The following is a 55,679-nucleotide window of genomic DNA, read 5'->3' as shown; positions in this document are numbered from 1 at the left end:
CCGCCCCTAGGATTCGAACCTAGACTGCACGGCTCCAAAGGCCGGCGTGCTGCCATTACACCAGGGCGGAACGTGCCGCCGCGCGGCGGTCCGGCACGGTTAGGTATTCTGCCACGAATCCCCGCCGTGCCATGAACCGGATGACCGGGGAACGGAAAACAGCGCCCGGGTCGCAGGACTCCGCGGGGCTTCAGGCGAGCCGGGCCGCACTGGGACGGGCGTGGCGGCACGGTTAGCCGCCGACGACCTCCGCGGCTTCGAGCCACGCCGATTCGAGGCCCTCCTGTTCCGCCTGGAGCGTCTGCAGACGGGCCGTGAGGTCCTTGAGCTCGTCGAACTCCTGCGCCTCGGCGGCCGCGGCCATCGTCGCCTCGAGCTTCGCCACCTGTTCCGCGATCTTGCCGAGCTGCCGGTCGATCCGGTTCACCTCCTTGCGCGCCTCGCGCTTCTCGGCCTCGCTGGGACCGGCTTCGGCCGCGGCTCCCCCTCCACCCGGAGCGGCAGGGGACGAGGACGACGCCGGGGCCGTGGCCTCGGCGCGCAGTTGCAGGTACTGCTCCACTCCCCCGGGCAGGCCGCGGATCTTCCCGTCGCCCAGGAGCGCGATCTGGTGGTCGGTCACGCGCTCAAGCAAGTAGCGGTCGTGGCTGACGACGACGAGGGTGCCGGGCCAGCCGTCGAGCAGGTCCTCGACCGCGGCGAGCGTGTCCGTGTCGAGGTCGTTGGTCGGCTCGTCGAGCATCAGCACGTTCGGCTCGCCCACGAGCAGGCGGAGCAGCTGCAGCCGCCGGCGCTCTCCGCCGGAGAGCTCCTTGACCGGAGTCCACTGCTTCTCCGTCCCGAAGCCCAGCTGCTCGACGAGTTGCCCCGCGGAGAGCTCGCGGCCCCCGACCTGGAAGACGTTGCGCTCGGCCTGCACGACCTCGATGACGCGCTCCTCGGCGACGGCGTCGAGCTCGCGCACCTCCTGCGTCAGGATCGCCGTCTTGACCGTCTTGCCGCGCTTGAGCCGGCCACCGGTAGGCTCGACCTCCCCGTTGAGGAGCTTGAGCAGGGTCGACTTCCCGGCCCCGTTGACGCCGACGACGCCGATCCTCTCCCCCGGGGCCAGACGCAGGGTGACCTTGTCGAACAAGGGGGCCCCGCCGTCGTACGCCAGGGAGACGTCCTCCAGGTCCAGGACGTCCTTGCCGAGCCGCGCCGTGGCCATCTTCGACAGCGCGACCGAGTCCCGCGGGGCCGGGACGTCGGAGATCAGCTCATTCGCCGCCTCGATGCGGAACTTGGGCTTGGACGTGCGCGCGGGCGCTCCGCGGCGGAGCCAGGCGAGCTCCTTCTTCACGAGCTGCTGGCGCTTGTTCTCCACAACGGCCGCCATCCGGTCCCGCTCTGCGCGGGCCAGGACGTAGGCCGCGTAGCCGCCGTCGAAATGGTCGACGATGCCGTCGTGCACCTCCCACGTCCGCGTGCAGACCTCGTCGAGGAACCAGCGGTCGTGGGTCACGACGAGGAGCGCGCCGGCATTGGCCCTCCACCGCTGCTTGAGGTGCCGCGCGAGCCACGCGACGCCCTCGACGTCGAGGTGGTTGGTCGGCTCGTCGAGCATGACCACCTCGTGGTCCCCGATCAGGAGCTTGGCGAGCGCGACACGGCGCTTCTGCCCGCCCGAGAGGGAGGAGACCTTGGCGTGCCAGTCGACCTCGCCGACGAGCCCGCCCATGACCTCGCGGACCCGAGGATTGGACGCCCACTCGTGGTCCGCGGCGTCGCCGACGATCGCGTGCCCGACCTCGAGGTCGCCGTCGAGGACGTCCTGCTGGTCCAGGAAGCCCACACGGACGTCTCCGCGCTTGGTCACGCGCCCCGAATCGGCCCGCTGGCGCTGCGCGAGCAGCCGCATGAGCGTGGACTTGCCGTCGCCGTTGCGGCCCACCATCCCGATCCGGTCCCCGTCCTCGAGGCCCAGCGTGACGCCGTCCAGGACGGTACGGGTCACGAAGGTGACGGAGACGTTCTCGGCTCCCAGCAGATGTGCCACGGTGCGGTTGTCCTTACGCTTGGTGATGGTGGTTCGGTGCGGCCGTGCGGGGCACCGTCAGACGATCGAGGCGCCGTGCACGGGCCCGTGCACGGCACGGGCCGCCAGGCCCGACTCGTCCTCGAGCTGGTTGGCGATCTCGGCGGCGTGGCGCGGGCCGGCGGCCAGCAGGGCGACCGTGGGCCCGGAACCGGAGACGAGCGAGGCCAGCGCGCCCGCGGCGTCGCCCATCTCCAGGACGGCCGCGAGCTCCGGGGCCAGGTCCATGGCGGCCGGGGTGAGGTCGTTGAAGACGAGCCCCTGCAAGAGGGCGTGGTCGCCGGCGACGAGGGCCTGGACGACGCCCGGGTCGACCTCGCGGGGGGTTTCGACGTCCCGCCCCGCGCGCAGCTCGTCGAGGCGCGCGTAGACCGCCGGCGTGGACAGCCCGTAGCTCGCCGGCAGGATCACCCAGTCGGTGCGGCTGCGCAGGAGCAGGGGCGAGAGCTCGTCCCCGATCCCGAGTCCGACGGCGGCGCCGCCGGAGAGCGCGAACGGCACGTCGGCGCCGAGCCCGGCGCCGATCCTCCCGAGCTCCTCGCGCGTCAGTCCGGTCCCCCAGAGCGCGTTGCACGCCACGAGCGCCGCCGCGGCGTCGGCCGAGCCGCCGCCCATGCCGCCGGCGATGGGCACGCGCTTGACGACCTCGAGGTGCACTCCGCCGGCGTGGCCCGTGGCGTCGGCCAGGGCGCGGGCGGCGCGCAGTGCCAGGTTCGAGGGGCCGAGGGGGAAGTCCTCCGGGTCCGTCACGGCGGTCGATCCGGCCCCGAGGGAGAGGGAGTGCTCGCCGTCGATCCGCGCGGTGGCGACGACGTCCTCGAACAGGGAGATCGCCAGGTACAGGCTCGCGACGTCGTGGTATCCGTCCTCGCGCGGAGGACCGACGCGGAAGTGCACGTTGATCTTGCCCGGCGCCCGTGCGGTGATGGTCCGCGTCATGCGGCTCCCCGCCCCGCCTCGGCGATCCGGGCGAAGTCCTCGATCGCGAGCTTCTCGCCGCGCGCCTGCGGGTCGATCCCGGCGGCCCGGAGCGCCTCCTCCGCACGTGCGGCGCCGCCGGCCCATCCGGCGAGGGCGGCCCGCAGGGTCTTGCGGCGCTGCGCGAAGGCCGCGTCGACGACGGCGAAGACGTCCTCGCGCTTCGCCGTCGTCGCCGGCGGCTCGCGCCGCTCGAATCCGACGAGGCCGGAGTGGATCTTCGGGGCCGGCCAGAACACGTTCATGCCGATCACCCCGGCCTTGCGCAGCTGCCCGTACCAGGCGGCCTTGACGCTCGGGACGCCGTACGTCTTCGAGCCCGGCCCGGCGGCGAGGCGGTCCGCGACCTCGTCCTGGACCATGACGAGCCCGGTCCGCAGGCTCGGGAAGTTCTCGAGCAGGTGCAGGACGACGGGCACGGCGACGTTGTAGGGAAGGTTGGCCACGAGGGCGGTGGGCTCCGCCGGGAGCGAGGTCACCTTGAGCGCGTCGGAGAGCACGACGTCGAGCCGGCCGCCGTGCCCCGGCCGGAATTCCTCGATGGTGCGGGGAAGCCGTCCGGCGAGGACGGGATCGATCTCGACGGCCACGACGTGGCGGGCCACGTCCAGGAGTCCCAGCGTGAGCGAGCCCAGGCCCGGGCCGACCTCGAGGACCGTGTCCTGCGGGTCGAGCTTGGCTGCCGCGACGATCCGGCGGATCGTGTTGCCGTCGATCACGAAGTTCTGGCCGAGCGTCTTGGTGGGACGCACGTCCAGCTCAGCGGCGAGGCGGCGGATGTCGGCCGCCCCGAGCAGGGGCCGCCCGCCGGAGGTCGGGGGCTGGGTCGCGGGATCGTCAGTCACGGGTTCCATCCTAGTTCGTCGATCCGCGCCCTCCGGCCCCTCGTGCGGGCATGGAACACCCGCAGGGCCCCGCCTCGGAACCGGTTCGGTGAACCGTCGAGGCGGGGCCCTGGCGCGTGCGTGCAGCGGCCGCGGGCCGCGGTGCCGGCGTTCCTAGAGGAGGCCGAGCTTCCGGGCGCAGGAGGGCCAGTGGCCCCAGCCGCCGTTCGCGCGCAGGCGCTCGGCGGTCGCGATCTGCTGGGCGGGAGTGGCTTGGTGCGGGTAGGCGGCGTACTGAGTGCCGCCCGCGCCCTGCCAGCTGCGGAGGTTGAACTGGAGTCCGCCGTAGTAGCCGTTGCCCGTGTTGATGGACCAGTTGCCGCCGGACTCGCACTTGGCCAGGGCGGCCCAGGTCGAGGACACGCCGGCCGCGGAGGCGGTCGTGCCTCCGGAGGAGGCGCCCGCGGAGGACGACGACGAGGCCTGGGCGGGCTTCGGGGCCGGCTTCTTCTTGGTCCCGACGGCGATCTTCTCGTCGACCGCGGCGGTGGTGACCGTGGAGGAGACGAGTTCGCTCGAGGCCTCCTTGCCGTCCTTGAGCACGACCTCGTGGACGAGGGTCCGGACGCCGTCCTTGCCGGCGGCGACGACCTTGGTCTTGCCCTCCTCGAGGGTGCCGTCCTTGACCCGGGCAGTGCCGTGGGCGACGGCCTCGGTGGAGGTGCGCTGCTCGGTGGCGACGCGGACGACCTTGACGTCGAGCCCGTCGGCGACCTCGGTGCCGGCTGCCGGCGTCAGCTCGTCGTCCTTGCCGAGCGTCACGTCGGCCTCGGCCAGGACGTCGGCGACCGTGGCGGCCGTCGTGCTCAGGTCCACGGTCTTGCCGTCGACGGCCAGGGCGACGGCCTTGGGGGTCGTGATCTCGATCGGGGTGCTGAGCGAGGCGAGCTCGAGCTCGATGCCGGCGGAGATGTCCGAGCTGTCGGCGACCTTGAGCTGGTCCAGGACGTCGGCGACCGTGAGGCCGGTGGTGTGGACGACGCGGTCGACGCCGTCGATGGAGACGTCGATGGCCTTGGAGCGGTTGACCTCGATCGTCGCGCCGTTCTCGATCGCGGCGTCGAGCGCCGGGGAGACCTCGTCGCGGGCCGCGAGCTCGATCTCGGAGGCCTCGAGGACGTCGGCGACGGTGGTGCCGAAGGTGGAGACGCTCTGCGTCTCGCCGTCGACGACGAGGGCGACGGTCTTGTTGGCCCCCACGAAGGAGACCAGACCGAGGATCAGGGCGGAGAGGACTGCGGCCTGGGCGCCGACCTTGACCCAGCGGTTTTTCAGGGCGTGCTGCACGGAATTCCAAACGTCGGTGTCGTCCGGGCACGGGGAATCGGCAAGGGAGGAGGGGTCCCGTCGAGTCTCACGCGGGTTCCTCCCGTGCTGGCGTCACTGCTGGCACAGGCCTGTAGCGCGGCAGGCGATGGGGCGTACGAACGGAACGTCCCAGCGTGTGCCGCGGGCGGCTTGATACCCGGAAACCTTCCCCGATCCCGGCTACTGAGGCTTAACCGTAACCGTTCCGTTATCAATTGACAACCAAGGAGTCCCTTCGCATCGTGGTCCCCGGGCCCGCCGGCTCAGAACGTTCCGTAGACCGCCTCGGTATTGGCGGCCAGTTGGCGGCACCATTCCTCCACGTCACGCCCCAGATGCGCGGCCATCGAACGGACCGTGTGCGGGATGAGGTAGCTCGCGTTGGGACGGCCCCGGAACGGCTCCGGCGTGAGGAACGGCGCATCCGTCTCCACGAGGACGAGCTCGGGGTCCGCGACCTCGAGCGCCTCCCGCAGCGACGTGGAGTTCTTGAACGTGACGGTGCCCGAGAAGGACAGGTACCAGCCGTGCTCGTTGCAGATCCGGGCGAGCTCCGCGTCGCCGGAAAAGCAGTGGAAGACGACCTTTTCGGGGAGCCTCTCGGAGCGCAGCACCTCGACGATGTCGGCGTGGGCGTCGCGGTCGTGGATCTGCAGGGCCCTGCCCCGGCGGACGGCGATGTCGATGTGGCGGCGGAACGACTCGCTCTGCACGGGCCGGCCCTCCTCGCCGGTGCGGAAGTAGTCGAGCCCCGTCTCCCCCACCGCGCGGACGCGGGGGTGTGCCGCGAGCCGGTCGATCTCGGCGAGCGCGTCCTCGAGGGCGCCCCGGGCGGCGTAGCGCGGCGCGTCGTTGGGGTGGATGGCGACGGCGGCCAGGACGCGCGGATCGGCTGCGGCGGCCTCGACGGCGAAACGGGAGGACTCGACGTCGCAGCCCACCTGGACGACGCCGGGGACGCCGACCGCGTTGGCGGCGTCGAGGGCGTCGGCGACGGAGACCGCGACGAGCCCGTCGCGGAAGTCGAGGTGGGTGTGGTTGTCCGGGACCGGGTACGGGAGCGGTTCGGGGGCGGCCGGGTACTCGAGCCGGCGCCTGCGTCCGGAGTCGTCGCGGTCCCGCCGCGCCGCGCCGCCCGGCTCCAAGTCCTCCCCGCCGGCGCCGGAGCCGGGCGGACGCACGTAGGCGTGCGGAGTCGATCCCGGCACGACCGCGACCCCCGCCGCGACCGAGCCCCCTGCCGTCTGGTTGCCGCCCATCCGGACCGCCTTCCATGCCTCGTTCCCCCGGCGGCCCGGAGCGGCCGCACGCTCCAGCCTAGCGCCGTCGAACGCCCGGACTCCGGTGTGTCCCGCGACACACGAATCCTGAGTAGGCTGGGTGGACGAGTTGTCAATGCCGCCCGCCTCCCCACCGGGGACGGTCCGGCCCGGCCGTCATGACAGGGAGATCCCATGGAGCCAGCCACGCAGCCGGAGGTGTTGTCCTCGGAGGAGTTCGGCCGCGGCTGTTCACGCATCCTCGAGGCCATCGGGACCGTCATCGACGGCAAGGAGTCCGTCGCGCGCACGGCGCTCACGGTCCTCCTGGCCCAGGGCCACCTCCTGCTCGAGGACGTGCCGGGCGTCGGCAAGACGATGCTCGCCAAGACGCTCGCGAAGACGGTCGACTGCACGGTGAACCGCATCCAGTTCACGCCGGACCTGCTGCCCTCGGACGTCACGGGCGTGTCGATCTACAACCAGGACACGCACGCGTTCGAGTTCCGCCGCGGCCCGGTCTTCGCGAACATCGTCATCGGCGACGAGATCAACCGCGCCTCGGCCAAGACGCAGTCGGCGCTGCTCGAGTGCATGGAGGAACACCAGGTCACGGTCGACGGCGGCACGTACCCGCTCGCGGAGCCTTTCATGGTGGTCGCGACCCAGAACCCGATCGAGCTCGAGGGGACGTTCCCCCTGCCCGAGGCCCAGCGGGACCGCTTTATGGCCCGCGTCTCGATGGGCTACCCCGACACGGCCGCCGAGCTCGCGATGCTCGAGACGCACCAGTCCAGGTCCCCGCTCGACGCCGTCCGACCCGTCGTCGACACCGCGGGACTCGTGGGGCTGATCACCACGGTCAAGGACGTCTACGCCTCGGATCCCGTGAAGGAGTACGTCGTCGCGCTCGGCCAGGCCACGCGCGAGCACCCCGACGTGCGCCTCGGCGCGAGCCCGCGGTCCCTCCTCCAGTTGCTGCGTGCGGCGAAGGCGGAGGCCGCGCTCAACGCGCGCGATTTCGTCCTGCCCGACGACGTCGCCGCGGTCGCCTCCGCGGTGCTGTCCCACCGGCTCATGTTGCAGCGGCGGGCCGAGGTGGCCGGGACCACCGCGGCCGACGTCGTCGACGCCCTGCTGGCCCGGGTCCCGGTCCGCGCCGGGGCGCGCGGCTGATTCCGGGCGCCATGGCCGGGCCAACGGGGTACGACGACGGGGCCGCTCCCGGGCGCCCGGACCCCGACCGCAAGCGGTCCCTGCAGGAGCGCCTGCGCCTGGCGTTCCTGACCCCGAGGGGCTGGGGCCTGTTCCTGGCCGGGGCGGCGACGCTCGTCCTCGCCTGGCTCATGGGACGCCGCGAGCTCGTCAACATCGCCGTCTTCCTCGCCGTCGTCCCGCTCCTGTCCGCCGCCGTCGTCCGGATCGGCGGCAGCCGCCTGCACGTCCGCCGCGGCTTCGACCCCGACCCCGTCATCGCGGGCGAGACCGCCCACGTACGCCTCGAGGTCAGCCACCGCGGACAGCTGCCCGGGTCCGTCTCGCTGACCGAGGCCCTGCCGCCGCGCTTCGGCGCCTCCCCGCGCTTCGACTACCCGCGCTCCGGCGGCCGCTACCGCTACCGGCTGAAGCCGGCCCGCCGCGGCGTCTACTCGATCGGCCCGCTGACCGCGCTCTTCACCGACCCCTTCGGCCTCGCCTCGCGGCCCGGCGCCGTCGACCGCCCGGCCCCGCTGACGGTCGTGCAGCCCGTCCCCCGCCTCGAGCCGAACGGGGTCCTCGGCGATGCGGGCAGCCACGGCGAGGCCCGCGCCAACCGGCAGGCCACCCCGGACAGCGACGACGTCATGACGCGCGAGTACCGCGACGGCGACCCGATGCGGCGTGTGCACTGGCCTGCGACGGCGCGGCACGGCTCGCTCATGGTGAGGCAGGAGGAGTACCGGTCCACGCCGCGCGCGACCCTCCTCGTCGACCGCCGCCGCGAGCCCTACAACGGCAGCTACCTCGGCTTCGACGAGCCGCTCGAGGTCGCGAACTTCACCGGCTCCCCGGGCACCACGACCCCCTGCTTCGACTGGGTCCTCTCCGCGGCCCTCGGGATCGCCGCCCACCTCGCCGAGCTCGGCTACGCCGTCGACCTGCTCGACCAGGACGGCCGGCCCCTCGCCGGGCACTCGACCTCGGCGCCGGACGGGCACCGCGATCTGTTCTCCGGCCCCGATGCCGCGACGGACCTGCAGCTCGCCCTGGCCGGCGTCGGACTCGAGGACCCCGCGGCGCCGCGCCGCCGGTCGGGACACGATCCCGACGGACTCCGCCAGGCCTCCCCGCCCGGCGGCCCCGGGGACAACGGCGTGGTCCGCCGGCTCTCGGCCGTCATCCGCAACGCGCGCAATCCACTCGTTCTGCTGACGGGCCGGCTCACCGAAGCCGAGGCGACGGAATGGGTCGAGGCCGTCGGCAGCGGCCGGAACACCGCGGTCTTCCTCGCCACGAGCACCCCGTCGGCCTCGCTCGGGGCCGCCTCCGTCTTCCGCCAGGCCGGCTGGCACCCCATCGGCGCCACACCGGACCAACCGGTCGCCGCCGCCTGGACCCGGCTCGGCACCGTCGAGCGGATCGACGGCACCAGGAGATCGCGATGACCCTCCTCGACACTCCCGGAACTCGGGCCGCCGGCACCGCCGACGAGCGCCCGGACGGCGGCCGGCAGCGTGCCCCGGGGCGCCGGGCCGGGGCCGCCTGGCTCTCGGGAGCCGCCGTCGCCGCCGCCGTCCTCATGGCCTCCGGGAGCCTCAACGGGGTCTTCGAGGGCTGGCGCTGGCTCGAGCACGCGACCGTCACCGTCGTCGCCGTCTGCGCGGCCGCGGCCGGCGTGCGCGCCCTCGGGGCGCGGAGCCCGTGGCCCACGCTCGCCGCGCTCACGGCCCTCGTCTGCACACTGACCCTGCAGTTCTTCTCCGAGTCCGCGTTCCTGGGCTTCCTCCCCGGCCCCGAGACGGTGCGGCGTCTCCTCGAGGTCTTCCCGGCCGCGAACCAGGCGATCCTCTCCGAGGCCCCGCCCGTGCTGCCCGGCGCGCCGCTCGTGTTCCTGACCTGCCTCGCCGTCGGGCTCGTCGCCGCGACGACGGACCTCATCGCCTTCGGCCTGCGCTTCCCCGCCTTCGCCGCGGTGCCCCTCGGCATCGTCCTCGCCGCCGCCTCGCTCATCAAGCCGCAGGGGGCGGGGCTCGGGCACGTGGCCGCGACCGCCGTCGGATTCCTCCTGATCCTCGGTGCCGCCCGGCTCGCCGACTCGACGATCGATCCCGCCGCCGCGGTCCACAGCGGCCTGCTGCGGCAATCCGTGCTCATCGCCGCCGGCGCCGTGATCGCGATGCTCGTCGTCCCGCTCGCCCTGCCCGGATTCACCACGGGGCTGCTCCCCGAGGGGCGCAAGCTCTACCTGTGGGGCCAGCCGACGGGCATCAATCCCGTCCTGAACCTCGGCAACAACCTCCGCTCCCCCGTCGGGCTCACGACGGTGCGGTACTGGACCGATTCCGAGGAGCCCCTCTACCTGCGGACCGCCGTCGTGGGCGACCTCGATGCGGCTCGCTGGGCCCCTGGGGACGCCGACGTGTCCCGGCAGCCCATGGACGGCTCGCTCGACCAGGGGCCCTGGGCGGCGTTCGAGGGCGAGACGACGATCGTGAACACGCGCATCGCGACGGGCAACTACGCGAGCCCGTGGCTGCCCCTGCCGACCGGCGCGGGCGCCGTCGACGGGCTGCGCGGCACGTGGGGCTGGTTCCCGGAGACCGCCACGGCGTTGGCCGGGGCCGGCGCAGCGAGCCCGGACCAGGACTACCGCGTGGTCTCCCGCCGCCCGGTCATCACCGCCGAGCTGCTCGCCGGCTCCGGCCGGCCCGCCGAGGGCGGCCCTCCCGTGCCGGAGGTCTACTCCTCCGTGCCGGACGAGCTGCCCGGGATCGTCGTCGAGACCGCGGAGCGCGTGGTCGCGGAGGCCTCGGCCGGCAACGACTACGAACGCGCCCTGGCCCTGCAGAACCACTTGCGCGGGGTCGACTACCGCTACTCGGAGGAGACCCCCCTGGAACAGGGCTACGACGGCAATGGCCTGGCCGTCGTCGAGGCCTTCCTCGAGGTCAGGAGCGGCTACTGCATCCACTACTCCTCGGCCATGGCGCTCATGGCCCGCTCGCTCGGGATCCCGAGCCGCATCGCGATCGGCTACGCGCCGGGACGCGAGGCCGGCGGCACGGTCGACGGCCCGGACGGAACACAGCTGCAGGGGTACTCGATCACCTCCCGCAACGCCCATGCCTGGCCGGAACTGTACTTCGAGGGGATCGGCTGGGTCCCGTTCGAGCCGACGCCGGGCCGCGGCACCACGCCCGGCTACGCACCCGACGCCCCGGGCCCCGCGGAGGGCCCCGTCGAGGACCCGCTGCTCCCGGCGCCCGGGCAGAACACGGCCGACCCCGGCGCCGAGCCGACGAGCGAGGCCAGCAGCCCGGCCGCCACGCCCGGCGGCGGCAGGGGCAGCGGCGACGGGCCCGGCACGGCGCCGACCATCGGCGGAGCCGTGCTCCTGCTGCTCCTGCTCGCCTCGCCCCACTTGTTGCGGCGCCTCGCCGGCGCCCGCCGCCTCCGCCGCGTGCGGGCGATGGACGCCCCCGGAGCCGGCCCCGAGGCCCGGAGTGACGGCCCCGCCGCCGCGTGGGACGAGCTCGTGGCCCTGGGCCTGGACTACGGGCACCGCATGCGCGCCGCGGAAACGGCGACCGACTACGCCAACCGGCTGACGGGCACCCTCCCGGACGCGGCCGGCTCCCTGGCCGTCCTCCGGGAGGCGTTCGAACGCGTGCGCTACGCCCCGCCGGGACACGGACGGGTCCCCGAGGGGACCCACCGGCACGTGCCCGAACCCCGGCCCGACGGAGGATCGCTCGCCACGCGCCTCGCCGGCGCCCGTCCGGTGCCGACGGCACAGCCCGGCGGCGCCGAGCTCGCCGCCGCGCTGCGCGAGGTGGAGCTGGAGTTCTCGGCCGCGGCCGGCGCCGCCGCGCAGGCCCGGGCCCGCGGCCTGCCGCCGTCGTTGTTCGCCCGCTGACCCCGGCGCGCCGCGGCCCGTCAGACCGCGTAGGGGTCGGCGATGCCGATGTACTGGGTCGTCGTGTACTCCGCGATGCCCTCGGCGCCGCCCTCGCGGCCCAGGCCGGACTGCTTGACGCCGCCGAACGGCGCGGCGGCGTTGGAGATCACGCCCGCGTTGAAGCCCACCATGCCGAACTCGATCTGCTCGGCGACGCGGAACATGCGGTTGTAGTCCGCGGTGTAGAGGTAGGACGCGAGGCCGTACTCGCTCGCGTTGGCGAGCTTGACGGCTTCCTCCTCCGTCTCGAACGTCGTCACGGGAGCCACGGGGCCGAAGATCTCCTGACGCAGGATCTCGGCGTCGTTCGGCACGCCCGCGAGCACGGTGGGCTGGTAGAAAAAGCCGTCGCCGTCGATCGGCGCACCGCCCGTGACCGCCTCGGCACCGGCCTCGACGGCCGCCGTGACGAGGGCGTGGACGTCCTCTCGCGCGCCGCCGTCGATGAGCGGGCCCACGGTCGTGGACGCCTCGGTGCCGCGGCCCGGCACCAGGCGCCCCATGGCCTCGGCGAAGCGGCGCGTGAACTCCTCCGCCACCGACGCCTGGACGAGGAAGCGGTTCGCCGCCGTGCAGGCCTCGCCCATGTTGCGCATCTTCGCGGCCATGGCGCCCTCGACGGCCCGGTCGAGGTCGGCGTCCTCGAAGACGATGAACGGGGCGTTGCCGCCGAGCTCCATCGAGGTCCGCAGGACGTTGTCCGCCGCGTCCTTGAGCAGCTGCCGGCCCACCGGGGTGGAGCCGGTGAAGGAGACCTTGCGCAGACGCGGGTCCTGCATGAGCGGGCCGGAGATGCCGGAGGCGGACTTCGAGGAGACGACGTTCAGGACGCCGGCGGGCAGGCCGGCCTCCAGCAGGACGGCCGCGAAGAGCTGGCTCGTCAGGGGCGTCAGCTTGGCCGGCTTGAGCACCATGGTGCAGCCGGCCGCCACGGCGGGGCCGACCTTGCGGGTGGCCATCGCGAGCGGGAAGTTCCAGGGGGTGATGAGCAGGCACGGGCCGAGCGGCTTGCGCTGGACGAGGATCTTGTTCTTGCCCTCGGGCGTCGTCACGTAGCGCCCGTAGTCGCGGACGGCCTCCTCGGAGAACCAGCGCAGGAACTCGGCGCCGTAGACGACTTCGCCACGGGCCTCGGCGAGCGGCTTGCCCATTTCGAGGGTCATCAGGAGTGCGAAGTCCTCGGACCGCGCCGTGACCAGGTCGAAGGCGCGCCGCAGGATCTCGGCCCGCTCGCGCGGGGCCGTCCGGGCCCAGGCGGCCTGCGCCGCGTCGGCGGCGTCGAGGGCGGCCACGGCGTCCTCGCTCGTGGCCGAGGCGAGGGTGGCCAGGACGCGGCCCGTGGAGGGATCGTGCACGTCGAAGGTCCCGCCGTCCGACGCGTCCCGCCACTCGCCGTCGATGAGCAGGCCGGTGGGGACGGAGGCGAGCAGTTCGGCTTCGCGCTCCGGGGTGATGGTCGTCATTGAGTGATCTCCCGCAAGTGGTGGGCTGGTGTGTCCCTGCCACCGTATCGACGTGGCTTCCCCGGTGTAAATGCCGCCCTGCACCATGACGCGGGCTGCCCGTTGTGCACTTGTCCCCGTGCCGGACCCCGGCCTCCGCGGAGCTCAGGCCCGCGCGTCGAGGACGGCCGCGTAGAGCTCCCGCTTGGAGACGCGCTCGCGCTCGGCCACGGCGCCGACGGCGTCCTTGAGCCGCAGCCCCCCGTCGACGAGGGCCTGCACGGCCGCGACGTGGTCGGCCGCCTCGGCCGGCGCCGCCTCCCCGGCCCCGGCGACGACGACGGCGATCTCCCCCTTCACCCCGTCGGACGACCACGTGACCAGTTCGTCGAGGGTGCCGCGCCGCACTTCCTCGTGGAGCTTCGTGAGCTCGCGGGCGACGGCGGCCCGGCGCAGGGGACCGAACGCCTCGGCGAGCGCGCGCAGCATGGGTTCGAGCCGGTGCGGCGCCTCGAAGAAGACCATCGTGCGCCGCTCGTCGGCGAGTTCGGCGAGGCGGCCGGCACGGTCGCCCGGCTTGCGGGGCAGGAAGCCCTCGAACGTGAAGCGGTCCGTCGGCAGGCCGGACAGCGCGAGCGCCGTGGGCACGGCGGAGGGGCCGGGGACCGCGGTGACGTCGAGCCCGGCCGCGACGGCCGCCTCGACGAGCCGGAAGCCTGGGTCGGAGACGGCGGGCATTCCGGCGTCGCTGACCACGAGGAGGTCGTTGCCGTCGCGGACGAGCCCGAGCAGCTCCTCGATCCGCGCGCCCTCGTTGTGCTCGTGGAAGCTGATGAGTCGGCCGGCGACCCGGAGGCCGAGCGCATTGGCCAGGTGGAGGAGCCGACGCGTGTCCTCCGCGGCGACGAGCGGGGCCGTCGTCAGCCACTCGACGAGGCGGGGCGAGGCATCACCCAGGTTTCCGATCGGCGTGGCCGCCAGGACGATCCGTCCGGGGCCGGGGGTCGTGTTCACCCCGCCAGCCTACCGTCCACGCGTCCGCCTCCGGCGCCGTGCCGGACTCCGCCGGTAGAGTGGGCCGGGTGAGCGCATCGACCGGAACCACCAGCCCGCGCTGGGTCCGCGACCCCGCCGATGCGTTCGGTGAAACGTCGCTCCGCGGCCGCCTGCTCGGACCAGCGGTAGCGGCTACGCGCCTGGCCTGGATCGTCCCGCTCGCCGTCACCGCGCTCGCCGCGCTGCTGCGCTTCTGGAACCTCTCCCACCCCCACGCGTTCACCTTCGACGAGACCTACTACATCAAGGACGCCTACACGCTCCTGGAGTCCGGCTACGAGCGCAGCTGGCCGGACGAGGCGAACGACGCCTTCATCGCGGGCAGCCCGGCGCCGAACGACGACGCGGCCTACGTGGTGCACCCCCCGCTGGGCAAGTGGCTGATCGGGCTCGGCATGCTGGTCTTCGGCTGGGACAACGGGCTCGGGTGGCGATCGGCCGGCGCCCTGGCCGGCACCTTGTCCGTGCTCCTCGTGGCGCTTGCGGCCCAGCGGCTGTTCCGATCCCCCGTCCTCGGCGGCCTCGCCGGGCTCCTCTCGGCCGTCGACGGCCACCATCTGGTCATGTCCCGCACCGCCTTGCTGGACATCTTCCAGATGTTCTTCCTCTTGGCCGCGTTCTACCTGCTGCTCGTGGACCGCGACGACGGACGGCGCAGGCTCGCGCAACGGCTCGCGGCCGCCGTCGGGTGCGGCGCACCCGATGCCCCGCGGACCCGCGACGCCCTCCTCTACGGGCCGTGGCTCGCGTGGCGCCCGTGGCGGCTCGCGGCCGGGATCCTCCTCGGCGCCGCTGCCGGCGTGAAGTGGTCCTCGCTGTCCTTCATCGCCGTCTTCGGGCTCATGACCGTCCTCTGGGACGTCTCGGCCCGGCGCGCCGCCGGCATCCGCCGCTGGTTCACCGCGGGCATCCTGCGCGACGGCGTGCCCGCCTTCCTGACGATGATCCCCGCCGCCGTGGCGGTCTACGTGGCGACGTGGTCCGGGTGGCTCGCCACCTCCGGCGGCTATCACCGCGACTGGGCGTCGCAGCACCCCGAGCAGGCGTGGCCGCTCGTTCCCGGGCCCCTGCGGTCCCTCATCGACTACCACCGCAGCGCCTATTCCTTCCACCAGGGGCTGTCCTCGGACCACTCGTGGGAGTCGGGGCCGTGGACCTGGCTCTTCGCCGGCCGGCCCGTGCTCTTCTACTACGAGGGCGTCGAGTCCGGGGAGCCGGGGTGCGCGGCGGCAAGCTGCAGCGCGGTCATCACGGACCTGCCCAATCCCGTCCTCTGGTGGGCGGCCTCCCTGAGCGCGTGCGTGGTGCTGCTCTTCTGGGCCGGCCGCCGCGATTGGCGGGCGGGGGCCATCCTCTCCGGGCTGCTGGCCGGATTCGTTCCGTGGTTCCTCTACCCGGAACGCACGATGTTCTTCTTCTACACGATCTCGTTCCACCCCTTTATGGTCCTGGCCCTCACCTACGCGCTGGGCCTCGTCCTGGGCCGGCGGGACGCCCCGCCCGAGCGGCGCCGGGCCGGCGTCGTGGCCGTCGCGGTGTTCCTGTTCACCGTGGTGGCGCTCTCGGCCTTCTTCTGGCCCGTCTGGACCGGTGAGACGATCCCCTACGAGCAATGGCGGCTGCGGATCTGGATGCCGAGCTGGGCCTGACCCTTTATTACCAGCAAGTAACTTAGACTGTGACCCGGACCATGCAATCCACCCAGGAGAGGCCGATGCGCGAAGCCACCACCCCCTTGCTCCACGAGCTGCCGGCCGGCTACGGTGCCAGCCAGCTGCTCATCGACCGGCTGGCCCGCGGCGGGGGCGCCGACGCCTATGCCGTCAAGGTCGACGGCGCGTGGCACGGCATCCCGACGGCGGAGTTCGTCGCGGTCGTCCGGGCAGCGGGGCGTTCGCTGGTCGAAGCCGGGGTCCGTCCGGGCGACGCCGTGGCCATCATGTCCCGCACCCGCTACGAGTGGGCCGTCGCGGAACAGGCCGTCTGGTTCGCGGGAGGCGTCTCCGTCCCGGTCTACGAGACCAGCTCGCCGTTCCAGGTCGAGTGGATCCTGCGGGATTCCGGCGCCCGGCACGCGTTCGCCGAGGATCCGCAGCGCGCCGCGGTGATCGCCGCGGCCGCCGAGTCCCTCGGCGAAGCCGTCACGCTCTGGTGCTTCACGGGATCGGCCCCCGGCACGGACGAGGCGTCCGCCCCGGCGGCTTCGGGCGTCGCGACGCCGCCACCCGTCACCGGAGGAACGGCCCACCAGCCGGGCCCCGGCACCGCCCCCACCGGCATCGGGACGGGGAGCGACCTCGCCCGCCTGATCGGCGCCGGCCGCACCAGCCCGGTGTCCGAGGCGGAGCTGGAGGCGGCGCGCACCTCGCGCGGGTACGACGACGTCGCGACCCTGGTCTACACCTCCGGCACCACGGGCCGCCCCAAGGGCTGCATGATGACCCACGGGAACTTCGCGGCCATCGCCGTGAACCTCGTCCCGCACATGCGCGAGGTCGTCTCCGAGGGCTCGCGCACCCTCATGTTCCTCCCGCTCGCCCACGTGCTGGCCCGGGCCGTCCAGCAATGCTGCCTCCACGCAGGAACCACCGTGGCCCACACGCCCGGCGCGGCGGACCTCATGGAGGACCTCAAGACCTTCAGGCCCACGTTCCTGCTCGCCGTCCCCCGGATCTTCGAGAAGATCCGTTCGGGGGCCCTCGCCAAGGCGGAGGCCGGCGGGAAGGCCGGGCTCTTCCTGCAGGCCGAGGAGGCGGCCGTCGACGTCTCCCGGTGGCGCGACGCGAAGGCCCGCGGCGGGGCCGCCCGGCTGCCGCTCGCGACGCGGGCGCGCCACCTCTTTTTCGACAAGGCCCTGTACCCGAAGCTGCGCGCCGTCCTCGGAGGCCAGGCGGAGTACGCGATCTCCGGGGCCAGCGAGCTCAACACGGGGCTCGCCCACTTCTTCCGCGGCGCCGGGATCGGCCTCCTCGAGGGCTACGGCCTCACGGAGACCACCGCCCCGGCCACCGTGAACATGGCGGGCGACACGCGGGTGGGCAGCGTCGGCCGGCCGATCCCGGGCACCACGGTCCGGATCGCCGACGACGGCGAGGTCCTCATCAAGGGCATCGGCGTCTTCGCCGGCTACCACGACAACCCGGAGGCCTCGGCGGAGGCGTTCGACGCGGACGGATTCTTCCGCACGGGAGACCTCGGGACCCTGGACGACGGCGGCTTCCTCACCATCACGGGGCGCAAGAAGGACCTCCTGGTCACGGCCGGCGGCAAGAACGTGGCACCGGGGCCGCTCGAAGAGATCGTCCGCGCCTGCCGGATCGTGGGGCAGGTGGTCCTCGTGGGCGAGAACCGCCCCTTCATCGGCGCGCTGGTCACCCTGGACCGGGACGAGCTCGGCCCCTGGGCGGCCGGGAAGGGACTCGGCGCCCTCGACCCCTCCGAGGCCGTCCGGCATCCGGAGGTCCTCGCGGAGATCCAGGCGGCCGTCGACGAGGCCAACGCCACGGTCTCGCGCGCCGAGGGCATCCGCCGCTTCGTGGTCCTGGACGAGGAGTTCACGGAGGAGTCCGGCCACCTGACGCCGTCGCTCAAGCTCAAGCGGCTCGCCGTCATGGAGTCCAGCGCCGGGGCCATCGAGAAGCTCTACGCGGGCTGACCCGGCCGCGGACGGCGAAGGCCCGGGGGTGCTCCCCCGGGCCTTCGCCGTTCCCCCCGGCGGCCGCGCACCGCGGCTCCGGGGCCGGCCGCCTACGGCTGGCGCACCAGGCCGAAGTCCCGGGCCTCCTGGCGCAGGCGGGAACGCTCGCGCCGCTTGGCGGTGGGCCACGTGGCGATGAGCACGACGACGATGCCGAGCAGGGCCAGGGCCCCGACGGCGATCCCCGCGTCGACCCAGAACTGCGGCGGGTAGAGCCGGATCAGGGTGTCGTCGAGGCGGAACGTCCAGGTCCCGTCGGCGAAGAAGACCTGGTGCACGGCGGTGAAGAACGACTGCCAGCCCACGATCGCCGCGGCGGCGAGGCCCGCGATGAGTCCGAGCGAGACGAGCGCCCCGGCGAACAACCCGCGGCGGATCCCCCCCGCGTAGCGCACGGCGAGGTACCACATGATGCCCAGCGCCAGGACGGCGAGCCCGAGCCCGCCCCAGAACGCCGTGCCGAGGACCATCTTCACGTCGGCCATGTGCGCCACCTCGGTGGCGAGGAACAGCGGGTCGCCCCGCCCGTCGACGAGGCCGCCGAGGTAGTCGGACCCCGCGGCGTTGGTCAGGTAGTCGACGCCGTAGGAGCCGTAGTTCAGCCGTTCGGCGCCGGTGAACCCGTAGGCATCGGCCGGGAATCCGGGGCGGTTGTAGGCGAGCCAGAGGAACCACGGCGTGGCGACGGCGCGGACCGCCCCGATGAGCAGCAGGAGCGGGAAGGCCAAGGCCAGGACCACTTGGAGCACGCGCGGCAGGCGGGGCTTGGCGGTCAGCGCGGCGTCGCGCGCGGCCTGGCGACGGCGGGCGTCCGGGTCCCGCAGGGCCGCCAGCTCGGCGGGCAGCGGATCCTTGCGCTTGGCCGCGGCAGCGGCCGCCGCCCGACCCGCCCCGGGGGAACCGGCCGCCGGGGCCGCGGCCACCGGGACCGCCGGCTGAACGGCGGTCGACGCCGGGTGGGGTGCCTCCTCAGCAGCCGCGTGCCGCTGGTCTGCGGTGGCGGCCGGCTGGACGGAGGTCGCCTCGGTCACGGGCTCAGGCGCGGGCCCACGCCTGGCGGCGCGGTCCAGCACCGCGTCGTCCCGTTCGGCGTCGATCCTCCCGGGCGGCGTCGCAACGGTCTGCGCGTCCCTCGGCCGGTCGCCTGTCCCGGCCCCGGGCACGGGTTCGCTCGCGCGGGCCGAGTCGTCCGACTGGTCCGGCCGGGAGCGCGCTTCTACTCCCGGCCCGTCATCGTCGCGTCCGGGCTCGACGCCGCGGCCGGGTTCGTCCCCGGGCCCGTCGACGGCCGGCTTCCGGGCGCCGGCGGCATCGCGGGCGGCTCGGCCACCGGCAGCCCCCGAGGAGGCTTCCACCGCGGGGTCCGCCTCCCGGCTCGGCTTCATGTCCGGCTCCGGCGCGGACTCCCGCTCCCGTTCAGTTTCCGATTCCGGCTCCGGCTCCGGCTCCACGGTTCCCTCCCGATGAACCGGCGCGGATTCGAACCGCCCTTCGTCGCAGCCGAAGTCCTCGGGGTCCTCACCCAGGGCGCGCAGCGCCTCGTTGAAGCGCTCGAGCTCCTCGTCGCGCGCGTCCTGCGACGGCTCCGGCTCCGTTCCAGGCGCGGGCGTCGGGGTCTTGTTCTCGCTCATGCGTTGCCTTTTCCTTTCTCGGCACCACGGGGGTGCTACGCCGTCGGAACCGTGGCCCCGGCGTCGTAAGTATCCATGTCTCCCGTGGCGCCCGAGGCGACGGCGCGCCGCCCCAGGACCAGGGTGTAGGTCCAATAGCCGGCCAGGACCGCCAGGCCCAGGCCCATCCGCACCCCATGCGGGAGCGGGCTCGGCGTCACGTACGCCTCGACGATCCCCGAGACGAGCAGCACGAGGACCAGCCCCAGGGCCACCGTCATGAGGGAGCGCCCCTCCGCGGCCAGCGCAGCGGCCCGCGTCCTCGGCCCCGGAGCCACCCAGGCCCAGAAGATCCGCAGCCCGGCGGCCGCGGCGATGAAGATGGCCGTGAGCTCCATGAAGCCGTGCGGAAGGATGTAGAGGAAGAAGGTGTCCAGCTCCCCGAACGCCGCCATGACGCCGCCGGCCATCCCGATCCCGATCGCATTCTGGACCAGGACGAACGGCACGTAGAGGCCCGTGATGCCGAACGCGACGCACATCCCCGCGATGAAGGCGTTGTTGCTCCAGACCGCCCCCGCGAACGAGGCCGCGGGGTTCTCCGAGTAGTAGTCCACGAAACGGTGCTCGGCGTAGGCCCGCAGCTCCTCATGGGAGCCCATCGCCTCGACGACTCCCGGCGTGCCCGCGGCCCAGAAGCCGAAGGCCGTGGCGAGCGCCGTGAACAGGACCCCGATGACCACGGTCAGGTGCCGGATGCGGTAGAACGCCGCCGGCAGGGAGACGACGAAGAAGCGGGCCAGCTCCGCCAGGACGTCACCGCGCGCGCCCGTGAACCGGGTCCTCGCCCGGGACAGGCGGGCCGAGAGGTCCGCGGACACCACGGTGTCCGGTTCCACGGAGCGGACCATCGACAAGTGCGTCGACACGCGCTCGTACAGGGCCAGGAACTCGTCCGCCTCGGGGCCGCTCAGCCGACGCCGGGAAGACAGCGCATCGAGGCGCTGCCAGTCCGGCTGGTGCACGGCGACGAAGGCATCAAGGTCCACGCTCCCACCCTATCCCGGGCCCGTCGGCTACATTGGGAGGACCGCACCACCGCGATCCGGGAGGACCATGAGCACCGTCATCACGGGCGAGGCCGTGGTCCTGGAACTCCGCGAGGCCAGCTTCGTCCCCCGCGCCGTCGGCTGCCTGATCGACTACCTCGTCTACGCCCTGGCGCTCCTCGGCACCGTGGTCCTGCTGGGCGAGACCACCACGCTGCTCGACGAATCCGCCGCGACGGCGATGTGGCTGGGGATCTCCCTCTTCTGGCTTCTCGCCGTACCCGTCGCCGTGGAGACGCTCACGCGCGGCAAGTCGCTCGGCCGCGCCGTCATGGGGCTGCGGATCGTCCGCGACGACGGCGGATCGATCCGCTTTCGCCACGCGTTCATCCGCGGCATGCTGGCCCTGCTGGAGGTCCTGGCCCTGTTCGGCTCGCTCGCCTTGATCGTGGCGTTCTCCAACGAGCGGGGCAAACGGCTCGGCGACATGTTGGCGGGGACGTACTCGATGCGCGAACGCCGGGCCCGGTTCACGCCCCAGCTCCCGCCCGTCCCGACGCGTCTGCAGCCGTGGGCCGAGCTCGCCGACCTGGGCCGCGTGCCGGACGCGCTGGCGGCCCAGGTGGTGCGGTTCGTCCGCCAGTCCGCGTCGATGACGCCGCGGTCCCGGGAGCGCGTCGGCGCCGAGCTGGCCACCCAGGTCCACGCATTCGTCGCCCCCGCCCCCCCGCCCGGCACGGGGGCCGAGGACTTCCTGACCGCGGTGATGGCCGAGCGGCGCAACCGCGACTTCCAGCGCCTCAGCGCGGCCAAGGAGCGCCAGCGCGCCGTCGCCGAGCGGCTGCACCGGCTGCCGTTCCAGGGCACGCGGTAGGGGACGCCCGCGGCGGGCTCCGGCACGGCTCGGCCGCCCGTCCCGGGGATTCCGGGACCAGGCGGCCGGCCCGCTGCGCTAGTAGCGGTAGTGGTCCGCCTTGTACGGGCCGGCGACGTCCACGTCCAGGTACTCCGCCTGCTCCTTGCTCAGCTCCGTCAGCTCGACCCCGAGGGCGTCGAGGTGCAGCCGGGCGACCTTCTCGTCGAGGATCTTCGGCAGCACGTAGACCTGCTTGCCGTAGGCGGGGCGCCCCTCGGCGTCGAGCTGTCCATGCTTCGTGAAGAGCTCGATCTGGGCGATCGTCTGGTTCGCGAAGGAGTTGGACATGACGAAGCTCGGGTGCCCCGTGGCGTTGCCGAGGTTCAGCAGCCGGCCCTCGGAGAGCACGATGATCGAGCGTTCCGCCTCCGTGCCGGACTCGAAGACCCACTCGTGGACCTGCGGCTTGATCTCGACCTTGCGGACGCCGGGCACGCGGGCGAGGCCGGCCATGTCGATCTCGTTATCGAAGTGGCCGACGTTGCCGACGATGGCCTTGTCCTTCATGCGCAGCATGTCGTCGGCCATGATGATGTCCTTGCCGCCGGTCGTCGTGATGAAGAGGTCTCCCTGCTCCAGCACGGAATCGAGCCGCGCCACCTGGTAGCCGTCCATCGCGGCCTGCAGCGCGCAGATCGGATCGATCTCGGTGACGATGACGCGTGCGCCCTGGCCCCGCAGCGCCTCGGCGGCGCCCTTGCCGACGTCGCCGTAGCCGCAGACGACGGCGACCTTGCCGCCGATGAGCACGTCGGTCGCCCGCATGATGCCGTCGGGCAGCGAGTGGCGGATGCCGTACTTGTTGTCGAACTTGGACTTCGTCACCGAGTCGTTGACGTTGATCGCCGGGAAGAGCAGCTGGCCGGCCTCCGCCAGCTGGTACAGCCGCATGACGCCCGTCGTGGTCTCCTCGGTGACGCCGAGGATCCGCTCGGCCGTCCGCGTCCACTTCCGCGGATCGTGGGCGAGCGAGCGGCGGAGCGTGTCCAGGATGATCGTGTACTCGTGCGCGTCGCCCTCCGCGGCGGACGGGACCGCACCGGCGGCCTCGAACTCGACGCCCTTGTGCAGCAGCAGGGTCGCGTCCCCGCCGTCGTCCAGGATCATGTTGGGACCGAGCTCCGGGTCGCCGGCGGCGCCGGGCCACGTGAGGATCTGCTCGGCGGTCCACCAGTACTCCTCCAGCGACTCGTTCTTCCACGCGAAGACCGGGACCCCCCGGGGATCCTCCGGGGTCCCGTCACCGACGACGACGGCCGCAGCGGCCTCGTCCTGGGTGGAGAAGATGTTGCAGGAGGCCCAGCGGACCTCCGCGCCGAGGGCCGTGAGCGTCTCGATCAGCACGGCGGTCTGGACGGTCATGTGCAGCGATCCGGCGATCCGGGCGCCCTTGAGCGGCTGCGTCGGCCCGAACTCCCGGCGCAGGGACATCAGGCCCGGCATCTCGTGCTCGGCGAGGCGGATCTGGTGGCGGCCCGCCTCGTGGAGGCCGATGTCGGCGATCTTGTAGTCGAAGGTCATGAGGGCTGCTCCGTGGGGTCGCTGGTGGTTTCGGCGGGGGTCGGCAGGAGGACGGGGATCCCGTCCTGGACGGCGTAGCACAGGGGCTCGCCGCCGGGGCCGGGGACGGTGGACACCAGCTCGTCGCCGCGCCGGACCAGGGTCGAACCCGTCACGGGGCACCGCAGGACGGCCAGCAGCTGGGGAGGAATATGGGCCATGGCCCCAGTTTATGGTCTCGCGCCGCGAGCGCTGCCATCCCGTGACGGGCGGGGGCCGGCTGCCCGGATCGCCGGAACGTCCGGTGCCTCAGGAGGGGCCGCGCAGGACGCGGAGCCGTGGGCGCCCCGCCTCGGCGTCGGCCGGGGGCTCGAGCGGCTCCGGAGCGTTCCGCGGCGCCGGGGGCGCACCGGCGCCGGGCGCGTCCCCGGCGGCCACACGGGACGGGTCTTCCCGGACGGCGTCCGCGAGCGCCGAGAGATCGTCGGATTCCAGGCGCGGGCGCTCGGGCAGTTCGAGCCGGACGACATCCCATCCGCGCGGGACGGTCAGCCGTTCGGCATGGGCCGCGCAGAGGTCGTAGCAATGGGGTTCGGCGAACGTCGCGAGCGGACCCAGCACGGCCGTCGAGTCGGCGTAGACATAGGTCAGCGTGGCGATGGCCGGCTGGCGGCAGGCCGAGCGTGAACAGAGTCTGATGGATCCCACGAGGACCCAGCCTACCCGGCGGGCCCTCCCCGGCCGGGGATTGACGCCGCCCGGCGGGCCGCCGTCGTTCCGCCCGCGACGCGGTCCGCTCCCGCGCGCCGCCGTCCGAGCGGGCCTCGCCGTCCGGCGGCGCCGGTCGCGTCCCGAGCCGATAAGCTCGGAACATGTCCGACGCCGACTCCCTCGATCCAGGTCACGGCCCGTCCACGGGATCCCGCGGGCGGCCGTTCGCCCGCCGGCGCCGCAACCGGCACGGCCGCGGGCTGCGCGGCGCGCTCATGCTGCAGCAGCTGCCGGGGTCGCGGACCCGGGCCGAGCGCTTCGAGGACCTCGTGGCGGGTTCCGCCGAGCGGCTCGAGGAGTTGTGGGGACCGCGGATCGCGGCCGTGGCCTTCGAGGTCGAGCTCGTGCCCTCCGAGAAGTCGCTGCGCCGCGCCGAGTCCTCCGGCGGGCCCGTTCCCCTCGGCACGGCGTCCTCCGCGACGGCCCGCCGTTCCGCCGTCATCCGCGTCTACCGCCGCCCCGTGGAGCAGCTCGCGGGACACGCCGTCGACCTGGGGGACGTCGTCCACGACGTCGTCGTGGAACTCGTGGCCGAACTGCTCGCGATGGCCCCCGAGGACGTCGATTCCAGCTACGGCCGCGGTTTGCAGGGACACTAGCGGCCCCGACCCCGGGAACGGGACCCGGCGACCCTGGGCTAGGGTGTGACGTCGACGACGACTGAGCGCTGGGAGGGGGTCGCGGGCGGCAGGGTCGTCCCCGTCGCCGTTCCCCGGGGCTGGAAGCCCACGAGCCCGCCGTAGACGGGGTCCCCGCTCGTCCCGACGATCACCGCGACCGTGTCCCCGCCGAGCCGGGTGATGTCCTGGACGAGAGTGGTCCCCCCGGACGTCTGGAGCGTGGTCTCGGCCCCGATCCCTCCATCCGCGGAGACGGGCCTCAGGGTGATCGTGGACTCCCCGCCGACGGAACCGAAGGCCAGGCGCGCCGTCCCCGTCTCCGGCACGACGACGAGGTGCTCGCTGCCGAGCCGCTCGGCCGAGGCCATCCACGCGAGGTCCGTCTCCGGTGACTCCGCGTTGCCCCACACGGTCCGGACGGCCGCCACCAGCGGCTGGTCCGCCTGGACGTTGACGGTGTAGGTACCGGCGCCGAGCGAGTCCAGCGGGACGAGCACGGTCTGTCCGGCCTCGACGGAGTGGACGCCGTCTCCGGGGAGCGCGGCCTCCCCTCCGGTGCCGAAGGCGCGGACGTTGAGCACGGCGTCCTCGGTTCCGGGGACGGTGACCTGCAGCGCAGTGGACGCGTCAGCGTACTCGTCGCCGTCGAGGTGAGCGGTCGCCTCCGGGTCCTGGACCAGGACGCCGGCGACCGTCTGCCCGTCGGCGGGCGCCGCGGAGGGTTCGATGTACTCCACTCCCCCGGGCACCAGCCCGCGCAGGACGCTCTGCTGGATCACGCTGACCACGGGGGCACCCTTCGCCACGACGTGGACGGACACCGCCGGCTCGTCCGCGGCGAGGCCCGCGAGCACGATCCGCTTGGATTCCCCGGGGGCCAGGACGATCCCCCGCGTGGCGCCGGAGTCGATGGGACCCGTGGGCCCGTGGACCTCGAGGTCGACGGTCGAGGCGGAGGCCGAGGGGTTGGTGACGACGAGCAGCGCCATCCGCCCCAGCTCGGTCGAGGCGCCGACGAGCCACTGCTCGTGCGACGGGCTCTGGCAGCGGGAGCTGGCCAGGCCGGCCAGGTCTCCGTCTTCGGCCTCGTAGCCCCGCGCCATGCCGGCGACGGAGGTGAAGCCGCCAAGCGGCTGGACGGTCAGCGCCGTCGGCCCCCCGGACTCGATGCCGGATCGGGCCGCGGCGGAGCGACCCGAGAACCCGTCCGCGCTGGCCGCCGCCTCCTGGGCGGCCTCGGCGTCCGGTACCGCGGGCGCCAGCCGCTGCACCTCGCCGCCTTCGGCGTCCGAGACCACGCTCCCGGGGATCCGTTCGGCGGCGTCGCCGACGACGACGGCGCGCAGCGGCGCCCGTTCGGTCGAGGAGGCGGAGCCGAAGGCCGGGTCCGTCCCCTCGGCGGTGGTGCCCTCCACAACGCGGGGCGCCTCGGGGCACGACGCCACGAAGTCGCCGGCCGGTAGCGTGATGCGCGGCACCGCTCCATCGGCCGTTCCGGGGCCCGGCAGGAGCCACGCGGCCGCGGCGACGCCGCCCCCGGTCCCCAGCACGAGGGCGGCCCCGGCGGCCGCCGCGGCGATCCGGCCGCGCTTGCGCCTCTGCGTGGTAGCGGTCATCGTGCTGCCTCCTGGTGGTTCTCCGGCTCCGGACCGCCTGCGGGCTCCGGGGCGGCCGCGTCATCCGCGTCCGCCGCGCCGGCCTCGGCGGCGTGCCCGCCCGCGGCGGCCTCACCGTGGCCACCGGCCGCAGTGTCCCGGCCGGAGCCCTCGCCGCCGTCCGCGGCGCTGTCCGCGGTCGGGTCCCCGCTCCCCCCGGCGTCGAGCTCGCGGATGCTGTCCGCGCTCGACGTCGAACGGTACTGCTCAAGCCGGCGCACGGCGAAACGGCGGCGCTGCGGGATGGGGACCAGCAGGAGCAGGGCCATCCCGAGGACCGTTCCCTGCGCGGCCAGGACCGGGACGGTCCAGGCGGAGTCGTAGCGGATCTCGAGCGTTCCCGGGCCGGCGGGCAGTTCGAAGGCCTGGGCCCAGCCCGTGCCGGCCGGCGGGAGGGGCTCGCCGTTGAAGCGCGCCCGCCATCCGGGATCGCTGCGCTCGGCCAGGACGACGAGCCGGCCCTCGGCGCCTGCCGGAACGTCGTGGCCGGAGACCTGGGCGCGTTCGGACGGCACGAGCCGGACCGTGGCGCCCCCGGCGTCGACGATCCTGACCCGGGCCGTGAAGTCCGCGGGATTGTCCGTCCCCTCGAGACCCGCGGCGGGCTCGACGCGCCACAGCCACCCGGATTCGGTCCGGCCCACGGCCCCGAGGCCCGGGACGGAATCGAGCTGGCCGGCCAGCGCGTCAGTGGCCGCATCCCCCGGCCGCAGGACCACGAACGAGACCCCGAGCTCCTGGAGCGCCTGACGGGGATCGATCGACTGGCCGGAGACGATGGAGGCGACCGTGGAGCGCACGAGCGCCGTCACGTCGTCGTCCTGGCGCGGTTCGGCATCGACGAGGCCGCCGTGGAAGCGCCCGACGTCGACGATGGCGGCGAGTCCGTCGAGGCTCGTGCCCGCGCCGTCCATGAGCGATGCCGTCATCATGCCGTCGTCGCCCCGCCCGATCACGAGCGAGCGGTCCTCGAACGGACCGGTGCCGCGGTCGGCGGCTGTCGCGGGCAGCGTCCGGGCGGCGCCCGGAACGACCTCGAGCGCGGTGCCGAGGCGCTCGGGCGTCGCGGCACCGTCGCCGGCGGCGTCGGCGACCGCTTCTCCCGTCGCGAGTCCGGGAACGAGCCACAGCGCCGTGGAGGCCGCCGTGGCGGCGAGCAGGAGCGCCATCGCCGCGGCGAAGGCCGCGGTGCGCCCGCGGCCGCGGGGCGCCCCGGGCTCGTGGTTGGCGCGCGCGTCGCGGTGGAGGCGGCGCAGCCCGTCGAGTCCGACGACGGCGGCGAAGACCGCGGCGAGCGTGAAGACGGAGACGAACGGGCCGGTAAACGCGGACACGGGGGTTCCGGCGTCGACGGCCGTCGGAACGAGTCCGGACGCGACGCCGGCGGCGAGGGCCAGGACGCCGACGGTCCACAGCGTGCGCGCGGTCCAGCCCCGCGGTCCGGGCCTGAAGAGCCCGACGGCCGCGAGCAGCAACACCGGCGCGCCGATGGCGATCGCGGCGGTCAGCGCGCCGGGGACTTCCGCGGGGAGCCAGCCGAAGCCGGCGAGGGGCGCCGCGGCGTCGAACGCCGTGGGGAAGCCGAGGAGCTGCTGCCACAGCGGCGCGGCCTCGAAGGCCTGGGGGACGCCGGGGTCGGCCAGGAGGATCCGGGGCTGCTCCGCTGCGGCGACGAGGTGGCCCGCCGCGAGAACGAGCGCCGGCACGGGAACCCACCACAGGGTCTTGGCCCGCCGACCAAGGGGCAGCGCGACGAGGACCGTGGCGACGACGGCGAAGGGCAGAAGGGCGGGCGAACCGGCCGTGCAGGCGGCGAGTCCGAGACCGGCCCCGGCGGCGGCCGCCCAGGAGGGGACGGAACGGACGCCGGCCCGCGGCGGCCCGGCCCCGGCGTCGTCGCCCGTCCGGCGTTCCCGGGCGGCCCCGACGGCCCGGATGCACCCGAGCACGACCCACGGGAGCACAACGTGGACCGCGACCGCTCCGGCCCGTCCTCCGCCGAGGGCGGACTGCAGGGCCGGGGCGAGGGCCCAGAGGAGCGCCCCGACGAGGCGCGCGGCACGGCTGCCGGTGACGGCGCCGAGCGCCGTCCAGGCGCCGAGGGCGGCCAGCGGCATCGCGGCGAGGAAGAGGACGACGAAGGCGGCGTTGGCGTTTCCGAGACCGGCCGCTCCCACGAGCCACAAGACGTGGTCGAACGGGTCGCCGGGGCCGGGTTGGCCGCCGCCCGCACCCTGCCACCAGGCCGTCGCGTGGTGCCAGATGTCCCCGAGGCCCGGCGAGAGCGGGAGCAGCGACCCGCCCGTCAGGGCCGGCGCGTTGACGAGGCTGCGCAGGCCGATCAACGCGGCCGTTCCGGCGATGAGCACGACGAGGACCGCGCTCACGGCGTCGGAGGTCCGGGCCGGCGCGGCGAGCGCCGCGAAGTCGTCGTTGTTGTCCCCCGAGGGGTTCGAGGCCTCCGACGTCGAGCCGGTGCCGTCGCCGACGACGCGCGTGGCCTCGAGGCCCTCGAGCAGGTTCCGGCGGTGGGCCCAGACCTCCCGCCGGGGAACCATGAGGATCCGCACCATTGAGCGGGAGACCCTGCGCGTGCGCCGGGCGGCGCGCCGGGACCTGGCCAGCCGCAGCGGGGACAGGACGGCGGCGAGGCTCGCCCCGAGCTGGCCGAGGGCGTGCCCCGGGTCCTTGGCCACGAGGCTCGCGAAGAAGCGGAGCACACCGCCGAGCACCGCGCCCAGGGCCACGAACGGCAACTGCCACGCGCGGGCGTGCTTGAGCCGCAGGTACACCTCGGCCCGTCGGGCTGCCACGGGTCCGGCCATGGACTTGATGGTGTCCGCGGAGTGGTACATCCGGGCCTGCGGGACGACGACGACGCGGTGCCCGGCCAGGCGGTTCCGCCAGCAGAGGTCGAGGTCGTCGCCGTGTCCGGGCAGGGCCGGGTCGAAGCCGCCGAGCTGCTCCCAGGCGTCGCGCCGGACGAGCATTCCGGCGGAGTTCACGGCGAAGCTGTCCGAGCGGCGGTCGTACTGGCCCTGGTCGAGCTCGTCCACGTCGATCAGGGTCAGGCGCTCGCCCCAGCGGCTGACGGTCAGTCCGGCGTCGAGGAGGCGACGCGGCGCGTCCCGGTCCAGCTGCTTGCAGCCGGCGATGGTCACGGACGGGGTGGTCTCGACGGACCGCAGGAGCGACTCAAGGGCGTAGGGGTCCGGCGCCGCGTCGTCGTGCAGCAGCCAGATCCAGTCCTGGATCTCGGGGTCCGCGGCCGGAAGTCGTCCCTGCAGCCCCGTGGCCACGGAATGGCCGAAGCCCTGCGACGCGGCCTCGACGACCGGCGAGCCCTGGGGCAGGCCCGCGCGCAGGAGCGCACCCGATGCGTCGGAGGACCCCGCGTCGACGCCGATGCACACGTCGGCGGGCCGGCTCTGGCCGTTCAGTGCCTCCAGGGTGCCCGGAAGATAGCGTGCGCCATTGTGTGCGACCAGTACTGCGGTGACGCGGACTTGCGAGTGAATCAGACTGCTCGCTTCCGCAACCGGCGCCGCTCGCGCTCCGACAGGCCGCCCCAGATTCCGAAGCGCTCGTCGTTGGACAGGGCGTACTCGAGGCACTCGGCCCGGACGTTGCATGCGCCGCAGACCTTCTTGGCGTCCCGCGTGGATCCGCCCTTCTCGGGGAAGAAGGCCTCCGGGTCCGTCTGGGCGCACAGCGCCTCGGTCTGCCATCCGAGCTCGCCCTCGTCCTCGGCGCCGGGGAACTGCGGCATGCCGATCCAGAGGGCCGTGGACGGGGTGGCCTCGGCAGCGCGCCCGGAGTGCAACTCGCGGACGGGGGCGACGGGGGCTTCCTCGTGAAGCGCCTCTGCCGCCGATTCGTGCGCAGCGAGGAAGGCCGTGGCCTGGTCCTCGAGGTCCTGGCCCGTGGCCGCGCGGTAGCGTTCGGCGGCGGACTCGTCCGCGGGGTCGACGAACCAGTCCGCGGGCACGCCGCGGGATCCGTAGGCCGCCGCGGACTGCGCGGCGACCCCGTTGTCTTCGTGAATGCGCTCTGCTGTCCCCATGATGTGAGCCCTTCCGCTGGTCGTCTGTCACTGCCTCCCGGCCGCCGGGTCGGCTCCGGGTTCCACCGGCCCGTCCCGCCGCCGTGGACCGTGGGGTCCATGCCGCGCGGGGACCGGTTTATCCGTCGCTTGGGCCAAGCCGGTTCGCTGTCTAATTACACTGGTGTAACTCGGTGTACGTCAAGTGGAAGCGGTGATTTTATAGATACCGCCCCCTCGAAAGGCGCCACGCCACGCCCGGCGAATTCCGCGGATTCCGGGCGTGTCCCAAGTTCCGCGGATTCACAGGGTTTTCCCAGCATCGAAAGGCGGTCCCCCGTGGACTCCGAGACCATTTCGTTAGATTTTACGGAACGGCTGCTGAGGCCGCTGCGCGCCTCGACCGCGCCGCTGCTCGTCTGGCACGGCCCGGACGGCGAACGCGTGGAACTGAGCGGTCGGGTCGTGGACAACTGGGTCGCCAAGTCGGCCAACCTCCTCGCGGAGGAGTTCGACTGCGGCCCCGGGACCTCGGTCGCGCTCGAGGCACCGCCCCATTGGAAATCGGTGGCCCTCGCCCTCGCCGTCTGGCACACGGGCGCCCGGCTGGTCATCGACGGCTCCGGACACCCGGACCTCGTCCTGGCGTCGTCGGCCGCCGCGGCCGCGGAGCGCTGGCCGGACGCGGACCTGGCCGCCGTCGCGCTGGGGGCGCTCTCGCTCCGGTACGACGACGGACTCCCACCGGGTGCGCTGGACTACTCCGCCGAGGTCCGGGCCTTCGGCGACCACTACCTCGCCGATCCCGTCGACGGCTCCTCCCCGGCCCTCGCCGGAGCGGTCGACGACACCTCCTATGCGGAGCTCTTCGGCGGCGCGGGCCTGCCCGGGGGAACGGCCCTCTGGGCCGATCCCGGCACCCCCGGCGTGCTGGGGCACTTGCTGCGCACCGCCGTCGGACTCTTCGGCGCCGGCGTGCCCCTCGTGCTCCTGGGAGCGGGCGTCACGGCCACGGAGCGCCTGCTGACGGGCGAACGCGTGGAGAGGGACTGCTCCCCCGGCGCGGCGTCCCGCCCAGGCGCGGGCTAGGGCTCGCGGTCCCCGGCCCCCTGCGTCTCGAGCGGGGCCGCCGGCTGCCCCCCGCCGGCGGCGTGGCGTGCGGCCGTGGCATGCGGGTGGAGCAGTTCGTGGTCCTTCTGGAACTGGGGCTCCGCGTCCAGCTCCTCCGTGAAGACCCAGAAGCGGTAGGCGAAGAAGCGGAAGATCGTGCCGAGGACGAGTCCGACGACCGAACCCGCGATGAAGAGGCTCGTCTTGTCCGTGAGCTGCAGCCAGTACTTGGTGACCCACACGCAGGCCGCCGCGATGAACAGGCCGATCCCGTTCATCACGAGGAACAGGACGAGCTCGCGCACGACCGACGCGCGGCGCCGGTGGCGGAACGTCCAGTAGCGGTTGGCCACCCACGAGAACAGGGTCGCGATGATGCCGGCCAGGACCTTGGCCTTGACCTCGGAGCCGTGCATCGGACCGTTCATCGCCCACAGGAAGATCGTGGTGTCGATCACAAAGGCGATGCCGCCGACGACTCCGAACTTCATGACCTCGCGCCACAGCATCGATACGAGACCGGTGGCCCGGCTCATCAAGTCCTTCAGCATGTTCCTCCACGTGTTCGTGTGATGTGCGGTCCCCCGGCGCGGACCGGACGGGTCCGCGACGCTCCGGTCCGGTCCGGTCCGGGAGCCAGTCAACCCCTTATTGTAGGCATCCCTGCTGTGGATTCGCTTGGAAGGGCCTCCTGCCCTGCCCCGGCGGGCGCCCGTCCGCGCGCCGCTTGGGTAACCTAGTGGGGTGACGTTTCCTGTGATCGGCGTGGTCGGTGGCGGCCAATTGGCCCGAATGATGGCGCCCGAGGCGATCGGCCTCGGCTTCGAACTGCGAATCCTCGCCGAGGCGGAGGATGTCTCCGCCGTCGCGGCGGTGCGCTCAGCGCCCGTGGGCGACTACCGCGACCTGGACACCCTGCGCCGCTTCGCCGCGGGCGTCGACGTCTTGACGTTCGACCACGAGCACGTCCCGAACGAGCACCTGCACGTGCTGATCGAGGAGGGCGTCAACGTCCAGCCGCGCCCGGCCGCCCTGATCCACGCCCAGGACAAGCTCGTGATGCGCGCGGCGATCGAGCGGCTCGGGCTGCCCAACCCCGAGTGGTCCGCCGTGTCCTCCGTGATCGAGCTGCGCGCGTTCGGCGAGGAGATCGGCTGGCCCGTGGTCCTGAAGACGCCCACGGGCGGCTACGACGGCAAGGGCGTGAGGATCGTCGACGGCCCCGCCGCAGCGGAGGACTGCGCCGACTGGTTCGGCGACGGCCCGCTCCTGGCCGAGGCCAAGGTCGGCTTCACGCGGGAGCTGTCGGCCCTCGTGGCCCGCACGCCCGACGGCCGTTCGGCCGCCTGGCCCGTGGTGCACACCATCCAGGTCGACGGCGTCTGCGACGAGGTCATCGCCCCCGCACCCGGGCTCGCCACCGAGGTGGCCCGCACCGCGCAGGAGACCGCCCTGCGCATCGCCGACGCGTTCGACGTCACGGGCGTCATGGCCGCCGAGCTCTTCGAGACCCCGGGACACGGCGCCGGGTTCGTCGTCAACGAGCTCGCCATGCGCCCTCACAACACGGGCCACTGGACCATGAACGGCTCCGTGACGAGCCAGTTCGAACAGCATTTGAGGGCCGTCCTGGGCCTCCCGCTCGGCGACACGGCCGCCCTCGGGGGCTACAGCGTGATGAAGAACTACCTCGGCGGGGCGAACGAGGACCTCTATTCCGCCTTTCCCGCCGCCCTCGCCGCCGAGCCGCGCGCGAAGATCCATGCCTACGGCAAATCCGTCCGTCCCGGACGTAAGATCGGGCACGTCAACGTGGTGGGCCTGCCCGGCGAGGACCCCGGCACCGTCCGGGCTCGGGCCGGACGCGCCGCGGCGATCATCCGCGACGGGCGCGAACCGGCGGCCGGTCCCGCGGCCACCACCCCGGCGGGAACCGACGGTTCCCCCGTACCAGCCACCGGAGGAACCCTGGCATGAGCACCGCAAGCCCGCTCGTCGGCGTCGTCATGGGCTCCGACTCCGACTGGCCCGTGATGCGCCTCGCGGCAGAGGCCCTGGAGGAGTTCGGCATCCCCTTCGAGGTCGACGTCGTCTCCGCCCACCGCATGCCGGAGGAGATGATCGACTACGGCAAGCAGGCCCATGCCCGCGGCTTGCGCGTCGTCATCGCCGGCGCGGGCGGCGCGGCCCATCTGCCGGGAATGCTCGCCTCCGTGACGCCGCTTCCCGTGGTCGGCGTTCCCGTGCCGCTCAAGACCCTCGACGGCATGGACTCCCTCCTCTCCATCGTCCAGATGCCGGCCGGCGTGCCCGTTGCGACCGTCTCGATCGGCGGCGCCCGGAACGCCGGCCTCCTCGCGGCGCGCATCCTCGCCGCGGGGGATGGACCCTTCGCCGGGGAACTGCGCGGACGTCTCGTCGAGTTCGCGTCGGCGCTGCGTCAACAGGCCGCCGACAAGGGGGCCGCCCTGCGCCGGCTCGCCGCGGAACGTTAGGAACGCATGAGTGAACGCACCCCGGACTCCTCGGGCCTGACCGACCCGGTCCGCCACCCCGAGAGCGCCAGCGCGCCCGTGAGGACCAAGAGGGCCTGGGTGCTGCTCCTGCTGACCGTGCTGGTCCCGGGCGGGGCGCAGCTCGTCGCGGGCAGCAAGCGCCTGGGCCGGCGGGCACTGCGGGTGACGCTTACCTGCTGGTTCCTCCTCCTCGCCGTCGCGGCCGTCGCGGTGCTGAACCGCAGCATCCTCATCGAGCTCCTCGCCCGGCCGGCGGTCCAGCTCGTGCTCGTCGTGGTCCTGGGGCTCCTGGCCGTGGGCTGGCTCGTCCTCTTCATCAATACGCTCGCCATCATCCGGCCGCGGCTGCTGGCCCCGGGCATGCGCGGGATCGTCGCGGGGGCGAGCGTCGTGGCCGTCCTGGCGACGAGCGGCGTCCTCGGCTACGGCGCGTTCGTGCTCAACACGGGGCGCGGAACCATCCAGAACGTCTTCGCTTCCGGCCCGGCGTTCGACCCCGTCGACGGCCGGTACAACATCATGCTGCTCGGCGGCGACGCCGGTGCGAACCGCGTAGGGCTCCGCCCGGACACGATGTCCCTCTTCAGCATCGACGCCGCGACCGGCAAGACCGCCGTGATCTCCTTCCCACGCAACTTCCAAAGGGCGCCCTTCCCCGCCGGGTCGCCGCTGCACGACGTCTACCCCGAGGGGTTCAGCTGCGGCGACGAGTGCATCCTCAATGCCCTCTACCCCACGGTCGAGAACGAGCACGCCGATGTCTTCCCGGCGGGTTCGAATGCCGGGGCGGAGGCCATGATGGACGCCGCCGAAGGCATCACGGGCCTGAAGGTCCAGGGCTACGTCCTCGTGGACATGGCCGGCTTCGAGCAGTTCATCGACGCGATGGGCGGCGTCACCGTGGACTCGGGCGGTTGGGTTCCCTATCGCGGTGCGCCGCGGGACGACACCTTCGTCAGGACGCGGTGGTTCGCTCCGGGCGAGCTCAAGCTCGATGGCCAGGACGCCCTGTGGTTTGCCCGCTCGCGCTACTTCACGACCGACTACCACCGGATCCGCCGCCAGCAGTGCCTGCAGCAGGCGATGATCAACCAGTTCAATCCGCAGACCGTGTTGACGCGCTTCACGGACATCATGTCGGCGGGCGAGGAGCTCGTGGAGACCAACATCCCGCAGGACCAGCTCGGCAGCTTCCTGAATCTCGCCGACAAGGCCCGCAAGTCCCCGTTCGAGCGCCTGACGCTCGGAGCCCCCGATTTCGGCACGAGCGCGGAGCGCTTCTCGACCTTCCCCGACTTCGACCGGATCCACACGCGCGTCGATGCGCTCCTGCTCGCGGCCTCGGGTGCCGCCCCCGCGAGCAGCGCCCCCGCCTCGGCGTCGACGGACGGCCAGGGCGGTGCCGGGGCTTCCGGCGGCGGATCGGGCGCTTCCCCGTCCGCCGGGGGCGGCCAGGCAGGATCCGGCGCCTCGACCCCGGCTCCGTCGTCGACCGACGCCATCGAACAGGGTGCCGATGCGGTGCCCAGTACGCAGCCCGACGGATCCCCGATCACGGAGGACTACCTGGTCCGGCTCGAGGAGCTCGGCCGGGAGGACCAGCTTTCGCTCATCGCGGCCAACAACAACGAGTGCTCCACGCCCTAGGAGGGCCATGTACCGTCTGAGGAACACCATCCGCGACTACGCCTGGGGGTCCCGGACCGCGCTGGCCGGGCTGCTGGGCCACGACGCGCCGGGCGGGCCGGAGGCCGAACTGTGGATCGGGGCCCACCCCGGCGCCCCCTCCCTCGCCGAGGTCCCCGGCGCCGCGCCCGTGCCCCTCGACCGGCTCATCGAGGACGACCCGGCCTCGGCACTCGGAGCCGACGCCGCGGAGCGCTTCGGCCGGCTGCCCTATCTGGCCAAGCTGCTCGCGGCCGACGCCCCCTTGTCGATCCAGGTCCACCCGACCCTGGCCCGGGCCCGGGAGGGCTTCGCGCTCGAGGAGGGCGCCGGCGTCGACCGCTCCGCCGCCCACCGGAACTACAAGGACGACAACCACAAGCCGGAGATGATCTTCGCGCTGACCCCGTTCACGGCCCTGTGCGGCTTCCGCCCGGCCGACGAGTCGGCCGCGCTGTTCGAGCTGCTCGCCGGGCGGGTCCCGGAGCCGGCAGCGGGGGCCGCCCGGCGCACGGCCGGACTCCTGCGCGGCGGGCGCCTGCGGGAGGCCTTCACGGGGCTGCTCGAGGCCCCGGACGACGTCGTGGCCCTCGTCGGCGCCTCGGCGGCGGCGTCCGCGGGGGCCGGGCCGCACGACGCGGGACTCGCGGAGCTGCCACGGCTCGAGGCGGCCTACCCCGGCGACCCGGGAGTGCTGGTCTCGCTGATGCTCAACCTGGTCGAGCTCGAGCCCGGGCAGGCGATCTGCCTGCCGGCGGGCAATGTGCACGCCTATCTGCGCGGGCTCGGGGTGGAGGTCATGGCGAGCTCGGACAACGTCCTGCGCGGCGGCCTGACCGCGAAGCACGTCGACATCCCCGAGCTGCTCGACACGGTCGACTTCGAGGCGCTTCCGGTCCCGTTCGTCGAGGCGGGGACGACCGAACTGGGCCAGGAGGTCTACTCCCCCGGCTTCGACGAGTTCGTGCTGCAGCGGATCGCCTTCGCGGCGGCTCCCGGCCTGGACGCCATGGCGGACGACGACGTCCCGCTCCTGCAGAACGGGCCCGTCCTCGTCGTCGCCACGGCGGGATCCATGGTGCTGGACTCGCCCCGCGGCGACCTGGTCCTCGAGCGGGGCGGCTCCGTGTTCGTCCCGGCCTGCGAGGCTCCCGTCGTCGTCAAGCACCACGGGCCCGGACCGGCGGAGGCCTTCGCCGTCACGCTGCCCTGAGGCCGGACGGCCCACGCGTCCGGCCGCCCGGCCTCCCCCGGGGCCGGACGTGCGGAGGGCGCGCCCCCTGCCGGGCCTCTCGGCCGGCGGGGACGCGCCCTCCGTTCGCCGGGGCGGCGCCTGGGCGTCAGCGGGTGTAGGCCTCCCACTTGCGGGACTGGTGCTCTCCCTCGACGGTGCGGATGGTGCCCGACTTCGAACGCATCACGATCGACTGGGTGAAGATCCGCTCGTCGCGGTAGCGGACGCCGCGCAGCAGGTCGCCGTCGGTGATCCCGGTCGCGGCGAAGTAGCAGTTCTCGCTCGTGACGAGGTCGTTGGTGGACAGGACCGTGCCGATGTCGTGGCCGGCGTCGATCGCCTTCTGCTTCTCGTCGTCGTCCTGCGGCCACAAGCGGCCCTGGATGACGCCGCCGAGGCTCTTGATGGCGCAGGCCGTGACGATGCCCTCCGGCGTGCCGCCGACGCCCATGAGGACATCGACCCCGGTGCCCTCGCGCGTCGCCGCGATCGCCCCGGCCACGTCGCCGTCCATGATGAACTTGGTGCGGGCCCCGGCCGCGCGGATCTCGTCGACGAGCCCCTGGTGGCGGGGACGGTCGAGGATGCAGACCGTGACCTGGCTGATCGGCTTGTTCTTGGCCTTCGCGATGAGGTGGAGGTTCTGCTTGACGGGCAGCCGGAGGTCGACGAGCTCGGCCGCCTCGGGGCCCGTGACGAGCTTCTCCATGTAGAAGACGGCCGAGGGGTCGAACATCGTGCCCCGCTCGGCGACGGCCAGCACGGCCAGGGCGTTGTTGATGCCCAGCGCCGTCAGCCGGGTGCCGTCGATCGGGTCGACGGCCACGTCGACCTCCGGCCCGCTGCCGTCTCCCACGCGCTCCCCGTTGAAGAGCATGGGGGCCTCGTCCTTCTCGCCTTCGCCGATGACGACGACGCCGTTGAAGGACACGGTCGAGAGCAGCGAGCGCATCGCGTCCACGGCCGCGCCGTCGGCGGCGTTCTTGTCGCCGAAGCCCACCCACGGGCTCGCGGCGATCGCCGCGGCCTCGGTGACGCGGACGAGTTCGAGGGCGAGGTTGCGGTCGGGTTCGGCGTCGCCGACGGACAAGCGCGGGGACAAGTGGGCGAAATTCGTGGCTTCAGTCACGGTGGTCCTCATCGTTGAGCGGTTGCTTCGGCCGGATTCCGGTCCTCGTCGATCATATCCGGCCCTCCCCCGGGTCGGGGGCCCGCGTGACATCGGTGACAATGGAAGGGTGAGCGATTCTTCCGGCACCCCCCTCCCCGAGCAGACCCAGCAGGCCGAGGCCCCCAAGCCCGTCCTGACGGCGGCCCAGGCCAAGCGGGCCAACCAGTCCCTCAAGGGGATGGTGATCTCGGTCGTGCTCACCGTCCTGGTCGCGATCCCCGTGATCGCGCTGAATCCCGGGAGCACGGAGAACACCTACCGCCCGGATGTCGACGTCGCCGCCGTCGCCGGGCAGGCCGCGCAGGCCGCCGACTTCACGCCCGTGGCCCCGCTCGCCCCCCAGGGCTGGTACCCCAACTTCGCGCGGTGGATCTCGGGCAAGGCCGACGGCGTCGACTACTGGGAGATCGGCTATGTGACGACGGACGAGGGCTTCGTCTGGATCCGGCAGGCCGGCGACGCCAACCCGAGCTGGATCGCGGAGAAGTCCGGGCAGGCCCCCGTGACGGGCGAACGGATGGTCGACGGCACGGCGTGGGAGCTGCGCGACAAGTCCGGCGAGCGCACGCTCGTCGGAGAGCTCGACGGGACCACGGTCCTCTTGAGCTCCGACGGCCCGTGGGAGGACCTGGACGAGGCCGCCCGCGCGGTCCAGCGCGGACTCTCGGCCGGCTCCTGACGCGTTCCCGGACCGGACCGCGGCCGTCCTCGACGTGCCTGCGCCCTGACGCGTCACACGCCGCAGCGGGCAGGGGCGGGACGGCCCGGGCCGCTACCCTTGTACCATGCATGTTCCCCCCTCCCTCTCCGAGGACCTCACCCCGGCCCAGGCCTGGCGCCGCCTGCGCGACGGCAACAACCGCTTCGTCGACGGCAGCACGGCGCACCCGAACCAGGACGCCCCCCGGCGCCATTCGCTGGTGGCGAAGCAGCACCCCTTCGCCGTGATCTTCGGCTGCTCCGACTCCCGGCTGGCCGCGGAGATCATCTTCGACGTGGGCCTCGGCGACGTCTTCGTGGTCCGCACGGCGGGCCACGTCATCGACGACGCGGTCCTCGGGTCCCTCGAGTACAGCGTCGCGTTGCTCGAGGTCCCGCTCATCGTGGTCCTCGGGCACGACAACTGCGGAGCCGTGACGGCGACGATGGAGGCCTTCGATTCCGGGGTCATGCCCCCCGGCTTCATCCGCGACCTCGTCGAGCGCATCACGCCCTCCGTGATCACGGCGCACCGCAACGGCATCCACGACGTCAACTCCAACGTCGTCGAGCACGTCCAGCAGACCACGCAGCGGCTCGTCGATGCCTCCAAGGTGATCTCCGCGGCCGTCGACGCGGGCAGCACCGCGGTGATCGGCGTGACCTACCGGCTTGCCGAGGGCCAGGCCGAGATGGTCTCCGGCTTCGGCGCGCTGTAACAGCGGCTGGCCACGGCCGGCGCTGGGCGATAGCGTCGGCAGCGGACGTTAGAGACCGACCACAGGCCGACCCCAGGAGGAACCATGTCCCGCATCGCCGTCATCGGAGGCCACGGAAAGGTCGCCCTGCACCTGGCCCGGCTCCTCGCCGGGCGGGGCGACGAGGTCACGTCGATCGTCCGCAATCCGGCGCACGCCGCGGACATCGAGGCGGCGGGCGCGACGCCGCTGACCGCCGACGTCGAGGCCCTCGACGCGGAGGGCCTCGCCGCGCTCCTGGCCGGGCACGACGCCGTCGTCTGGTCCGCGGGAGCCGGTGGCGGCGATGCGGACCGCACCTACGCGGTCGACCGTGACGCCGCCATCCGTTCCATGGACGCCGCCGCGGCCGCCGGGGCCCGGCGCTACGTCATGGTCTCCTACCTCGGTTCGTCGACGCGGCACGGCGTGCCTGCCGGGGACCCCTTCTTCGCCTATGCGGAGGCCAAGGCCGCCGCGGACGCCTACCTGCGCGACACGGAGCTGGACTGGACCATCCTGGGCCCCGGCCGGCTGACGCTCGAACCGGGGTCGGGCCGCATCGCCATCGGCGACGCGATCGAGCAGGACTCCGTGGCCCGCGAGGACGTCGCCGCCGTCGCCGCCGAGGTGCTCTCCGCCCCCGGAACCATCCGGCGCACCGTGCCGTTCAACAACGGCCCGACGCCGATCGCCGAGGCCGTAGCAGCGGCCGGCCGCCTCCCGGAGGAGTCGTAGCGGAGGCGTCCAGTGGTCGAGATCACCTCCCGGAGCCGCCCGCGGCGGGCGTAGGGTGATCCCATGGCTACCCCAGAGGATTTCCGCATTGAACACGACACGATGGGCGAGGTCCGGGTCCCGGTCGACGCCCTCTACAGCGCCCAGACGCAGCGCGCGGTCGAGAACTTCCCGATCTCCGGCAAGACGCTCGAACGCCGCCACATCGAAGCCCTCGCCCGCGTCAAGCGCGCCGCCGCGCTCGCCAATGCCGAGCTGGGAGTGCTCGACGACGAGCGCGCCCAGGCGATCGCCGTCGCCGCGGAGGCCGTCGCGACGGGCGAGTTCGACGCCCACTTCCCGATCGACGTCTTCCAGACGGGCTCCGGGACGTCCTCCAACATGAACACGAACGAGGTCGTCGCGGCCCTTGCGAACCGCCGGCTCGAGGAGTCGGGCTCGGCAACGCGGATCCACCCGAACGACCACGTCAACGCGTCGCAGTCGTCCAACGACGTCTTCCCCACGTCCGTCCACGTCGCCGTGACGGACGCCCTGATCAACGACCTGGTCCCGGCGTTGGACCACCTGGCCGCCTCGCTCGAGCGCAAGGAGGCGGAGTTCGCCGAGGTCGTGAAGTCCGGCCGCACGCACCTCATGGACGCCACGCCGGTGACGCTCGGCCAGGAGTTCGGCGGCTACGCGGCCCAGGTGCGCTATGGAATCGAGCGGATCGAGTCCTCGCTCCCCCGCGTCGCCGAGGTACCGCTCGGGGGGACCGCCGTCGGCACCGGCATCAACACGCCGGCGGGCTTCCCGCAGCGCGTCATCGCGCTCCTGGCCGAGGACACCGGGCTGCCGCTGACGGAGGCGCGGAACCACTTCGAGGCGCAGGCCAACCGGGACGGGCTCGTCGAGGCCTCGGGGCAGCTGCGCAACATCGCCTACTCCTTCATCAAGATCAACAACGACCTGCGCTGGATGGGTTCCGGCCCGAACACGGGGCTCGGCGAGATCGCGATCCCGGACCTGCAGCCGGGGTCCTCGATCATGCCGGGCAAGGTGAATCCGGTCATCTGCGAGGCGGCGATCATGGCGGCGTCCCAGGTCATCGGCAACGACACGACCGTCTCGCTCTCCTCGACCAACGGCGCGTTCGAGCTCAACGTCGGCATCCCCGTCATGGCGGCGAACCTGCTCGAGTCCGTGCGTCTCCTGGCCAACACCTCGCGCGTCGTGGCGGACAAGATGGTGGACGGCATCACGGCGAACGTGGAGCGGGCCCGCTTCCTGGCGGAGGCCTCGCCGTCGATCGTGACCCCCTTGAACAAGTACATCGGCTACGAGAACGCCGCGAAGATCGCCAAGAAGGCCGTCGCGGAGGGGCTGACGATCCGCGAGGCGACGTTGTCGCTCGGGTTCGTCGAGCGCGGCGAGCTGACCCGGGAACAGCTGGACCGCGCCCTGGACGTGACGACCATGACCTCGCCCTCGGGGGCCTGAGACCGGCCCCGGTCCCGGCACGCCGAACCAAGGGCTGGACGCCGGACCGGCGAGGGGCCGTCCGCGGACCGCGCGGACGGCCCCTCGTTCCGCGCGCTGCCGACCCGTCAGCCGACGAAGCGCGCGGCGGGGTCCGCGGACAGGGCCCAGTCGATGGCCCGGCGGTGCAGCGGCGGCAGTTCGGGCACCTCGCCGGGGGCGAACCAGGCGACCTCCGAGTTCTCGTCGTCGTTCACGCGCGCCTCGCCGCCGACGTAGCGGCAGGCGAAGACGACGTCCAGGTACTGGGCCCGGTCCCCGTTGGGGTACGTCACGGGCGCCGTCGTCCCGACGCCCGCGAGGCGTTCGACGACGCAGCGGACCCCGGTCTCCTCCTGGACCTCGCGCACGGCGGCACCGGCCGGTTCCTCGCCCGGTTCGAGGATGCCGGCGGGCACGGTCCAGCGCCCGTTGTCCACGCGCTTGACCAGCAGCACGGCCCCGTCGCCGCGGTGGACGACGGCCTTGACGCCGGGCAGCCAAAGGGGGTGCGTGCCGATGCGGGCGCGCAGTTCGAGGATGAAGTCGGGCGTGGGCATGGCCCCTAGCCTGCCACAAGCAGCGCGAGCGCCGTCCCGATGACCATAAAGGGGCCGAACGGGATCGCCGAGCTGCGCGTCGCCCGACGGGCCGCGATGAGCACGAGCGCGCCGATGCCGCCCAGCACGAACGTCAGCAGGGTCGCCAGCACCAAGTGCTCCCACCCGAGGTAGCCCAGGTACAGGCCCAGGACGCCGGCGAGCTTGACATCGCCCAGGCCCATGCCGCTGCGCTTGACGAGATGCAGCGCCAGGTAGAACGCGAACAGGGCCGTCCCGGCCGCCACGAGGCGCAGGAGCGCGCCCCAGTCGCCCGCGAACGCCGCGGCGCCACCGAGCGTCAGCAGCGCCGCCGGATACCAGGGCAGCACGATGCGGTTGGGCAGCAGGTGCGTCCGGGCGTCGATCCACGCCAGCCTCGCCCCGTTGACCACGAAGAGGAACAACGCGAGGGCCAGCGAGGTGGCCGCCAGCTGCTGCTCCTGACGCAGCTCGACGAGGGCATCGATCATGGCAACCACGCTACTGCACGCCCGGCAGCCGGCGGCGCCGCGGCGCTAGACTGTGGACATGGGCATCCTGGGAGCTCCCGCAGATCCGTCCGCCGGCGTCGGCCCCGCCCGGGCCGCGGCGTTCCGCCGCCTCTGCCGTTCGTCGCCGTGGCGGTGGGAGACCCTGCGGTTCAGCGTCGAGTGGACAGCGGCCCCCGGCCCGGCACCGACCGGCCCACCCGCGCCAGGGCCGGGCTCCGGCGTCGTCCCCGTCCCACGCGTCGACGCCTGGCTGCGCCGGCCGGACGCCCTCCGCGTCCAAGACCCCGAGGGCACCCTGCTGTTCTCGACGACGCGGATCAACGCCTCGCGCGGCTCCTTCTACGTCGCCGCAACGCGCACGTCCTGGCTCCTGCCGCCGCGCCTGACCAATCCCGTGTACGACGACGACGGGCTGGTCCGCCGGCGCCCGGAGGCCGCGTACGGGGACCCGGTCTTCGGCGACCCGTTCTGGGCCGCCATGCTCGATCCCGTCGAACTTGCCGGCAACGCCCCGGTGCCGACGGAGATCCCCTTCTCCAACGTCGTGGAGATCCACCGGCTCGACGACGCCCTCCACCACGGGCGGCCGGTCCTCGAGGCCGTCGTCTCCCCCAACCGCACGTTCCGTCCCGCCTGCGCGGGCCACCCCCTCATCGGCGCAGGGCGGACGCGCGTCGCGATCGACGTGCCCACGGGCGTGTGCGTGGCCACGGAGGTCCTCGACGGGCCCGGTGCCGGGGCCGGGCACCGGATCGATATCCACGGCGTCGACGAGTACATGCTCGACGACCTGTTCGTGGAGCAGTCGATGCACCTGACCGACGTCAGGGACCACATCCCCTGGATCGTGCCTCCCGAAGGACGCGCGCGCCGCTGAGCCGGAAGCGCGGCCGCGACGGACGCCGGCGCCCTCCGCGGGGGCGGCGCCTGCCCTTGGACGTCGTGCTAGCGTGGCGGCCATGCCGATGGACGATCCGATCTGGCCCCTGTTCGGCCTCCGCCTGTCTACGCCACGCCTCGAACTGCGGCCCGTGCGGGACGACGACGTCCCGCACCTCGTGGAGGCAGCGCTCGCGGGGATCCACGAAGCGAGCCGCAGCCCGTTCTCCTTTCCGTGGACCTCGGTCCCCGACGCCGAGCTGCCGGCCAACACGGCCCGGCACGCCTGGAGGACGCGGGCGGAAACTGGGCCCGGGGCGTGGACGCTGCCCTTCGGCGTGTGGTGCGGATCCAGGATGATCGGCGTCCAGGACGTGACCGCCCGCGATATCCCCCGCCTGCGCACCGTCCAGACCGGCTCGTGGCTCACGCGCTCCGCCCAGGGCCGCGGCTACGGCCGGGAGATGCGCGCGGCCGTGCTGCTCTACTCGTTCGACCACTTGGGCGCCGGGGCAGCCGAGTCCGACGCCGCCGCATGGAACTCGGCGTCGCTCGGCGTCTCCAGCTCGCTCGGCTACCGGCCCAACGGCTCGCGCCGGCAGCTGTGGGGCGACACCGTGCAGGAGGTCCGCTTCACGGCCGTCACCCCGGAGACGCTCGTCCGGCCGCCGTGGCGCCTCGAGGTCGAAGGGCACGCGGCCGCCGCGGCGTTCCTCGGCCTGGGACCGGGCGACGCCGCGGCGGAGCGCTAGAGGCTACACGCTAGAGGACCGTGTCCTCGAGCATGTCCGTCACGAGGGCGGCGATCGGCGAGCGCTCGGAGCGAGTGAGCGTGATGTGCCCGAAGAGCGGATGCCCCTTGAGCGTCTCGACGACGGCCGCGACGCCGTCGTGCCGGCCCACACGCAGGTTGTCACGCTGGGCGACGTCGTGGGTGAGGACGATCTTGGAGTTCTGCCCGATGCGGCTCATCACGGTCAGCAGGACGTTCTTCTCGAGCGACTGTGCCTCGTCGACGATCACGAACGAGTCGTGCAGCGAGCGGCCGCGGATGTGGGTCAGCGGCAGGACCTCGAGCATCCCGCGGTCCACGACCTCCTCCATGACGTTCTCGCTCACGAGCGCGCCCAGGGTGTCGAACACCGCCTGCGCCCACGGGTTCATCTTCTCGTTCTCCGTGCCGGGCAGGTAGCCGAGCTCCTGGCCCCCGACGGCGTAGAGGGGCCGGAAGACCACGACCTTCTTGTGCTCGCGCCGCTCCATGACCGCCTCGAGGCCGGCGCAGAGCGCGAGCGCCGACTTGCCGGTGCCGGCCCGGCCCCCGAGGGAGACGATCCCGACGTCCTGGTCCATCAGCAGGTCGATCGCGAGCCGCTGCTCGGCGGAGCGGCCGTGCAGGCCGAACACGTCGCGGTCCCCCTTGACGAGCCGCACGAGCCCGTCGCCGCCGACGCGGCCCAGCGCGGAGCCGCGGTTGGAGAGGATGACCAGTCCCGTGTTCGTGGGAAGCTCGGCCGCGGCACCGATGTGGACGGCCTCGTTGTTGTACAGGGCCACGACGTCGTCGTCCGCGACGTCGACCTCCGCCGTGCCCGTCCAGCCCGAGTCCTTGACGAGCTCGTTGCGGTACTCGTCCGCCTGCAGCCCCATGGCCGAGGCCTTGACGCGCATCGGCAGGTCCTTGGAGACGACCGTGACGTCACGGCCCTCGTCGCTGAAGTTCTTGGCGACGGCGAGGATCCGCGAGTCGTTGTCCGTGCCCCGGAATCCGACGGGCAGGACCTCGGTCGAGATGTGGTTGAGCTCGATCCGCAGGGACCCGCCGTCCTCGCCGAGCGGCAGCGGCTTGTCCAGCCCGCCGTGCTCGATGCGCAGCTCGTCGAGCAGGCGCAGGGCCTTGCGCGCGAAGTAGCCGACCTCAGGATCGTGGCGCTTCTTCTCGAGCTCGGAGATGACGACGATCGGCACGATCACCTCGTGCTCGGCGAAGCGCAGGACCGCGCGGGGATCCGAGATCAGCACGGAGGTGTCCAGGACGTAGGACTTCTCGCCGACGCTCTGCCGCTCGGGCCCGTGGGCGTTAGCGTGGCTTCCCGGTGCGGGGCCCGCCCCGTGCGCGGTCGCGGTTCCCGGTGCGGTCTGAACCGGCGGGGCTGCGGACTCGGTCTGTGCTGCCACGATGACTCCCAACCAGGGCGTGTGCCCTAGGACGTTCTGAACGGGTGGTCCGAAACGGCCGACGGGCCGGTTCCGGCCCTTCCTGGGATTGAGGACAAGCTCAACAGGCGGCCTTTCCGATCGGACGGCCGGGTTGCCGCCCGATGCCCCCAAACTAACCCCGTGGCGGGGTGTTCGAGGTCACGACGCGTCGGCGTTTCGGTTAATTCCGTGTGAACGGGCGGGACCGCCGGATGCCGGTATCCCGCGGCGCCCCGCCGCACCCGCAGGGGCCGCGCTCAGGAGCCGAAGCGCCGTTGCCGGTTGGCGAAGTCGCGCAGGGCGCGCAGGAAGTCGACCTTGCGGAAGTCCGGCCACAGCGCCTCGCAGAAGTAGAACTCGCTGTAGGCGCTCTGCCACGTCAGGAATCCGGAGAGGCGCTGCTCGCCGGACGTGCGGATGACGAGGTCCGGGTCCGGCTGGCCGCGCGTGTAGAGGAAGCGGGAGATGTCCTCGACCTCGAGCGTCGCCGCGACCTCCTCGGCGCTGCGCCCCTGGGCGTGGGCGTCGCGCAGCAGCTCCTTGATCGCGTCCACGATCTCGCGGCGCCCGCCGTAGCCGACCGCGACGTTGACGTGCAGCCCGGTGGCCCCCGCGGTGTCCTCGCCGAGCCGGCGCAGCTTCTCGGCCAGGTAGCCGGGCAGGAGCTCGAGGGCGCCGACGGGCTGCACGCGCAGCGTCTTGTTCTCCCCGAGGCGGTCCAGGAGGTTGGCGATGATGCCCATCAGCTGGTCGAGCTCCTCGCCGGAGCGGCTCATGTTGTCCGTGGAGAGCATGTAGAGGGTGACGGTGCGGATCTTCAGCTCGTCGCACCAGCCGAGGAAGGAGACGATGTTGTCCGCGCCGGCCTGATGGCCGTGCGCCGTGGGGGCTCCGGCCAGCTTGGCCCAGCGCCGGTTGCCGTCGACCATCATCCCGATGTGTCCGGGGAGCTTCTCCGGCGGCAGCTCGCGCGTGATGAACTTCCCGTACAACCGGTACAGGAACGTCGGCAGCTTCACCTGGCATCCTCCATCCGGCGGTCCGTTCCCGCGTCGCGCCCCGGCCCGGTGGCCGACGACGCTCCAACGCTACCGCGCCCGGCGCCCGCCGGATAAGTTACCGACCAGTAGGGATAGAATGGATCCATGCAGACGCAGCAGCCGGACGGCTCCCTCATGGACGAGTTCAAGCCCCGGCTCAGGGGGTGGATCCACGCCGGGATGATCCCGCTCGCGCTCGCGGCAGGAATCGTCCTGATCGCCCTGGCCCCCTCGCCGGCGGGCCGGCTGGCCTCGACGGTCTACGCGGTGACGGGCCTGCTCCTGTTCACCGTCTCCGCCGTCTACCACCGCGGCAACTGGTCCCCCAACGTCAAGCGCGTCCTGAAGCGCCTGGACCACACCAACATCATGCTGGTCATCGCCGGTTCCTACACGCCGCTGGCCTGGGCCCTCCTGCCGCCCTCGAAGTCGACGCTGCTCTTGTGGCTCGTCTGGAGCGGCGCGCTCCTCGGCGTCCTCTTCCGGGTGGTCTGGACGGACGCGCCGCGCTGGCTCTACGTCCCCGTCTACATCGCCCTGGGCCTCGCGGCGCTGCTCTTCATCGGCGACTTCTTCGCCGCGAGCGTCCCGGCCGCCGTCCTCATCTGCGCGGGAGGCGCGCTGTACATCGCCGGCGCCGTCTTCTACGCGCTCAAGCGCCCCAACATCCACCTCGAGTGGTTCGGCTTCCACGAGCTCTTCCACGCGTTCACCGTCGGCGGCTTCACGTGCCACTACATCGCCATCATGTTCGCGGTCCTGGGGACCCGCTGATCCACCCTCACCGCGCGGCGCGCGCCGCGAGCAGCCGCGCGAGCTCCCCGGCGGCGCCGGGACCGGCCACGGGCGCCTCGCAGACGCTGCCGAAGCACGCGTAGGCCCGGAGCCCTCCGTCCGGACCGGCGGGACGGTCCCGCGCGAGCACGGGCACGCCCCCTCCCGGCGCGCCGCCGGCCCAGGCCGCGGCCCCGGCCAGCACCGCGGCCGCGAGGCACGCGTCGCGTTCGGCGGGGCTCCCGCCGGAGGCGACAACAGTCGCGGGACCCGCGCCCAGCCGCGCCCGGACCGCCAGCGCGGTGCCCACGGCCTGCGGCGCCCGCCCCGCGAGCCTGTCCGGCGCCGCGGCCAGGGCGGAGGCCAGCTCGAGGCGGCGGGCATCGGCGTCGTACGCCCCGAGGGACAGCTGGGCGGCGGCGAACAGGGCGGTCCCGCTCGGCACGGCGTCGTCGAGGGGTTCGACGGCGGCCCTTCCGCCCCGCGCGGCCAGGAGCCTCCCGTCCCCTCCCGAGCCGTCGCGGGGGCTTCCGTCCGGCACGAGGTCCCGCTCCGCGGCGTCGAGGACGGTCCGCGCACGCTCCAGCCACACCGCATCGCCTTCCGCCGCGGCGAGCGCGAGGAATCCGAGCGCGACGCCCGCGTGGTCCTCGAGCGTCCCGTCGATCCGCGCCGGCGCGCCCCCGGGGTAGCCGACCCGCATCACGCGCCGTCCGTCCCACTGCCGTCGCCACAGGGCCCCGCCGATCCCGGCCGCCGCCACGACCCAGTCGCGTCGCCCCAGCAGCAGCCCGGCCTCGGCGAGCGCCTGGACGGCCAGGCCGTTCCACGACGCGACGGCCTTGGCGTCGCGGGCGGGCTGGGGACGCCGGGCCCGGGCGGCGAGCAGCCGCGGCCGCACGCGGTCCCACGCGGCCCACTCGGCGTCGTCCGGCAGACGGACGAAGGCGATGGTCGCCGGCTCCCCCGGGTCCGGGTCGGGGCCGTGGGGGCGTTCGGGGGAACGTCCGCGCAGGATCGGACCCAGCAGGGACCAGTCCTCGCCGGCGGCGTCCCGGAGCTGTAACCGGCTGAAGAGATACGCTCCGCCCTCGACGTGGGACCCGTCGGCCAGCACGGTATCGGCGTCCAGGGAGGAGGCCAGGAGTCCGCCGGCCTCGAGCTCGGCGAGCATCCACTCCGCCGCGCCCGTCGCGGCCCGGCGGCCCAGCTCCCGCCGCGGCGCGTCGCCGGCCAGCCGGGACCAGCGGGCGGCATGGCGCAGCAGCTGGGCGTTGTCGTAGAGCATCTTCTCGAAGTGCGGCAGGAGCCATGGCCCGTCGATGCAGTAGCGGGAGAAGCCGCCGCCGACGTGGTCCTGCAGCGCGCCGAGGAGCATCGGCTCCAGGACCGTGCCGGCGAGGTCGAGGGCCCGCCCGGCGTGCGTTCCGCCCGCGGCCTCCTGCAGGAGGAAGTCCAGGGCGGACGACGGCGGGAACTTGGGTGCCGGCGAGAAGCCCCCGTCGGGATCCCGCAAGGCCTCGAGGGCATCGAGCGCGAGGGACGCGAGGTCCGGGCCCCGCGGCCCGCCGCCCCGGAGTCCGGGGAAGGGGCCCGACGGCGCCGCACCGGCTCCGGCGCCCGACGTTCCGGGGGGCGGGGCGGTAGCCGCCGGGTCTTCCCGGGCGGTGCCCGACGGCGGGGCGAGCAGCCCGCGCTGCGCGTCGGCCAGGGCGCCGAGGTGCTCCGCGAGGGCGCCGGCCTGGCGCTCGATCCCCTCGCGGCGGTCTCGCCAGGCCTCGGCAACGGCCTCGAGGACCTGCCCGAAGGAGGGCTGGCCCTGGCGGGGAACGGGCGGGAAGTAGGTCCCGGCGTGGAACGCCCGGCCGTCCGGCAGCGCGAACACGCTCATGGGCCATCCTCCCTGCCCGGAGAGGGTCTGGGTCGCGGCGAGGTAGACGGCGTCGACCTCGGGCCGTTCCTCGCGGTCCACCTTCACCGGGACGAAGCGCGCGTTCAGGTAGGCGGCGGTCGCGGGATCGTCGAAGGACTCGCGGGCCATCACGTGGCACCAGTGGCACGCGGCGTAGCCGATGGAGAGGAAGACCGGGACGTCGCGCCGCGCCGCCTCCTCGAAGGCGGCGTCCCCGTAGGGCCACCAGTCCACGGGCTGGTGGGCGTGCTGGCGCAGGTAGGCGGAGGCCTCCGCGTCGATGTGGCCGGCCATGGTCCCTCCTCGGCCGCCGCGGGTGTGCGGCTTGGCTCGTGGGGCCGGCGGATCAGCCCCGGGTGTCGTCGCCGGCGGTCCCTTCGCGCGCGTCGGAAGCGCCGCGCGCACTGGACGCATCGGGTGCGGGCCCGCCGTCCGCTGCCGCGTCGTTGGCCCGCGGCAGCGCGTCGTCGTCGGGCTGCAGTTCGCGGCCGCGCTCGACCAGCTCCTGCTGCCTCGACTCGGCGTCGGCCGCGTAGCGGACGCGGCGGATCCTGCGCACCATGTCACGGATCAGGAAGATGACGGCCACGACCATGAGCGCCGTGGCCAGGAAGCCCGCGAAACCCGGCCCGATCTGCCGCGCGGCGTCCCCGGTCGGTGCGGGCGGCATCGTGGCGGTGGCGGCGGCCAGGGAGGACAACAGGTTCACGAAAAGCTCTTTCCAGTGGTGCGCCGGCTCCTTGCCGGCGCCTCCATCCTATCGGTGACGGGGAGGGCGGGCGCCGCTCAGCGCACGCCGGCGAAGAGGTCGGACTCCGGCAGCTGCGTCTGGACCGTCGACGACGCCAGCGTGTAGTCCTCCCACGGCCAGTACTTCGCGTAGACCTCGGTGGGCACGGCGAAGAAGAAGCCCTCCGGGTCGATCTGGGTGCGGTGGGCGATGAGGGCCTCGTCGCGCCGGCCGAACTGCTCCGCGCACAGGATCTGCGTCGTCGTGTTGTGGTGCTTGACCCACGCGAACATCTCGGCGTCCGGGTCCTGCTCCCACGCCGAGACCCGCTCGGCGTACGGGGACTCGAGGCCGCTCTCCTCCATGCCATGGTGGAGGGTCCGGAACCGCTCGGGGCTGAACGCGCGGTCGTAGTAGAGCTTCGACGGGGCCCACGGCTCCCCCTGCTCCGGATAGCGGTCGGCGTCGCCGGCGGCGTGGAAGGCCTCGACGGCCACGCGGTGGGCCATGATGTGGTCCGGGTGCGGGTAGCCGCCGTTCTCGTCGTAGGTCGTGACGACGTGCGGACGGAACTCGCGGATCAGGCGCACGAGCGGCGCGGCGGCGCGCTCGAGCGGCTGCAGGGCGAAGCAGCCGGCGGGCAGCGGCGGCAGCGGATCGCCCTCGGGCAGGCCGGAGTCGACGAAGCCGATCCAGCGGTGCCGGATCCCGAGGGCGCGGGCGGCCTCGGCCATCTCGGTCCGGCGCACGCCGGCGAGGTCCCGGTGGGCGTGCGCGAGTTCGCCGACGGCGGCGTTGAGGATGTCCCCACGCTCGCCCCCGGTGCACGTGGCGACCATGACCTCTGCGCCGGCGGCCACGTAGGCGGCCATCGTGGCGGCCCCCTTGCTCGACTCGTCGTCGGGGTGGGCGTGGACCGCGAGGAGACGCAGTCCCTGCGAGGGCGGGACCGGGATCCTCGGGGCGTCGTGGTGGTTCAGCTGCACGGGCGTCGGCTCTCCCTCGGGGTTCCCGGGCCCGCGGGCGGCCCCGGGAAAGGACAGTAGACTGGACGGGATGACTTCCCACCAGCCAGCACCCGCCAGCGGATCCGGCGGCGCGCCGGAGACCAGCCTAGCCAATCGCTACGGCGCACCCAAGCGCACCGTCCCGGCGCGGATCCGCAATCTGGCGATCGCCGCCGCGCTGGCGATCTCCGTGGGCGCCGCGGGAGCCGTCGCGCTGCTCAACGCCGCCGAGGTGAACCACAAGGACATCTCCTTCTCGATCTCCTCGCCCACGGCGGCCTCCGTGACGTTCGACGTCGACAAGCCGGTCGGGACGGCCGTCGAGTGCTCGGCGCGCGTGCTGGACGAGAGCTACGCCGTCGTCGGCTGGACCGCCGTCTCCTTCCCCGCCGGCGAGGGCGGCGGCCGCGAGGTGCTGCGGCGCACGGTCGAGCTGCGGACGGAGCACGAGGGCGTCTCGGGCGGCGTCGGGGCCTGCTGGACGCCGTAGCCGCGGGCCGCGCGCGGCCGGAGATGACACTCCGGCCCGGGGTGATTGGGGTTTGTCCCGCTCACTGGCTAAAATGTCTCTAATACGATCCACCCCGCTTGGAATGGTGACGCGGCCGCAGGTCCTGAACACCATGGAGGCGGGGTCTTTGCTTGGAGGCGTCATCGCCGCCGGCAGGGATGTCCCGTGGCCGGACACCATCCGGTCCATCACTACAAGGAGAAGTACGTGCCCACCAACAATGAAGCAGTTGTCTGGCTCACCCAGGAGGCCTTCGACCGCCTGACCGCCGAACTCGAGCATCTGCAGGGTCCGGGACGCGCGGAAATCGTGGACCGCATCGAGCAGGCCCGCTCCGAGGGTGACCTGAAGGAGAACGGCGGCTACCACGCCGCCAAGGAAGAGCAGGGCAAGGCCGAGGCGCGCATCACGTACCTCAAGGACCTCCTGCAGAAGGCCCACGTCGGGGAGTCCCCGGCTGACGACGGCGTCGTGGAGCCGGGCATGCTCGTCGAGGCCCTCATCGCGGGCGACAAGACGACGTTCCTCTTCGGCAGCCGCGAGGTCGCCGGCGAGTCCGACCTCGAGGTCTACAGCGAGCGCTCCCCCATCGGCGCGGCCGTGCACGGCAAGAAGGTCGGCGACAAGCTCTCCTACACCGCCCCGAACGGCAAGGAGATCGCGGTCGAGATCCTCGCCGCCAAGCCCTTCCAGGGCTGACCCCGCCCCCCGAGGGGGACCAGAAGCGGTACGACGACGGCGCCGCGCCTTCCGGACGGAAGGAGCGGCGCCGTCGTCGTCCCCGGGGGCCGGGCGCGACCGGATCCTAGGCGTGGACGACGAGCGGCTGGAAGCCCTCCGCGCGGAGGTTGTTGAGCACCTGCTCGGAGTGGATGTGCCCCTTGGTCTCCATGTCGATCGTGATCGCGACGTCTCCCATGCTCAACGAACCCCCGACGCGTGTGTGGTCCACGCGGGTCACGTTGGCGTCCGACTCGGCGATGACGCGCGAGATCGTGGCGAGCTCGCCGGGACGGTCGTCGAGCATCATCCGCACCGTGAGGTACCGCCCGGCCACGGACAGGCCCCGCTGGATGACCTTGAGCATCAGCAGCGGGTCGATGTTGCCCCCGGAGAGGATCACGGCCGTGTTCTTCGACTCGACCCCGATCTCGGCGAGCTTGCCCTCCAGCAGCGCGGCGACGCCGACGGCCCCGGCCGGCTCGACGACGAGCTTGGAGCGCTCGAGCAGGAAGACCAGCGCCCGGGCCAGGGCGTCCTCGCTCACCGTGACGACGTCGTCGACGAGCTCACGGATGATCTGGAACGGCAGCTGCCCCGGGCGGCCCACGGCGATGCCGTCGGCGATCGTCGAGACCTTCTCGAGCGGGACGAGCGCGTCGGCCGCGAGGGAGGGCGGGTACGCGGCGGCGTTCTCCGCCTGCACGCCGATGACCTTGATCTCGCGGCCGAGCTCGCGCGCCTTCGCCTTCACGGCCACCGCAACGCCCGCGAGGAGCCCGCCGCCCCCGACGCCCATGACGACCGTGTCGACCCCGGGCAGCTGCTCGAGCAGCTCGAGGCCGATCGTCCCCTGGCCGGAGATGATGTCGGTGTTGTCGAAGGGGTGCACGAACACCGCGCCCGTGGCGTCGGCGAAGCGCTTCGCCTCGGCGAGGGCCTCGTCGACGTTGTGCCCGTGCAGGACCACCTCCGCGCCGTGGTCCTTGGTGGCCGTCAGCTTGGGCAGGGCGACGCCGAGCGGCATGTAGATCCGGGCCTTGATGCCCAGCCGGTCCGCGGCCACCGCGACGCCCTGGGCGTGGTTGCCGGCCGATGCCGCGACGACGCCGCGCGCCCGCTCCTCGGGCGACAGCCGTGCCATCCGCACGTAGGCACCGCGGACCTTGAAGGATCCGGCGCGCTGCAGGTTCTCGCACTTGAGGTTCACCTCGGAGCCCGTGACGAGGCCGAGGGCGCGGGAGTGCTCGATCGGCGTGCGGGCCACGACCCCTTCCAGCAGGGCCGCTGCGGATTCGACGTCGGCGAGGGTGACGGGGAGCGTGGTCTTCAAGGTCATGGTGTCTTCCTGGGGTCTGCGGTCAGGGACGGCCGTCGGCGGCGTCGGGAACGGTTTCGCCGTCGAGGTCCGCGGGGGCCGGGGCGCGGGGAACGGAGGCCGCGCGCGCCGGCTCGTCCGGGGGTCCCGTGTCCGCGTCGGCCGGGCCCTCCCAGCCGCGGGAGGCGATGTAGCGGACGACGGAATTCAGGACGGCCATCACGGGGACGGCGAACAGGGCGCCGGCGATGCCGGCGATCATCGAGCCGCCGGCGACCGCGAGGACGACGGCGAGCGGGTGCAGGCTCACGGCCTTGCCCATCACGAGCGGCTGGAGGATGTGGGACTCGGCCTGCTGGACGGCCAGGACGACGGCGAGCATGATCAGGGCGTTGACCCAGCCGTTGGCGACGAGGGCCAGGAGCACGGCGACCGCGCCCGTGAAGAGCGCGCCGAGGATGGGCACGAACGAGCCGATGAACACGAGCACGGCGAGCGGCAGGGCGAGGGGGACGCCGAGGATCGCCGCGCCGACGCCGATGCCGACGGCGTCCACGAAGGCGACGAAGAGCTGCACGCGCACGTAGTTCACGAGGCTGCGCCAGCCCTGGCGCCCGGCGCCGTCGGCGGCCGGACGGGCCGCACGGGGGAAGAGGCGGACCACGAAGCGCCAGATCCTCTCGCCCTCGAGGAGGAAGAAGATCAACGCGAAGACCGCCAGGAGCGTTCCGGCGGCGATGTGTCCGATCGTGGTACCGGCCGACAGGGCGCCGGTGACGATCTGGCTGCTGTTGGCCTGGATCTGGTCGAGGGCGTCGTTGACGAAGCCCTGGAGCTCCTCCGTGCTCAATTGCAGGGGACCCGTGGCCAGCCAGCCTTCGATCTGCGTCAGGCCCTTGAGGGCCTGTTGCCACAGGCTCGCGAAGCCCTGGGCCATCGTGCGGCCCACGAGGGTCAGCGACCCCGTGACGACGCCGAGGAAGACGACGACGGTCACGCCCGTCGCGACGCCGTTGGGGACGTGCAGGCGGCACATCCACTTCACGGCGGGCAGCAGTAGGCCGGCGAGCAGGGCGGCGATCATCAGGGGAATGACCAGGAGGGAGACGTGGCTGAGCAGCCACACGACGAGGCCCGTGGTGGCGAGGATGACGGCCACGCGCCAGGCCCAGGCCGCGGCGACCCGGACGCCGTAGGGAACGCCCTGGTCCGCGCCGCGGACCGGTTCCGGGACTACAGCCACGATTCGATCCCCCACCGGGCGGTCAGCCGCCCGCCCGGGGCGAGCCAGCGCAGGCCGTCCCCGGAATTGAAGGCGTTGGCCGGAGCGGTCATCGGCTCGATCGCGACGGCGAGCGGACGTCCTCGGTACTGGTTGGTGACGAAGATATGCACATAGGGGAATGCATCGTCGGTCCACAGCGCCGCGGCCCGGCCGTCCGGGGCCTCGAGCCGGTGCCGGACGAGCCCGTCGGCGTCGGCTTCGAGCCCCGTGAAGGCGCAGTCGAGCAGGATGCCGTCGAGGGCGCGCCCCCGGGTGAAGTCGTGCTCCCCGTCGAGGGGGGCGACGGCACGCGGGATGAGCCGCTCGTCGGCCTGGAGGTAGCGCGTGGCGGGGACCGTCAGCCGCAGCCGCTCCGTCGGGACGTCCCCGATGCGCAGGTACGGGTGGGCGCCCAGCGCGGCCGGGGCGACTGCCCGGGAATGGTTGACCAGATCCTGCTCGACGTGCAGGTGGCCGTCGTCGTCGAGCCGGTAGCGCACCGTGTGCGTCATCCGGAACGGGAAGCCGTGCTGGGGGAAGATCTCGGCGCCGAGCAGGAGCTGCCCGGGTTCCTGGGCGAGCGCGTGGTAGCCGGTGTTGCGCAACAGCCCATGGGAGGCGTGCCCGCGGGAGGGCTCGGTGATGTCGAGCTGTTGGACCGCGCCGTCGAGCGTCCAGCGTCCGTCCTCGATGCGGTTGCCCCACGGCGCCAGCAGGATCCCGGACCCCATCGGCGGCAGCTCGTCGGGTCCGAAGGGCTCCGCGAGCTCGACGCCCTGCCGCCGGTAGCCGCGCAGCGCCGCGGCGAGCGACGCGATCTCGGCTTCCGCCCCGCCGTTG

Annotated in this window: 48 protein-coding genes and 1 tRNA gene (2 of these 49 cut by a window edge); 21 read left to right on the top strand and 28 right to left on the bottom strand. The window is 73.2% G+C overall.

The features are described 5' to 3' along the window. The 6 genes from ACQ3I4_RS01045 to ACQ3I4_RS01020 all read right to left on the bottom strand — a co-directional run. Positions 1–70 (bottom strand) — tRNA-Gln (locus tag ACQ3I4_RS01045); it reaches 5 nt to the left of the window's first position. Positions 71–232: 162 nt separating this feature from the next. Further along, the gene (locus ACQ3I4_RS01040) at positions 233–2,038 is read right to left on the bottom strand and encodes an ABC-F family ATP-binding cassette domain-containing protein (RefSeq protein WP_329859771.1); all 1,806 of its coding nucleotides are present in this window, start codon (positions 2,036–2,038) and stop codon (positions 233–235) included. Between the two features lie 57 nt (positions 2,039–2,095). Continuing rightward, the gene (locus ACQ3I4_RS01035) at positions 2,096–3,016 is read right to left on the bottom strand and encodes a 4-(cytidine 5'-diphospho)-2-C-methyl-D-erythritol kinase (RefSeq protein ID WP_329859769.1); all 921 of its coding nucleotides are present in this window, start codon (positions 3,014–3,016) and stop codon (positions 2,096–2,098) included. Next, positions 3,013–3,909: a 16S rRNA (adenine(1518)-N(6)/adenine(1519)-N(6))-dimethyltransferase RsmA gene (gene rsmA / locus ACQ3I4_RS01030; protein ID WP_430632651.1), complete on the bottom strand. Its 897-nt coding sequence runs from the start codon at positions 3,907–3,909 to the stop codon at positions 3,013–3,015. The genes ACQ3I4_RS01035 and rsmA overlap by 4 nt, the downstream gene beginning before the upstream one ends. 144 nt (positions 3,910–4,053) lie before the next feature. Then, the gene (locus ACQ3I4_RS01025) at positions 4,054–5,226 is read right to left on the bottom strand and encodes a ubiquitin-like domain-containing protein (RefSeq protein ID WP_430632650.1); all 1,173 of its coding nucleotides are present in this window, start codon (positions 5,224–5,226) and stop codon (positions 4,054–4,056) included. A gap of 284 nt (positions 5,227–5,510) precedes the next feature. Continuing rightward, positions 5,511–6,506 (bottom strand): TatD family hydrolase, encoded by a 996-nt coding sequence (locus ACQ3I4_RS01020; protein ID WP_430632649.1) that lies wholly within the window; start codon positions 6,504–6,506, stop codon positions 5,511–5,513. A 195-nt stretch (positions 6,507–6,701) separates the two neighbouring features. Between ACQ3I4_RS01020 and ACQ3I4_RS01015 the strand changes: the two genes are divergently transcribed. Genes ACQ3I4_RS01015 through ACQ3I4_RS01005 form a run of 3 tightly spaced genes read left to right on the top strand, consistent with a single transcriptional unit; the run spans position 6,702 to position 11,622 of the window. Next, positions 6,702–7,682 (top strand): AAA family ATPase, encoded by a 981-nt coding sequence (locus ACQ3I4_RS01015; RefSeq protein ID WP_329859764.1) that lies wholly within the window; start codon positions 6,702–6,704, stop codon positions 7,680–7,682. Positions 7,683–7,693: 11 nt separating this feature from the next. Next, a complete protein-coding gene (locus ACQ3I4_RS01010; RefSeq protein ID WP_430632648.1) occupies positions 7,694–9,151 on the top strand; it encodes a DUF58 domain-containing protein in 1,458 nt (485 codons plus the stop codon). Beyond that, on the top strand, positions 9,148–11,622 hold the full coding sequence (locus ACQ3I4_RS01005) for a transglutaminase TgpA family protein (RefSeq protein WP_430632647.1): 2,475 nt from the start codon (positions 9,148–9,150) through the stop codon (positions 11,620–11,622). The genes ACQ3I4_RS01010 and ACQ3I4_RS01005 overlap by 4 nt, the downstream gene beginning before the upstream one ends. Positions 11,623–11,642: 20 nt before the next feature. On the opposite strand, the gene ACQ3I4_RS01000 is transcribed toward ACQ3I4_RS01005, so the two are convergent. Then, complete coding sequence (locus tag ACQ3I4_RS01000) at positions 11,643–13,127, bottom strand: NAD-dependent succinate-semialdehyde dehydrogenase (RefSeq protein WP_430632646.1); 1,485 nt, start codon at positions 13,125–13,127, stop codon at positions 11,643–11,645. A 144-nt stretch (positions 13,128–13,271) separates the two neighbouring features. Further along, on the bottom strand, positions 13,272–14,120 hold the full coding sequence (gene rsmI / locus ACQ3I4_RS00995; protein WP_430632645.1) for a 16S rRNA (cytidine(1402)-2'-O)-methyltransferase: 849 nt from the start codon (positions 14,118–14,120) through the stop codon (positions 13,272–13,274). A 68-nt stretch (positions 14,121–14,188) separates the two neighbouring features. Here rsmI and ACQ3I4_RS00990 point away from each other — a divergent pair, with 68 nt between their 5' ends. After that, positions 14,189–15,811: a dolichyl-phosphate-mannose--protein mannosyltransferase gene (locus ACQ3I4_RS00990; RefSeq protein ID WP_430632644.1), complete on the top strand. Its 1,623-nt coding sequence runs from the start codon at positions 14,189–14,191 to the stop codon at positions 15,809–15,811. 65 nt (positions 15,812–15,876) lie between these two features. Continuing rightward, positions 15,877–17,817, top strand: coding sequence for an AMP-dependent synthetase/ligase (locus ACQ3I4_RS00985; protein WP_430632643.1), 1,941 nt, complete (start codon positions 15,877–15,879; stop codon positions 17,815–17,817). A 92-nt stretch (positions 17,818–17,909) separates the two neighbouring features. Here the strand turns inward: ACQ3I4_RS00985 and ACQ3I4_RS00980 are convergent, their stop codons facing one another. Beyond that, on the bottom strand, positions 17,910–19,490 hold the full coding sequence (locus tag ACQ3I4_RS00980) for a DUF1461 domain-containing protein (RefSeq protein ID WP_329859755.1): 1,581 nt from the start codon (positions 19,488–19,490) through the stop codon (positions 17,910–17,912). Between the two features lie 35 nt (positions 19,491–19,525). Continuing rightward, positions 19,526–20,518 carry a stage II sporulation protein M gene (locus ACQ3I4_RS00975; RefSeq protein WP_329859754.1) on the bottom strand — a complete coding sequence of 331 codons (993 nt, stop codon included), beginning with the start codon at positions 20,516–20,518 and terminating at the stop codon, positions 19,526–19,528. 67 nt (positions 20,519–20,585) lie between these two features. Here ACQ3I4_RS00975 and ACQ3I4_RS00970 point away from each other — a divergent pair, with 67 nt between their 5' ends. Continuing rightward, positions 20,586–21,392, top strand: a complete 807-nt coding sequence (locus ACQ3I4_RS00970) for an RDD family protein (protein ID WP_329859752.1) — start codon at positions 20,586–20,588, stop codon at positions 21,390–21,392. Positions 21,393–21,470: 78 nt separating this feature from the next. Here the strand turns inward: ACQ3I4_RS00970 and ahcY are convergent, their stop codons facing one another. The 3 genes from ahcY to ACQ3I4_RS00955 form a co-directional block, all read right to left on the bottom strand. Continuing rightward, on the bottom strand, positions 21,471–22,955 hold the full coding sequence (gene ahcY, locus ACQ3I4_RS00965; RefSeq protein WP_329859750.1) for an adenosylhomocysteinase: 1,485 nt from the start codon (positions 22,953–22,955) through the stop codon (positions 21,471–21,473). After that, positions 22,952–23,155 carry a Trm112 family protein gene (locus ACQ3I4_RS00960; protein WP_329859749.1) on the bottom strand — a complete coding sequence of 68 codons (204 nt, stop codon included), beginning with the start codon at positions 23,153–23,155 and terminating at the stop codon, positions 22,952–22,954. Before ACQ3I4_RS00960 ends, ahcY begins: the two co-directional genes overlap by 4 nt. Before the next feature lie 88 nt (positions 23,156–23,243). After that, positions 23,244–23,642: a DUF3499 domain-containing protein gene (locus ACQ3I4_RS00955; protein ID WP_329859748.1), complete on the bottom strand. Its 399-nt coding sequence runs from the start codon at positions 23,640–23,642 to the stop codon at positions 23,244–23,246. Positions 23,643–23,806: 164 nt separating this feature from the next. Between ACQ3I4_RS00955 and ACQ3I4_RS00950 the strand changes: the two genes are divergently transcribed. Continuing rightward, positions 23,807–24,304, top strand: a complete 498-nt coding sequence (locus ACQ3I4_RS00950; protein WP_329859747.1) for a metallopeptidase family protein — start codon at positions 23,807–23,809, stop codon at positions 24,302–24,304. A 38-nt stretch (positions 24,305–24,342) separates the two neighbouring features. Here ACQ3I4_RS00950 and ACQ3I4_RS00945 read toward each other — a convergent pair whose 3' ends face one another. The 3 genes from ACQ3I4_RS00945 to ACQ3I4_RS00935 are packed head-to-tail and all read right to left on the bottom strand — an operon-like array spanning position 24,343 to position 30,043. After that, the gene (locus ACQ3I4_RS00945; RefSeq protein ID WP_329859745.1) at positions 24,343–25,941 is read right to left on the bottom strand and encodes a DUF5719 family protein; all 1,599 of its coding nucleotides are present in this window, start codon (positions 25,939–25,941) and stop codon (positions 24,343–24,345) included. Beyond that, positions 25,938–29,612, bottom strand: a complete 3,675-nt coding sequence (locus ACQ3I4_RS00940) for a glycosyltransferase family 2 protein (protein ID WP_329859744.1) — start codon at positions 29,610–29,612, stop codon at positions 25,938–25,940. The genes ACQ3I4_RS00945 and ACQ3I4_RS00940 overlap by 4 nt, the downstream gene beginning before the upstream one ends. Beyond that, on the bottom strand, positions 29,498–30,043 hold the full coding sequence (locus ACQ3I4_RS00935; RefSeq protein WP_329859743.1) for a WhiB family transcriptional regulator: 546 nt from the start codon (positions 30,041–30,043) through the stop codon (positions 29,498–29,500). The genes ACQ3I4_RS00940 and ACQ3I4_RS00935 overlap by 115 nt, the downstream gene beginning before the upstream one ends. Before the next feature lie 318 nt (positions 30,044–30,361). Between ACQ3I4_RS00935 and ACQ3I4_RS00930 the strand changes: the two genes are divergently transcribed. Further along, entirely contained in the window at positions 30,362–31,111 is a 750-nt protein-coding gene (locus ACQ3I4_RS00930) for a TIGR03089 family protein (RefSeq protein WP_329859742.1), read from the top strand. Here the strand turns inward: ACQ3I4_RS00930 and ACQ3I4_RS00925 are convergent. After that, a complete protein-coding gene (locus ACQ3I4_RS00925; RefSeq protein ID WP_329859741.1) occupies positions 31,108–31,683 on the bottom strand; it encodes a GtrA family protein in 576 nt (191 codons plus the stop codon). The two genes, ACQ3I4_RS00930 and ACQ3I4_RS00925, sit on opposite strands and share 4 nt — an antisense overlap. Before the next feature lie 193 nt (positions 31,684–31,876). Here ACQ3I4_RS00925 and ACQ3I4_RS00920 point away from each other — a divergent pair, with 193 nt between their 5' ends. Genes ACQ3I4_RS00920 through manA form a run of 4 tightly spaced genes read left to right on the top strand, consistent with a single transcriptional unit; the run spans position 31,877 to position 36,526 of the window. Continuing rightward, complete coding sequence (locus tag ACQ3I4_RS00920) at positions 31,877–33,109, top strand: 5-(carboxyamino)imidazole ribonucleotide synthase (protein WP_329859740.1); 1,233 nt, start codon at positions 31,877–31,879, stop codon at positions 33,107–33,109. Next, positions 33,106–33,627 carry a 5-(carboxyamino)imidazole ribonucleotide mutase gene (purE, locus tag ACQ3I4_RS00915; protein ID WP_329859739.1) on the top strand — a complete coding sequence of 174 codons (522 nt, stop codon included), beginning with the start codon at positions 33,106–33,108 and terminating at the stop codon, positions 33,625–33,627. Before ACQ3I4_RS00920 ends, purE begins: the two co-directional genes overlap by 4 nt. Before the next feature lie 6 nt (positions 33,628–33,633). Then, positions 33,634–35,295 carry an LCP family protein gene (locus ACQ3I4_RS00910; protein WP_329859738.1) on the top strand — a complete coding sequence of 554 codons (1,662 nt, stop codon included), beginning with the start codon at positions 33,634–33,636 and terminating at the stop codon, positions 35,293–35,295. A 7-nt stretch (positions 35,296–35,302) separates the two neighbouring features. Further along, positions 35,303–36,526, top strand: a complete 1,224-nt coding sequence (gene manA / locus ACQ3I4_RS00905) for a mannose-6-phosphate isomerase, class I (RefSeq protein WP_430632642.1) — start codon at positions 35,303–35,305, stop codon at positions 36,524–36,526. Positions 36,527–36,653: 127 nt separating this feature from the next. Here the strand turns inward: manA and glpX are convergent, their stop codons facing one another. Further along, the gene (gene glpX, locus ACQ3I4_RS00900) at positions 36,654–37,688 is read right to left on the bottom strand and encodes a class II fructose-bisphosphatase (RefSeq protein ID WP_329859736.1); all 1,035 of its coding nucleotides are present in this window, start codon (positions 37,686–37,688) and stop codon (positions 36,654–36,656) included. Between the two features lie 97 nt (positions 37,689–37,785). On the opposite strand from glpX, the gene ACQ3I4_RS00895 reads away from it, so the two are divergent. The 4 genes from ACQ3I4_RS00895 (at position 37,786) to ACQ3I4_RS00880 (ending at position 41,374) form a co-directional block, all read left to right on the top strand. Next, on the top strand, positions 37,786–38,397 hold the full coding sequence (locus tag ACQ3I4_RS00895; protein ID WP_329859735.1) for a DUF4245 domain-containing protein: 612 nt from the start codon (positions 37,786–37,788) through the stop codon (positions 38,395–38,397). A gap of 106 nt (positions 38,398–38,503) precedes the next feature. Continuing rightward, positions 38,504–39,136, top strand: coding sequence for a carbonic anhydrase (locus tag ACQ3I4_RS00890; protein WP_329859734.1), 633 nt, complete (start codon positions 38,504–38,506; stop codon positions 39,134–39,136). 84 nt (positions 39,137–39,220) lie between these two features. Next, the gene (locus tag ACQ3I4_RS00885) at positions 39,221–39,892 is read left to right on the top strand and encodes an SDR family oxidoreductase (RefSeq protein ID WP_329859733.1); all 672 of its coding nucleotides are present in this window, start codon (positions 39,221–39,223) and stop codon (positions 39,890–39,892) included. Between the two features lie 63 nt (positions 39,893–39,955). Further along, positions 39,956–41,374 (top strand): class II fumarate hydratase, encoded by a 1,419-nt coding sequence (locus ACQ3I4_RS00880; RefSeq protein WP_329859732.1) that lies wholly within the window; start codon positions 39,956–39,958, stop codon positions 41,372–41,374. A 107-nt stretch (positions 41,375–41,481) separates the two neighbouring features. On the opposite strand, the gene ACQ3I4_RS00875 is transcribed toward ACQ3I4_RS00880, so the two are convergent. Together ACQ3I4_RS00875 and ACQ3I4_RS00870 are read right to left on the bottom strand one after the other, a co-directional pair. Then, the gene (locus ACQ3I4_RS00875; RefSeq protein ID WP_329859731.1) at positions 41,482–41,952 is read right to left on the bottom strand and encodes an NUDIX hydrolase; all 471 of its coding nucleotides are present in this window, start codon (positions 41,950–41,952) and stop codon (positions 41,482–41,484) included. Positions 41,953–41,957: 5 nt separating this feature from the next. Then, on the bottom strand, positions 41,958–42,464 hold the full coding sequence (locus ACQ3I4_RS00870; RefSeq protein WP_329859730.1) for a prepilin peptidase: 507 nt from the start codon (positions 42,462–42,464) through the stop codon (positions 41,958–41,960). Positions 42,465–42,522: 58 nt separating this feature from the next. Here ACQ3I4_RS00870 and ACQ3I4_RS00865 point away from each other — a divergent pair, with 58 nt between their 5' ends. Together ACQ3I4_RS00865 and ACQ3I4_RS00860 are read left to right on the top strand one after the other, a co-directional pair. Beyond that, positions 42,523–43,362, top strand: coding sequence for a hypothetical protein (locus ACQ3I4_RS00865; RefSeq protein ID WP_329859729.1), 840 nt, complete (start codon positions 42,523–42,525; stop codon positions 43,360–43,362). Positions 43,363–43,444: 82 nt separating this feature from the next. After that, positions 43,445–44,116: a GNAT family N-acetyltransferase gene (locus ACQ3I4_RS00860; RefSeq protein WP_329859727.1), complete on the top strand. Its 672-nt coding sequence runs from the start codon at positions 43,445–43,447 to the stop codon at positions 44,114–44,116. A gap of 10 nt (positions 44,117–44,126) precedes the next feature. Here the strand turns inward: ACQ3I4_RS00860 and ACQ3I4_RS00855 are convergent, their stop codons facing one another. Both ACQ3I4_RS00855 and ACQ3I4_RS00850 read right to left on the bottom strand, forming a co-directional pair. Next, complete coding sequence (locus ACQ3I4_RS00855) at positions 44,127–45,545, bottom strand: PhoH family protein (RefSeq protein WP_430632791.1); 1,419 nt, start codon at positions 45,543–45,545, stop codon at positions 44,127–44,129. A 275-nt stretch (positions 45,546–45,820) separates the two neighbouring features. Continuing rightward, positions 45,821–46,582, bottom strand: a complete 762-nt coding sequence (locus ACQ3I4_RS00850) for an isoprenyl transferase (protein ID WP_329859726.1) — start codon at positions 46,580–46,582, stop codon at positions 45,821–45,823. Between the two features lie 126 nt (positions 46,583–46,708). On the opposite strand from ACQ3I4_RS00850, the gene trhA reads away from it, so the two are divergent. After that, positions 46,709–47,377, top strand: a complete 669-nt coding sequence (gene trhA, locus ACQ3I4_RS00845) for a PAQR family membrane homeostasis protein TrhA (protein WP_329859725.1) — start codon at positions 46,709–46,711, stop codon at positions 47,375–47,377. 7 nt (positions 47,378–47,384) lie between these two features. Here the strand turns inward: trhA and ACQ3I4_RS00840 are convergent, their stop codons facing one another. The 3 genes from ACQ3I4_RS00840 to mca all read right to left on the bottom strand — a co-directional run bounded on the left by ACQ3I4_RS00840 (position 47,385) and on the right by mca (position 51,005). Then, entirely contained in the window at positions 47,385–49,583 is a 2,199-nt protein-coding gene (locus tag ACQ3I4_RS00840; protein WP_329859724.1) for a thioredoxin domain-containing protein, read from the bottom strand. Positions 49,584–49,635: 52 nt separating this feature from the next. After that, positions 49,636–49,998, bottom strand: coding sequence for a hypothetical protein (locus ACQ3I4_RS00835; RefSeq protein ID WP_430632641.1), 363 nt, complete (start codon positions 49,996–49,998; stop codon positions 49,636–49,638). Positions 49,999–50,075: 77 nt separating this feature from the next. Next, entirely contained in the window at positions 50,076–51,005 is a 930-nt protein-coding gene (mca, locus tag ACQ3I4_RS00830; RefSeq protein WP_329859723.1) for a mycothiol conjugate amidase Mca, read from the bottom strand. A gap of 70 nt (positions 51,006–51,075) precedes the next feature. Here mca and ACQ3I4_RS00825 point away from each other — a divergent pair, with 70 nt between their 5' ends. Together ACQ3I4_RS00825 and greA are read left to right on the top strand one after the other, a co-directional pair. Continuing rightward, entirely contained in the window at positions 51,076–51,516 is a 441-nt protein-coding gene (locus ACQ3I4_RS00825; RefSeq protein ID WP_329859721.1) for a DUF4307 domain-containing protein, read from the top strand. 228 nt (positions 51,517–51,744) lie between these two features. Further along, positions 51,745–52,236: a transcription elongation factor GreA gene (greA, locus tag ACQ3I4_RS00820; protein ID WP_329859720.1), complete on the top strand. Its 492-nt coding sequence runs from the start codon at positions 51,745–51,747 to the stop codon at positions 52,234–52,236. 106 nt (positions 52,237–52,342) lie between these two features. Here the strand turns inward: greA and ilvA are convergent, their stop codons facing one another. The 3 genes in view from ilvA to ACQ3I4_RS00805 are tightly spaced (at most 22 nt apart) and all read right to left on the bottom strand, a layout consistent with a single transcriptional unit that may run on beyond the window. Further along, positions 52,343–53,596, bottom strand: coding sequence for a threonine ammonia-lyase (gene ilvA, locus ACQ3I4_RS00815; RefSeq protein ID WP_329859718.1), 1,254 nt, complete (start codon positions 53,594–53,596; stop codon positions 52,343–52,345). Positions 53,597–53,618: 22 nt separating this feature from the next. After that, a complete protein-coding gene (locus ACQ3I4_RS00810; RefSeq protein WP_430632640.1) occupies positions 53,619–54,818 on the bottom strand; it encodes an AI-2E family transporter in 1,200 nt (399 codons plus the stop codon). After that, positions 54,809–55,679 carry the 3' portion of an aldose 1-epimerase family protein gene (locus ACQ3I4_RS00805; RefSeq protein ID WP_329859715.1) on the bottom strand. 65 nt of this gene lie beyond the right edge of the window, so only the last 871 of its 936 coding nucleotides appear in the window; its start codon lies off the right edge, out of view — the gene reads right to left on this strand; the stop codon is at positions 54,809–54,811. Before ACQ3I4_RS00805 ends, ACQ3I4_RS00810 begins: the two co-directional genes overlap by 10 nt.

The sequence above is a fragment of the Zafaria sp. Z1313 genome, assembly GCF_050563205.1.
GTDB lineage: Bacteria > Actinomycetota > Actinomycetes > Actinomycetales > Micrococcaceae > JAZDCJ01.
Note: the sequence above shows the minus strand (reverse complement) of the source record. Positions and strands in the feature narration are given on the sequence as shown.

What these genes read in the sequence shown, in the direction of transcription:
- ACQ3I4_RS00875 (WP_329859731.1), bottom strand. Translation starts at nt 41,952, where the DNA reads ATGCCCACGCCCGACTTCATCCTCGAACTGCGCGCCCGCATCGGCACG.
- ACQ3I4_RS00980 (WP_329859755.1), bottom strand. Translation starts at nt 19,490, where the DNA reads ATGAGCGAGAACAAGACCCCGACGCCCGCGCCTGGAACGGAGCCGGAG.
- ACQ3I4_RS00885 (WP_329859733.1), top strand. Translation starts at nt 39,221, where the DNA reads ATGTCCCGCATCGCCGTCATCGGAGGCCACGGAAAGGTCGCCCTGCAC.
- ACQ3I4_RS00950 (WP_329859747.1), top strand. Translation starts at nt 23,807, where the DNA reads ATGTCCGACGCCGACTCCCTCGATCCAGGTCACGGCCCGTCCACGGGA.
- rsmA (WP_430632651.1), bottom strand. Translation starts at nt 3,909, where the DNA reads ATGGAACCCGTGACTGACGATCCCGCGACCCAGCCCCCGACCTCCGGC.
- ACQ3I4_RS00910 (WP_329859738.1), top strand. Translation starts at nt 33,634, where the DNA reads ATGAGTGAACGCACCCCGGACTCCTCGGGCCTGACCGACCCGGTCCGC.
- ACQ3I4_RS00890 (WP_329859734.1), top strand. Translation starts at nt 38,504, where the DNA reads ATGCATGTTCCCCCCTCCCTCTCCGAGGACCTCACCCCGGCCCAGGCC.
- ACQ3I4_RS00860 (WP_329859727.1), top strand. Translation starts at nt 43,445, where the DNA reads ATGCCGATGGACGATCCGATCTGGCCCCTGTTCGGCCTCCGCCTGTCT.
- ilvA (WP_329859718.1), bottom strand. Translation starts at nt 53,596, where the DNA reads ATGACCTTGAAGACCACGCTCCCCGTCACCCTCGCCGACGTCGAATCC.
- ACQ3I4_RS00825 (WP_329859721.1), top strand. Translation starts at nt 51,076, where the DNA reads ATGACTTCCCACCAGCCAGCACCCGCCAGCGGATCCGGCGGCGCGCCG.
- ACQ3I4_RS00945 (WP_329859745.1), bottom strand. Translation starts at nt 25,941, where the DNA reads ATGACCGCTACCACGCAGAGGCGCAAGCGCGGCCGGATCGCCGCGGCG.
- manA (WP_430632642.1), top strand. Translation starts at nt 35,303, where the DNA reads ATGTACCGTCTGAGGAACACCATCCGCGACTACGCCTGGGGGTCCCGG.
- ACQ3I4_RS01015 (WP_329859764.1), top strand. Translation starts at nt 6,702, where the DNA reads ATGGAGCCAGCCACGCAGCCGGAGGTGTTGTCCTCGGAGGAGTTCGGC.
- ACQ3I4_RS00880 (WP_329859732.1), top strand. Translation starts at nt 39,956, where the DNA reads ATGGCTACCCCAGAGGATTTCCGCATTGAACACGACACGATGGGCGAG.
- ahcY (WP_329859750.1), bottom strand. Translation starts at nt 22,955, where the DNA reads ATGACCTTCGACTACAAGATCGCCGACATCGGCCTCCACGAGGCGGGC.
- glpX (WP_329859736.1), bottom strand. Translation starts at nt 37,688, where the DNA reads ATGAGGACCACCGTGACTGAAGCCACGAATTTCGCCCACTTGTCCCCG.
- ACQ3I4_RS00935 (WP_329859743.1), bottom strand. Translation starts at nt 30,043, where the DNA reads ATGGGGACAGCAGAGCGCATTCACGAAGACAACGGGGTCGCCGCGCAG.
- ACQ3I4_RS00865 (WP_329859729.1), top strand. Translation starts at nt 42,523, where the DNA reads ATGGGCATCCTGGGAGCTCCCGCAGATCCGTCCGCCGGCGTCGGCCCC.
- ACQ3I4_RS00960 (WP_329859749.1), bottom strand. Translation starts at nt 23,155, where the DNA reads ATGGCCCATATTCCTCCCCAGCTGCTGGCCGTCCTGCGGTGCCCCGTG.
- trhA (WP_329859725.1), top strand. Translation starts at nt 46,709, where the DNA reads ATGCAGACGCAGCAGCCGGACGGCTCCCTCATGGACGAGTTCAAGCCC.
- ACQ3I4_RS01010 (WP_430632648.1), top strand. Translation starts at nt 7,694, where the DNA reads ATGGCCGGGCCAACGGGGTACGACGACGGGGCCGCTCCCGGGCGCCCG.
- ACQ3I4_RS01035 (WP_329859769.1), bottom strand. Translation starts at nt 3,016, where the DNA reads ATGACGCGGACCATCACCGCACGGGCGCCGGGCAAGATCAACGTGCAC.
- ACQ3I4_RS00870 (WP_329859730.1), bottom strand. Translation starts at nt 42,464, where the DNA reads ATGATCGATGCCCTCGTCGAGCTGCGTCAGGAGCAGCAGCTGGCGGCC.
- ACQ3I4_RS00925 (WP_329859741.1), bottom strand. Translation starts at nt 31,683, where the DNA reads ATGCTGAAGGACTTGATGAGCCGGGCCACCGGTCTCGTATCGATGCTG.
- ACQ3I4_RS00970 (WP_329859752.1), top strand. Translation starts at nt 20,586, where the DNA reads ATGAGCACCGTCATCACGGGCGAGGCCGTGGTCCTGGAACTCCGCGAG.
- ACQ3I4_RS00985 (WP_430632643.1), top strand. Translation starts at nt 15,877, where the DNA reads ATGCGCGAAGCCACCACCCCCTTGCTCCACGAGCTGCCGGCCGGCTAC.
- ACQ3I4_RS00940 (WP_329859744.1), bottom strand. Translation starts at nt 29,612, where the DNA reads ATGCAACGTCCGGGCCGAGTGCCTCGAGTACGCCCTGTCCAACGACGA.
- purE (WP_329859739.1), top strand. Translation starts at nt 33,106, where the DNA reads ATGAGCACCGCAAGCCCGCTCGTCGGCGTCGTCATGGGCTCCGACTCC.
- ACQ3I4_RS01020 (WP_430632649.1), bottom strand. Translation starts at nt 6,506, where the DNA reads ATGGGCGGCAACCAGACGGCAGGGGGCTCGGTCGCGGCGGGGGTCGCG.
- ACQ3I4_RS01005 (WP_430632647.1), top strand. Translation starts at nt 9,148, where the DNA reads ATGACCCTCCTCGACACTCCCGGAACTCGGGCCGCCGGCACCGCCGAC.
- ACQ3I4_RS00840 (WP_329859724.1), bottom strand. Translation starts at nt 49,583, where the DNA reads ATGGCCGGCCACATCGACGCGGAGGCCTCCGCCTACCTGCGCCAGCAC.
- ACQ3I4_RS01000 (WP_430632646.1), bottom strand. Translation starts at nt 13,127, where the DNA reads ATGACGACCATCACCCCGGAGCGCGAAGCCGAACTGCTCGCCTCCGTC.